The sequence below is a fragment of the Stenotrophomonas sp. PS02297 genome (assembly GCF_029959705.1).
Classification (GTDB): domain Bacteria; phylum Pseudomonadota; class Gammaproteobacteria; order Xanthomonadales; family Xanthomonadaceae; genus Stenotrophomonas; species Stenotrophomonas nitritireducens.
Genome location: NZ_JASCOS010000003.1, coordinates 56013 through 100682 on the forward strand (window position 1 = coordinate 56013; position 44670 = coordinate 100682).

Genomic DNA, 44670 nt, shown 5'->3' on the forward strand with positions numbered 1-44670 from the left:
CTGGTGCTGCACCAGCGAATTGAGCAGCACCAGCAGCGGCAGCGCGACCAGCACCAGCAGCGCCATCCACAGCAGGCGCGGGCCCTCGACATCGAGGAAGGTGGCCGGCGTGGTCGCGCCAAGCCGGTCCACCAGTGAGCCGACATAGGCATAGAGCGCCAACTCGGCCACGGCGATGCCGGCGGTGGTCAGCGCCATCAGCAGCAGCCATTTTTCCGCGCCGCGCGTGTAATGGCGACAGAAGGCATACAGGCCGCGCGGCGGCTGCGTGGGCGGATCGGACGGGAACGGGTCGAGGCGGGATTCGAACCAACGGAACATGGAGACGGGCCAGCGAACGGATGGGGTTGGCCATTGTCGCGTATCCCCGCGACCCAGGGTGCCGGCAAGGCGCGGCGTTCGCGCGCCGGCATGCAGCCCGGGCGATGCAGGTCATGTCGACGGGCTCGCCCGTTCGGCATGCAGCAGCGCGGGGAGGTCTCCAGAAGAGTGGGATGGCGCCTTCGCTGCCAGACGGCGAAGGCACGGACTCCCTGCGATCGTGCCGGGTGGATGCCGGGCCGGGAATGAATCGACAGGATGCCGATCAGGAGAGCCCGCAGGGTCGATGCCGACCGCCGATGGCGCGCCGGACACGGCCATGTGCGGCTGGCGGGAAAGGGGCAATCCTGCCCCTTTCCCGTCCATCCCCGGCGCGCATCCTGCCGAGAACCGCGTCCGGCAGGCGCCGGATCGTCACTGCGCCGTCGGCTGCAGCAGCAGATCCTGGAAATCGAAGCTGAAATCGGTCAACGACGAAACCGCCTGCATGCGCACCTCGCGCACCTTGCCGTCGGGATCGAGGCTGAAGTTGACGAAGGCGTCGGCGTTGAGCGAGCGGTTGTCCCAGCGCACGATGAAGGTGTCGTGCTGCCAGTGCTCCATCGTGCCCTGCAGATCGGCAGTAGCGCCGAAGCGCAGGCGCAGCCTGCCGCCCTTCTGCTCCACGGACACGTCGCCGTACCACGCATCGCGATAGGTGCCGGCATAGCCGGACAGCGGCAGCGACGGCCGGCTCTTCGCATCGCGCGCGGCCACGTGCTTCTGCCAGCCTTCGTCGGCGCCGTCCTGCGCCTTGGCAACGCTGGCGGCGTAGGCGCCCACCCAGTCATGCGCGGGCGCGCCCAGCATCGCGTCGAGCACGCTCAGGGTGATGGCGTTGAACGCCGCGCCCGATTCCTGGTTGGTCAGCACCACCACGCCCAGGTTCTGGTCGGGCACCAGGGTCAGCCGCGACACCTGCCCCGGCCAGCCGCCGGTGTGCCACACCAGCTTCTGCCCGCGGTAGTCGCTCAGGCTCCAGCCTTCGCCATAGCCGGCGAAATTGGGCTTGGCCGGCATCAGTTCCGGCACCGACGGCGTGGCCACCACCTGCGGGATCTGCATCTGCCACATCTGCTGCTGGGTCTTTTCCGAGAACAGCGGCGTGCCGTCGGCCAGCCTGCCGCCGGCCAGCTGCACGTTCATCCACCGGGCCAGGTCGTGCACGCTGGAATAGATGCCGCCGGCACCGGCGTTGTTGGACCAGGTCAGCGGCGCCACCGGGCGCAGGTCCTTGAAGTCGAACTTGGCGTGGCCGATGGCCGGCTTGTCGCCGGGCTTGAGGTGGTCGGCGTTGTAGCGGGTGCCGGCCATGCCGACCTTGTCGAAGATGCGCTGCTGCAGGAAATCGGCGTACGACAGGCCGGACACCTTCTCGATCACCTGCTGCGCCACCGCGTAGAGGATGTTGTCGTAGGCGTAGCGGTCGCGGAAGCCGTTCTTCAGCGGCACGTGCGCCAGCCGCGCCACCACTTCGGCGTTGCTGTAGGTGGTGGTCGGCCAGAACAGCAGGTCGCCGGCGCCCAGGCTCAGGCCGCTGCGGTGCGAGAGCAGGTCGCGGATGCGCATCTCGCCGGTGACGTAGGGATCGGACATGCGGAAGCCGGGCAGGTGGTCGACCACCCGGTCGCTCATCTTCAGCTTGCCTTCCTCGGCCAGCAGGTTCAGCGAGGTGGCGGTGAAAGCCTTGGTGTTCGAAGCGATGGCGAACAGCGTATCGGCCTGTACCGGCTCCGGCCTGCCGATCTCGCGCAGGCCCCAGCCGCGCTCCAGCACGACCTTGCCGTCCTTGACCACCGCCACCGCCACGCCCGGCACGTCGAACTGCTGGCGCACCCGTTCCACGGTGGCGTCGAGCTGCTGCAGTTCCCCCGGCATTGCCGTCTCCTGTGCGTCGGCCGCCTGCGCCGCCATGCCCATCGCGAGCGCCAGCCCGCTCCCCAACCACTTGTTCAATGCGTTCTCCCTCGAGATCGATGCCGGCATGCCGGCCTTCTCGCGATGGTAACGCGGCCGCGCCCACCCTCGCCCTCCACGCCACCGGAACGCCGCCATGGACCTCGCCGCCCGCACCACCGCCACCATCATCCCGTGCCTGCGCTATCGCGACGCGCCGGCGGCCATCGACTGGCTGTGCCGCGCCTTCGGCTTCCAGCGCCACGCCGTCTACCAGGACGGGAACACCGTCCACCATGCGCAGCTGGTGTTCGGCAACGGCATGGTGATGCTCGGTTCGGTGCAGCCCGGCGCCTGGGGCAGCAACATGATCCAGCCCGATGAGGTGGGCGGCATGGAGACGCAGAGCGCCTGTGTGATCGTGAGCGACGCCGACGCCCACCATGCGCGCGCCACGGCGGCCGGCGCGGAGATCGTCATCGACATCGCCGACCAGGACTACGGCGGCCGCGGCTATGCCTGCCGCGACCCGGAAGGCCACCTGTGGTGGTTCGGCAGCTACGACCCGTGGGCCGCGAAAGCGCCATGAACCCAAGGACGGTACGCGGATGGGCGCGGCAGCGATGCGTCCGCGGAACCTGCCGATAGAATCGGCGCGATGACGCCCCGCCCGGACCCGCATGCCCATGGATGACCTGTTCGCTCCCGCCCCCGCAACCACGCAGGGCGTGCACGTGGGCATCGGCGGCTGGACCTACGCGCCCTGGCGTGGCGGCATGTTCTACCCGCCGGGGCTGGTGCAGCGGCGCGAGCTGGAATACGCCAGCCGCCAGCTCACCGCCATCGAGATCAACAGCACCTACTACGGCACGCAGAAGCCGGCCATCTACGCCGGCTGGCGCGATGCCACGCCGGAAGGCTTCGTGTTCTCGGCCAAGGCGCCCAAGCGCATCACCGGCGCGCGGCAGCTGGCCGGCACCGGTACGCAGGTGCAGGACTTCATCGCCGGCATCGCCGCGCTGGGCGACCGGCTGGGGCCGCTGGTCTGGCAGTTCGAGGCCGGGCGCACGCTGGACCCCGACGACTTCGCCGGCTTCCTCGACCTGCTGCCGCCGCAGGTGGACGGCCGGGCGCAGCGGCACGCACTGGAGATCCGCGACCCGGCCTTCCTCGACGCCGGGCTGGTCGCGCAGGCACGGCAGCGCGGGATGGCGCTGGTCTTCACCGATTCGCCGGACCATCCCAATGCCGCCGACCTGTGCGCCGACTTCGTCTACGCGCGACTGATGCGCAGCCGCGACGACTGCGCCGCCGGCTATCCGCCGCGGGAACTGGCGCGCTGGGCCGAACGCATCGGCGACTGGCGCCAGGGCCGCGACCCGCACGACCTGCCGCACTCCAGCCCGGTGACGGCCACCCCGGCGCCGCGCGAGGTGTTCGTCTACTTCATCAGCGCGGCCAAGCACCGCAACCCGGCGGCGGCGCGCGAACTGCTGCGCCTGCTCGGCGGAAACTGAAGCGCGCGGTGCGGCGTCGGCCGCACACATCGGCGACAATTCGTCGATGCCCAATCCCGATACCCGCAAGGCCCTGCTGCAGATCCATTTCTGCGTGCTGCTATGGGGCGTGACCGCCATCCTCGGCAAGCTCATCACCCTGCCCGCACTGCCGCTGGTGTGGTGGCGCATGCTGCTGGTGGTGGCGATGCTGGCGCTGCTGCCGCGGGTATGGCGCGGGCTGTCGGCGCTCACCCTGCGGCTGGCGCTGGGCTACGGCGGCATCGGCGCGCTGGTGGCGCTGCACTGGCTCACGTTCTACGGCGCGGTGAAGCTGGCCAATGCCTCGGTGGCGGCCACCTGCATCGCACTGGCGCCGGTATTCACCGCCATCGTCGAGCCCTGGATCGCCAAGCGGCCGTTCCAGCCGCGCGAGCTCGCCTTCGGCGTGGCGGTGCTGCCGGGCGTGGCGCTGGTGGTCGGCGGCGTGCCCGATGGCATGCGCCTGGGCGTGGCGGTGGGCGCGCTGTCGGCGCTGCTGGTGGCCCTGTTCGGCTCGTTCAACAAGCGCCTGGTCAGCCATGCCGATCCGCTGACCGTCACCGCGCTGGAACTGGGTGCCGGCACCCTCACCCTGACCCTGCTGGCACCGGCCCTGCCGCTGCTGCTGCCGGCACTGGCCAGCCCGCTGTGGGTGATGCCCGACCTGCACGACGGCGTCCTGCTGCTGGCGCTGTCGGGCCTGTGCACCCTGCTGCCGTTCGCGCTGGCGCTGGTGGCGCTGCGCCATCTCAGCGCCTACACCATGCAGCTGGTCACCAACCTGGAACCGGTCTACGCGATCGTGCTGGCGGTGCTGTTCCTGGGCGAGCAGCGCGAGCTGACGCCGCTGTTCTACCTGGGCGTGGCGATCATCATCGGCGCGGTGTTCCTGCACCCGCTGCTCAACCGCACGCGGCCGCTGCCCGCTACGGCCAGCAGCCCGGGGCTGGAATAAACGGCTTTCAGCCGGCGACCACCACGCGGTCGCGGCCCTGCGCCTTGGCCTGGTAGAGCGCAGCATCGGCACGGCGCAGCGTTTCCTGCGCCGATTCGCCGGCGTGCTGCACCGCCAACCCGATGCTGATCGTGACCGGCAACCCCATCGGCAGGTGCGCCACCGCTTCGCGCAGGTACTGGCATTGCAGTTCGGCCTGCGCCAGCGGCGTGTCCGGCATCAGGATCACGAATTCCTCGCCGCCATAGCGCGCGGCCATGCCGCGCCCGGCGAAGTGCGCGCGCAGCACGCCGGCCAGCTCGACCAGCACCCGGTCGCCTTCGTCGTGGCCGTGGATGTCGTTGACCTGCTTGAAGTGGTCGATATCGACGATGGCCACCGCCGGCGGCCGGTCGGCCCCCCGCTCGATCGCCTCGGCCAGCGCCGCGGACAGCGCGCGCCGGTTCGGCAGGCCCGTCAACGGATCGGTGCGGGTCTGCTCGGACAGCTCCACGTTCTGCTGCTCCAGCTGCGCGTAGTACTCGGCCAGGCGTGCCTCGTACCAGTCATGCTCGCCCTGGTGGAGGTCGATGCGGCGGCGCAGGCCGCGCATCTCCAGCATCAGCCCCACCTGCCGCGACAACGCCCACAGCGCTTCGGCCTGGCCGAGCGCAAGCTGGCCCGGGTTCGAATCGAACACGCACAGCGTGCCCAGCGCGTAGCCGTCGCTGCTCAGCAGCGGCGCGCCGGCGTAGAAGCGGATGAAGGGATCGGCGGTGACCGAGGGATTGCCGCGGAAGCGCTCGTCCTGGCACGCGTCCTCGACCACGGTCAGGTGCGTCGGCTGCAGGATGGCATGGGCGCAGAACGCTTCGTCGCGCGGGGTCTGCTCGCCCTCCAGCCCCTGCAGAGATTTGAACCACTGCCGCTCGCTGTCGATCAGGGTCACCGCCCCCATCGACGTGCCGCAGATGGTGCGGGCGATGGTCACCAGGTCCTCGAATTCCTGTTCGCGCGGGGTATCGAGGATGCGATAGCGCTGCAGCGCGGCCAGGCGTTCGGCCTCGTTGGCGGGAAGGGCGGGCTTGATCATCCGGGTCCGGGCCTGTGTCCTTGGAAACGGCGTAAACAGGCCGAGTCTAGCCTCACCGCGCGGCGATCAGCGCGGCGAGCCGGTCACACTTCACCATTCCCGCTGCTGCGGCAGCAGTCCGCGCAGCTCCTGCTCGGTGAGGTTGCGCCATTGCCCGGGCTTGAGCGCGCCGAGCTTGACGTTGTCGATGCGCACCCGGCGCAGCTGGGTGACGCGGTAGCCGAAGGCCGCGGCCATCAGCCGGATCTGGCGGTTCAGGCCCTGCTCGAGGACGATGCGGAAGCCGAACTTGGCGATGCGCGTGGCGCGGCACGGCAGCGTCATCTGGTCGTGGATGCGCACGCCGCGCGCCATGCCGCGCAGGAACTCGTCGGTGACCGGCTTGTTCACCGCCACCAGGTATTCCTTCTGGTGGCCGTTCTCGGCGCGCAGGATCTGGTTGACGATGTCGCCGTTGCTGGTCATCAGGATCAGGCCCTCGGAATCCTTGTCCAGGCGACCGATCGGGAAGATGCGCTGCTCGTGGCCGACGAAGTCGACGATGTTGCCCTTGACCGCGCTCTCGGTGGTGCAGGTGATGCCCACCGGCTTGTTCAGCGCGATGTAGACATGCCGGCGGCCGGTGGTCTTCTGCACGACGCGGGCACGCAGCGGCTGGCCGTCCACGCGCACTTCGTCGCCCTCGCCGACCACCGCGCCGGTGCCGGCGACGATGCCGTTGACGGTCACGCGGCGGGCGCCGATGAGGCGGTCGGCCTCGCGACGGGAACAGAAGCCGGTTTCGGCGATGTGCTTGTTGAGTCGGTTCGTCATCGACGGATTATCCGCCATCGCCCGGGTCGCCGGACAGCACGGGCGCATCGTCGCCCGCGGCGACCACGCGATCGCGGCCGCCGCGCTTGGCCTGGTACATGGCGTTGTCGGCGCGGCGCAGCAGCGCGGTCAGGTCATCGCCCTGCGCACGCATTTCCGCCAGGCCGATGCTGACCGTGACCACCGGCCCGTCATGGCGCCGCTCGGCCGCCTGCCGCGCGATCTTCTCGCGCAGCTGCTCCAGCCGCGGCAGGGCCGCCTCGGCGTGCGTGCCTGGCAACAGCACCAGGAATTCCTCGCCGCCCATGCGGATCACGTCGTCGCGGTCGCGCACCGCGGCAAGCAGCATGTTGGCCACCGACACCAGCACCGCATCGCCCATCTCATGGCCGAAGCGGTCGTTGATCTGCTTGAACAGGTCGATGTCCAGGAAGCCGATCGACAGGGGCAGCCGGTCCTTCCGCGCACGGAGCATGTGGCGTTCGAGCTGGCGCAGGCCGGCGCGGCGGTTGGGCAACCCGGTCAGGGCGTCGGTGTCGGCCAGCTGGCGCATCTCGTCGCGCTGCTGGCGCAGCTGGCCGAGCCGGCGGTTGATGCCGTAGGCATACATCATCAGGAACCAGGTCACCGACAGCTGCACGGCCTCGACCCGGAACCGCACCAGGTCGCGGCTGCCGGCGATGTCCGCCAGCGCCATCAACAGCAGCGGAGCCACCGCGGCGACGCCATCCACCGCCTGGTAGTCGCCACGGCGCAGCGAGACGATCCCGGCCACCAGCGCCAGCACGCAGACCAGGCTGAAAGCGTGGTCCAGCGCGGCGGCGGCCCAGGCCAGCCCGGCCCATGGCAACAGCGGCGTGACCAGAGCCAGCGCCAGCAGCAGCTGCGCGAAACGGCGCACCCAGGGGCGCGATCGCGGCCAGGTCTGCAGGCCGCCGCACAGACGCCACAGCACCCAGCCCATCACCGCGATGCTCAGCGCCGAGGCCGACACCATCCACCAGGGGGCGAAACCGCCCACCGGCAGCCAGGGTTCGGGATAGCCGCTCAGGCCGCTGAGTACCGACTGCCAGACCACCAGCAGCGCAGTCGCCAGCGTGTAGACCAGGAAGTCGCGATCGCGGGTGGTGAGGAAACCCATCAGCGCCGACAGCGCCAGGGCGATGGCAATGGCGATGCAGGCGGTGCGCACCAGCAGGCGCATCGTATCCATCTGCTGCACCGGGCTTGGCGCACCCAGCCGCAGCGTGGGAACCCAGCGCGCCTTGAGCGGCGTTTCCCAGGCCACCCGGATCGGCTCCATGTCACCCGGCTTGGGCACCAGCACCATGCCGATGCCCGCCCGGAAGCGCGAATCGCGGGTACGCGCGTCCTGCATGTTGCCGCAGATCCGGCGGTCGCCGTGGGAGATCATCACTTCGCCGGCGAACACGTTGAACACGTCCACCGCCTGCGGCGCGCCGGACCAGCCTTCGGCGGGCGCGGCGATCAGGATGCCGTCGCCCAGCCGCTCCAGCGTTTCGGGCGGACAGGCGCGGATCGGCGCCTGTTCGTCGGTCGGCTCGCCGACCAGCAGGTAATCCCGGCCTGCCTGCGGAGTCTGGGCGGCGGCAGCCAGCGGGAACAGCAGAAGCGCCAGCAGCAGGGACAGCAACATCGGCCCCGCCATGGCCCGCGCCTTCATCCCACTGCCCGCGATCACCATCCCTTCCCCTGCATACATCCCGACGCGTCCGCGATTATCGCATGCGGCTTTTCCGCCCTTGTCGGGAAAACCCGATGACGGCCTCGTCTCCGCCGGGCCGGATCGCACGGGTCCACCGTCCTGGCGGTGGAACCCGTCATCCGCAAGGACTCAGGCGCCGCGCGGACCGCGTGGCTTGAAGCCGCCAGGGCGGCCGCCCGGACCAGCAGAGCGCGGACCGCCGGGACGGCCGGCGGGCTTGGGGCCCTTGCCGAAGCGCGGCTTGAACGAGGACGCGGCGCCCTGCTCCTCGCCCGGCTCGACCCGGCGCATGCGCAGCTGCTGGCCGGACACCCACACCTTCTGCAGGTGCTGCAGCGTGTCCGACGGCATTTCCGCCGGCAGGTCGAGCACCGAGTGGTCGTCGTGGATGTCGATGCGGCCGATGTAGCGGCTTTCCAGCCCGGCCTCGTTGGCGATGGCGCCGACGATGTTGGCCGGCTTCACGCCGTGCATGTGGCCGACCTCGATGCGGTAGGTCTCCATGCCGAATTCCGGCGCGCTGCGCGGCGGCATCTCGCGGCGCGGACGCTCGCCGGACTCGCCTTCGCCACGCGGCGGACGCGGCGCGTGCTCGCCGTCGTCGGCGCGCGGGCCACGCTCGAAGCGCGGTTCGAAGCGCGCCGGGCGCTCGCCGCGCTCTTCGCGCTGGCGCGGGAAACCGCCGTCGCGCGCCGGACGTTCGTTGCGGCCGGCCTGCGGTTCGCGGCGCTCGCGCACCGGCGGGGCCAGCAGGAACGGCGCATCGCCCTGCAGCAGCTTGGCCAGCGCGGCGGCGATGTCGATCGCCGGCACGTTGTTCTCGCCTTCGTAGCGCTGCAGCAGGTCGCGGTAGAAATCCATGTCGCCGCCGGCCAGGGTCTGGCTGATGCGGTCCATGAACTTGGTCACGCGGTGGTCGTTGACCGCGTCCACGGTCGGCAGCTGCATTTCCTCGATCGGCTGGCGGGTGGCGCGCTCGATCTGGCGCAGCATGCCCTTCTCGCGCGGGGTGACGAACAGGATCGCCTCGCCGCTGCGGCCGGCACGGCCGGTACGGCCGATGCGGTGCACATAGCTTTCGGTGTCGTACGGGATGTCGTAGTTCAGCACGTGGCTGATGCGCTCCACGTCCAGGCCTCGGGCGGCCACGTCGGTGGCGACCAGGATGTCGAGCTTGCCTTCCTTGAGCTGGCCGATGGTGCGCTCGCGCTGGGCCTGCTGCATGTCGCCGTTGATGGCGGCCGCGGCCAGGCCGCGCGCCTGCAGCTTGCCGGCCAGTTCCTCGGTGCCGGCCTTGGTGCGCGCGAAGATGATCATCGCATCGAAGGTTTCCACCTCCAGGATGCGGGTCAGCGCGTCCAGCTTGTGCATGCCCGCCACCCACCAGTAGCGCTGGCGGATGTTGGCCGAGGTGGTGGTCTTGGAGGCGATGGTCACTTCCACCGGCTCGCGCAGGTAGGTCTGCGCGATGCGGCGGATCTGCGGCGGCATGGTCGCCGAGAACAGGGCGACCTGGCGGCTTTCCGGCAGCTTCTTGAGCACGGCCTCGACGTCGTCGATGAAGCCCATGCGCAGCATTTCGTCGGCTTCGTCCAGCACCAGCGTCTTCAGCTCGGACAGGTCCAGGGTGCCGCGGTCGAGGTGGTCGATCACGCGGCCAGGGGTGCCGACCACGACGTGCACGCCACGGCGCAGCGCCGACAGCTGCTGGCCGTACGGCTGGCCGCCGTACACCGGCAGCACGCGGAAGCCGGGCATCGAGGCCGAATAGGTCTGGAACGCCTCGGCGACCTGGATGGCCAGCTCGCGGGTCGGCGCCAGCACCAGCACCTGCGGCTTGGTGGCGGAAAGGTCGATGTTGGACAGCACCGGCAGCGCGAAGGCGCCGGTCTTGCCGGTACCGGTCTGCGCCTGGCCGAGCACGTCGCGGCCTTCCAGCATCGCCGGGATGGTGGCGGCCTGGATGGGCGACGGGGTCTCGTAACCGACGTCGGCGACCGCTTTCATCACAGGCTCTGAGAGGCCGAGATCTGCGAACAGCAGCGGCGCGGGGGTTTCTTGGGACATGGGGGCTCCGGGGGCACCGCCGCGAACGCAGCGGGCAGGAAAATGGGGCGTATTGTGCGCCTTGCGCAGGCCGCTGTCGAAATCCCCGATGGCATCCGTTCAGCTGTGATATCCGGCGGCGGCCGGCGAATCACCCGGCATCGTCCCCCTTGCGACCGTCATGGCCCCGTCCCAGCCGCTTCCCGAGCCCCCGGCCCGCTTCACCGAACTGCTGCAGCGCCATCGCGGCATCCTGGTCAAGGTGGCCGGCAGCTATGCGCGCCAGCGCGAGGACCGCGAGGACCTGGCCCAGGAGATCGCCGCCCAGCTGTGGCGGGCGTGGCCTGGCTACGACCCGGCACGGCCATTTTCGACCTGGATGTACCGGATCGCATTGAACGTGGCGATCTCGCAGCTGCGCGGCCGGGCCCGGACGCCGACGCTCCAGACCGCCGCGGACGACCCGCTCGAGACCCTGCCCGACCCGGCCGCGCACGACCCCGACCGGGCGCAGCAGGTCGAACGCCTTTACCGCTTCATCCATGCCCTGCCGCCGCTGGACCGCGCCCTGATGCTGCTACATCTGGAGGAGTGCCCGCAGCGCGAGATCGCCGAGGTGCTGGGCCTGAGCACGACCAATGTCGCCACCAAGATCGGCCGCCTGAAAGCGCGCCTGCGCAACGAACTGTGACCCAACCGAGGACGCCCTCATGGAACCGGATGAACTGAAGACCGCCTGGCAGGCCCTGGCCCGCCACCTGGAACGGCAGCAGGCGCTGGACCTGCAGTTGCTGCGCGTGCAGGCCAGCCGCCGCCTGCACGACCACCTTGCCCCGTTGCGGCGCGGGCAATGGCTGCAACTGGCGTTCGGCATCGGCCTGGTCGTGCTCGGCATCGCCTGCTGGCAACGCAACCTCGACGTGCCCGCCTATCTGGCCGCCGGCATCGCCGTGCATGCCTTCGGCGTGCTGACCGTTGCGCTGGCCGGCATCGTGCTGGACCGGCTGCGGCGCCTGGACCCCACCGCCCCGGTCCTGGAACTCGAGCAGGGCCTGGGCCGGCTGCGCCGCCTGCAGGCGCTCAACGGCATGCTCGCCGGCTGGTCATGGTGGGTGATGTGGGTCGTGGTGCTGGTCGCGCTGGGCGGCATCGCCGGCATACCCGCCTGGCCGGACATGGCGCCGTGGTTCGCGGCCTGCGTCGGAACCGGCCTGCTCGGCTGGCTGGGTACCGCGGCGCTGTACCGCCGGGCGCGGACCTCGCCGCGTCCGGGGCTGGCGCGCCGCGCCGAGGATGCGGTCAGCGGCTACAGCCTGCGCCAGGCGCAGGCGGTGATCGAGGAACTGCGCCGGTTCGAACAGGAGTGACGAGCAGGACGGATCCCGCGCGGGCGATAATCGCCCTCCTTCCCCACCGGCATCCCCATGCAGACCATCGATTTCGAACTGGACCGCGAATACGTGGAACTGAAACAGCTGCTCAAGCTGACCGACCTGGTGTCCAGCGGCGGCGAGGCCAAGATGATCATCGGCGAAGGCCAGGTCCGCGTAGACGGCGAGGTCGAACTGCGCAAGGCCTGCAAGATCCGCGCGGGCCAGCAGGTGGCGCTGGGCGAGGTGCGGATCCGCGTGCTGGCCGCGACGTAGCAGTGGTGGCTCAGAAGCTCGCGCGCTGGGTCAGGTGCGCGGCGATCATCTTCCTGAAGGGCGCCACGCCGTGCGCGGCGCGCAGCGCGGCACCGCGCAGCAGGCGGGCCGGCAGGCGGCTGTCGTTGTACAGCGTGGCGATGGCATTGGTCGCCTCGTAGAGCGGCCAGGTCGCCAGCCTGTGCCCGCGCTCGTAGCGGGCCAGCACGGCAGCGGCGCCGATGTCGCCGCCGCGCGCGGCCGCGGTGGCGACCTCCTTCACCAGCCGCTGCTGGCTCTGCAGGCCGAAGTTGAAACCATGCGCGGTGACCGGATGCATGCCCACTGCGGCATCGCCGGCCAGCGCATAGCGGTGCGCGGCGAAGCGGTGCGCGTACACGCCGACCAGCGGATAGACATGGCGCGCGCCCACCGGCCGCATCCGGCCCAGGCGCTGCTCGAAGAAGCCGGTGACGGCGTTGCCGAACGCCGCATCGTCCATCGCCATCAGTTCCTGGATCCCCTGCGGCGGCAGGGTGATCACCGCCGAACACTGCTCGCCCGGCAAGGGCAGCATCGCCAGCGTGCGGCCATAGCCGAACCACTCCCAGGCGGCGTGGTGGTGCGGCTGCTCATGGTCGAGCCGGCACACCAGCATCGACTTGCCGAAGTCGCGCATCCGCGCGCCGATGCCCATCATCCGCCGGGTCGCCGAGAAACGGCTGTCGGCGGCCACCACCAGTCGCGCCGACAGGCGGCGGCCATCGTCGAGCACCACCGTGTTGGCCGCATCGCCGGTCTCGATCGCGGTCACCTTCGCGCCATCGACCAGCTCCAGTCCCGCCTGCCCCTGCACTGCCTCCCAGGCGGCGCGACGGATCAGGTGGTTCGGGACCAGCCAGCCCAGCTCGTCCACGTTCTCGTTGCCGGCCGCGAAACCGAGCGCGAACGGGGAGGCGCCATTCATGACCCGGGCGCTGCGCAGCGGCGATACCTGGGCCGGGTCCAGGCGCTCCCACAGGCCCAGCCCGCGCATGATCTGCCGCGATGCGTGGGTCAGCGCGATCTCGCGGCCATCGAAGGCCGGTTCGGCCAGCGCCGCGGCCGTCTGCAGTTCGACCAGGGTCACCGACAGCCCCGTATCGGCCAGCCCCCGCGCCAGGCACAGCCCGGCCGGACCCGCGCCCACCACCAGTACATCGACAGCCCGCATCTTCCGCCTCCGCATTCCGTGTCCGGCACAGCCTACGACCCGCGCGCGGCACCGGCCTTGATCCGGATCATGCGCTGCGGAGATCACCCGGCTCGATCCTGCGCCCCTGACCTCAGGCGCCGACCTGCGGGACCAGCCGGGACCTCACAGTCCGCCGCGGCGAGGCTCCAGGGTCGCTGCCGCCGGCGCCACCCCCGGCAAGGGCGCGGCTTCGACCGGCATTTCCAGCAGCGCCGTGTCGATTTCCGAAAGCGGGCTCTCGTCCGGGCAGGTCTCGTCCGGGAAACCAAAATGCTCCTTGAGCGCCTGCCCGCAGTTGGTGACGGCCTCCAGGTCGGCCCCTTCCACCTTGCACTGGCGGTCGAAGGCGATAAGGAACGCATCCTTGCGGCGCACGAAATCGTCGCCGCATTTGCGCATCTGCTTGATCCTCTCCAGGTCGTCCTGCACCGCATTGGTCCCGTCCAGCCCGTACTGTTTGAGCTCCTCGCGGGTGAGCACGCGCAGGCTGCGGTTGGGCACCGTCATCATCAGGTCGGCCACGCCCACCGCCACGCCGTTGCGCTGCAGGTAGTCCTTCACGTTGTCGTAGACCTCGTGCAGTTCCTTGTTCAGCTCGGCGCGCGAGGTCGCGGTGGAGCTGATGCGCATCATCCGGTGGATGCCGACCTTGCCCGAGATCAGCCGGTTGTCGCCGGCGGCCAGCACGAACACGCAGGCGCTGTGGCAGATGGAGCCTTCGCGCACCCAGATGGTCCAGCCGGCCTCGCCGATGCTGTCGCCGGCGACGATCGCCGCTTCCACCTGGCCGCCGCTGGAATCCAGGTCGAGCACGCGCTTGCCGATCTTCAGCGCATCGGCCACCACCGCCAGGCGCGAGACCATCGCGGCGAAGGAGGGGTTGATCTTGCCGGCATAGCGCACCCGCACCAGCCCGCGCTCGCGGCACGGCTCCAGCGCGGCATCGAGGGTCTTTCGGTCCAGCGCCTCCAGCGCGGCGCCGTCGCCGACCTCGCCGGTGTAGTCGGTATCGCAGCTGACCCAGGCCTTGCCGTTTTCCAGGGTCACTTCCGGCCAGGCCTTGTCCCGCGCCGGCTTCACCGGCGGCGGCGGCGGCGGCGCATCGGCCGCGTTGATCGACACCATGTGGTCGCCATCGGCAGCCAGTGCCGCGGCCGGGTCGGCGGCGACGACCGGCTTGCCCTTGTCGGCGGGATTGCAGGCCAGCAGCCCGACACACAGCAGCAGCGGCGACCACCAGAATCTGCGCAACATGGAGAACGATCGGATCCGTACGATGGCGCCGCGCGCCGGGGAACGGACAGTCTAGTGCGCATTGCCGCTCCCGCCGCAATGCCTCCTGAACTGACGATCCGTCATGAGCATTGATGTCCGGAAACGGCCAGTACGCACCTGCCGCCGGGCCTAGACTGGGCGCCATGAACGGTCCCGCCCTGCCCAGCCACGAACAATGCGAACAGGCCCGCCTGGCCCGCGATGCGCGCTTCGACGGGCTGTTCTTCACCGCCGTGCGCAGCACCGGCATCTACTGCCGGCCGGTATGCCCGGCGCCGCCGCCGCGCCGCGACAACGTCAGTTACTACCCCACCGCCGCGGCCGCGGCTGCGGCCGGCTACCGTCCGTGCCTGCGCTGCCGGCCCGAACTGTCGCCGGACGATGCCAACTTCATGCAGGACCACACCCTGCACCGCGCGTTGGCGCTGCTGGACGAAGGCATCCTGCAGGACCAGCCCGCCGCCACGCTGGCCGAGGCGATGGAGTTGAGCGCGCGCCAGTTGCAGCGGCTGTTCGTGGCCCGGCTCGGCGCGACGCCCGCGCAGCTGCACGCCACCCGCCGCCTGCTGTTGGCCAAGCAGTTGCTGACCGAAACCCACCTGCCGGTCACCGAGGTGGCGCTGGCGGCCGGTTTCAACAGCCTGCGCCGCTTCAACGCCGCCTTCCTCGCCGGCTGCGGCATGCCGCCAAGCGCGCTGCGCAAGCGCCACGGCGCGGTGGCCGGCGGCGAACCGGTGCTGCGGCTGGCCTACCGCCCGCCGCTGGACTTCCCGGCGATGCTCGCCTTCCTGCGCAAGCGGGCGATCCCCGGCATCGAACGCATCGACGCCGGCAGCTACCAGCGCGTGATCGTCGCCGGCGGCCGCGCCAGCCTGATCCGCGTCAGCGCCGATCCGAAACGTCCGGAGCTGCGCCTGCAGCTGGGCACCACCGATGCGCGCGCGATCCCGGCAATCGTGACGAAGGTGCGGCGCGTGTTCGACCTCGATGCCGACCTGGCTACCGTCCATGCCTGCCTGGTGCACGAACCGCTGCTGGCGCGCGGCATCGCCCGGCGCCCGGGCCTGCGCATCCCCGGCGGCTGGGACGGCTTCGAGGTCGCCGCGCGCGCCGTGCTCGGCCAGCAGGTCAGCGTCGCCGCGGCCACCACGCTGGCGCGACGGCTGGTCGACCGGTTCGGACACGTCCTGCCGGACATGCCCGACGGCCTGGACCGGCAATTCCCCACGCCCGCCGTACTGGCCGAGGCGCCACTGGAAAGCATCGGCCTGCCGCGCACCCGCGCGGCCACCCTGCGTGCGGTGGCACTGGCCTGCGCCGAAGGCCGGCTGGAATTCAGCCGCGCGCAGACCCTGGAACAGTTCGTCCACCAGGCCACCGCCCTGCCCGGCATCGGCCCGTGGACCGCGCACTACATGGCGCTGCGTGCGCTGGGCATGCCCGACGCCTTCCCCGCCGGCGACCTGGTGCTGCAGCAGGTACTGGGCGAAGGCCAGCGCCTGAGCGAACGCGCCACCGAGGCGCGCTCGCAGGCGTGGCGTCCCTGGCGCGCCTACGCCGTGCTCCACCTCTGGCACCTGGCCGCAGAACCGAACAAGGAACCCGGGCAATGACCCTCTACTACGACCGCTTCGACACTCCCATCGGCCCGCTCACCGTCGCCGCCGATGCCACCGGCCTGCGCCACATCCTGTTCGCGCAGAACCGCCATGACGCCAAGGGCCGCGAGCAGTGGCGGCACGACCCGGCCGCCGTCGCCGAACCGCGCCGGCAACTGCTGGACTACCTGCATGGCCGGCGCCGCGCCTTCGATCTGGCGCTGGCGCCGGTCGGCACCGAATTCCAGCTGCAGGTCTGGCATGCGCTGGCCGAAATCCCGTTCGGCGGCACCTGGAGCTATCGCCAGCTGGCGCAGCACATCGGCCGTCCTACCGCGACCCGCGCCGTGGGCGCCGCCAACGGCCGCAACCCGCTGCCGATCGTACTGCCCTGCCACCGGGTGATCGGCAACGACGGCACGCTGACCGGTTTCGGCGGCGGCCTGCCGACCAAGGCGGCGCTGCTGCGCCTGGAAGGCATCGGCAACGATGGCGCGCGGGTCGGCGACCTGTTCGGCTGAGGATTCGACCGATCCGGGAAAAAGCCCGGGTCAAAAGTCGTATTCGTCGCGTAACGAATGCCGCCTATCATGGGGGAATGGTTTCCTTCCGCTTCCCCGTCGCGGCCCTGGCCTGCGCCCTGCTCGCCGCCTGTGCCACGACACCGGCACCCTCCGCTTCCGCGCCGCCCACCGTCCTGCTGCTGTCCATCGACGGCCTGCGCGCGGACATGATCGAGCGCGGCTACAGCCCCAACCTCGCCCGCCTCGCCCGCGAAGGCGTGCGCTCGGTCGGCATGTCGCCTTCCTATCCCTCGCTCACCTTCCCCAACCACTACACCCTGGTCACCGGCCTGCGCCCTGACCACCACGGCATCATCCACAACAGCATGCGCGCCGAGGACCTGGGCGACTTCCGCCTCGACGACCGCGACGCGGTGACCAACCCGGCGTGGTGGGGCGGCGAGCCGATCTGGGTCGGCGTGGAGAAGGCCGGCTACAAGAGCGCCACCTGGTCATGGCCCGGCAGCGAAGCCGCCATCCAGGGCGTGCACGCCAGCCAGTGGCATGCCTACGACGAAAGCGTGCCCCTGCCCGAGCGCATGAAGCTGGTGCTGTCATGGCTGGAAGGCGCCCCCGACGGCCGCAAACCGCGCATGGTCGCCGCCTACATGGAGCCGGTCGACAAGGCCGGGCACAACCATGGCCCGGATTCGCCCGAGTACGCCGCCGCGCTGCACGAAGTGGACGCAGCCATCGGCCTGCTGCTGGACGGCATGCGCCGCGATGGCCTGCTCGACCGGACCAACGTGATCGTGGTTTCCGACCACGGCATGGCCAGCGTCCCGGCCGGGCAGGTGATCGCCACCGAAGACATGGTCGCGCCGGAAATCGCGCGCGAAGTGTCGGTCGGCCAGTCGGTCGGCTTCGCCCCGCAGCCCGGCCGCGAGCAGGAGGCGGAAAAGGTGCTGCTCGGCGCGCACCCGCACTACGACTGCTGGAAGAAGGAACAACTGCCGGCCCGCTGGCACTACGGCACCCATCCGCGCATCCCGCCCATCGTCTGCCAGATGCATGAAGGCTGGGACGCGCTGACCCGCAGGAGCATCGCCAGGCGCTCGCCCGGCAACCGCGGTTCTCACGGCTACGACCCGGCGCTGCCGTCGATGCAGGCGGTCTTCGTCGCCCGCGGCCCGTCGTTCCGGCAGGGCGTGCTGCTGCCGCGCTTCGACAACGTCGACGTCTACCCGCTGCTGGCGCGGCTGACCGGCATCACCGCGGCCCCCAACGATGGCGACCCGGAGACACTGCTGCAGGCGCTGCGCAAGCCGGACTGACCCCCACCGGGGGCGATCCCTCTTCACCGCCCCTTGGCCGGGCAACAAAAAAGCGGCGCAAGCGCCGCTTTTTGGCTGCTGCCAGGCCGGGATCAACCGGCCTTGGCCACCGTCTTCTTGGCCACGGCCTTCTTGGCCGGCGCCTTGGCGACAGTCTTCTTGGCGACCGGCGCAGCTGCGCCCACGGCCACCTTGCTCACCGAATGCGAACGCGCATTGCCGTAGCTGGCGTTGTAGCGCTTGCCCTTGGCGGTCTTGCGGTCACCCTTACCCATGTCGTCAACTCCTTGGTTTGAAATCAGATTGCCCCGTACTGACACGGGTTCGGCGAGGCCGCTGTAGCAGCGCCCCCGCGCGTGAGGTGGAAGCCTAACATGCGCCCCTCAATGTGCGCAGCTGGCGTCGTGCACGTGCAGGTGGTTGAGCCTGAGGTTCATCAGATGGGCCAACCCCACCAGCACGCCGCCGACGGTCATCACCACCGCGTGCGGCACCTGCGAATGGTGCAGTCCGGCGTGCAACAGGCCGGCCCAGAGCAGCGCCAGCCCCGGGACCAGCAGCGCCAGCGCGCGCAGCGCGCGGTGGCGGCGGTAACCCCAGAGCAGACTGAACAGGCCGAGGAAAGTCACGAAGACCACCACCGCCTGCTCGACACCATCGCTCAACCAGAACGACAACCCCAGCGAGGGAGCCAGCGCCAGCAATGCCGGCAACACCGCGCAATGCACCGCACACAGCAGCGAGCCGGCGGCGCCGAAGCGGTCAAGGAACTGGCGGGACGATTTCGGCGGCATGACTTTCAGCAGGGGCGGCGGCGCGTTATGGAATAATATAACATTATCGTCCCGCCCGGCTCCCCCTTTTTCCATCGCAGCCCGTTCAAGCCGTTCTGCGCCCCTCCATTGATACAAAGTAACAACACCATGACCCGACAGATTCCCACCCGCGCCAAGCCGCACCTCGCCCGCCACGCCCTGTTCCTGGCGCTCGCCGCGGCCTTTCCCGCCGCCCAGGCCGCCGACGACACCGACGGACAGAGCCATCACCTGACCGAACTGTCCGCGGTCAAGGTCACCGCCTCCCCGCTGCAGAGCGATGCCGAATCGCTGGCCCGTCCGGTCGCCGTGCTGACCGGCGAGGAACTGGACGCGCGCAAGGGCGCCACGCTCGGCGACACCATCTCGCGCATGCCCGGCGTGCAGACCACCTATTTCGGCCCAGGCGTGGGCCGACCGGTCATCCGCGGGCAGGAGGGCCCGCGCGTGGCGGTAGTCGCCAATGGCGTCGGCAACATGGACGCCTCCACTGTCAGCGCCGACCATGCCACCAGCATCGAGCCGTTCCTGGCCGACCAGATCGAAGTACTGAAGGGCCCGGCGACCCTGCTGTTCGGCAGCGGCGCCATCGGCGGCGCGGTCAACGTGGTCGACGGGCGCATCGCCAGCGACCTGCCCGACCGCCCCCTGAGCGGCCGCGCCGAACTGCGCGGCAACAGCGTCAACAACGAACGCAGCGGCATGTTCCGGCTCGACGGCGTCAGCGGCGGCAACCTCGTGCTGCACGTCGACGGCCTGGTGCGCAATGGCGACGACTTCCACATCCCCGGGTACGCGATAGACCCCGCGGCGCTGGATGTGGATCATGACCACGACCATGACGACCACGCCGGCGAACTCGGCCCGCGCGGGCGCCTGGAGAACAGCTCGATGCGCACCCGCGCCGGCGGCGTCGGCGCGACCTGGCTGGGCGAGTCGGGCTTCCTTGGCGCCTCGCTGGGCACCTATCGCAGCAACTACGGCATCCCCAATGGTGCCCACGTACATGCCGACGACGACCATGACCACGACGGTCACGACCACGATCATGCCGATGCCGGCGCCGCCGACGAAGGCGAACACGATGTGCGCATCGACATGGTGCAGAACCGCTTCGACGTGAAGGGCGGGCTCTACGACCCGCTGCCGTTCCTGCAGAGCCTCACCGTCCGCGCCGCCTGGACCGACTACGAGCACACCGAACTGGAGGCCGGCACGCCGTCCACCCGCTTCACCAACAAGGGCGTGGAAGGCCGCGTGGAAGCGGTACAGCGTCCGGTCGCCGGCTGGAGCGGCGCGTTCGGACTGCAGTTCGGCAGCAGCGACTTCGGCGCGCTGGGCGAGGAGGCCTTCGTACCGGGCACCAGCACCGACACGCTGGGCCTGTTCGTGCTGCAGGAAAAGCGCTTCGGACCGCTCAAGCTGGAACTGGGCGGCCGCCATGACCGGGTCAAGCTCAGCCCCGACGATGGCCAGCGCGGGCGCGATTTCGGCGCCACCAACCTGTCCGCCGCCGGCATCTGGACGATCAGCGACGGTTTCGACCTGCGCTTCGGCGTGGACCGTTCCGAGCGTGCGCCCACCAACGAAGAGCTGTACGCGGCCGGTGCCCACATCGCCACGCGTTCGCTGGAGATCGGCGATGCCAATCTGGATACCGAGCGCGGCCAGCGCATGGAACTGGGCCTGCACGCTCATAGCGACCGCGTCGATGTCTCGGCATCGATCTACCAGACGAAGTTCAAGGACTTCATCTACCTGGCCGATACCGGCGTGGTCGAACAGGGGCTGCCGGTCCGGGTCTGGACCCAGCACGACGCCACCTTCAAGGGCGCCGAGGCCGAAGCCATGTTCCACCTGGTGCAGGGCGACAGCGGCGACTGGGACCTGCGCGTGTTCGGCGATTACGTGAAGGCCGAACTGGACGGCAGCGGCAGCCGCCGCGCGGACATCGCCGTGCCGCACGGCGACCACAGCCACGGCTACAGCGTGGACCTGGCCAATGGCGGCTACCTGCCGCGGATCGCGCCGGCGCGCATCGGCGCCGACCTGCGCTGGGCGCGCGACGGCTGGCGCGCCTCGCTGGGGGCGATCCGTTATGGCAGCCAGAAGGATGTGGCGTTGAACGAGGCGCCCAGCGCCGGCTACACCCTGGTCGATGCGCACCTGGCCTACCGCTGGGACCGCAACGGCAGCAACAGCTACGAGCTGTTCCTGGACGGCAGCAACCTGACCAACCGCGAAGCCCGGCCGCATACCTCGCTGCTGCGCGACTATTCGCCGCTGCCTGGCCGCGGCGTCGCCTTCGGCATCCGCGCCTGGTTCTGACCGGCGCACTGACGAAGAAGCAGCAAAGGAAGGGGCCGCAAGGCCCCTTCCTTGCTTTGCGGCATCGGGTGCCCTTCCCGCCGCAAGGCTGAATGGCCGCTTTGCCGGACACGGCGTTTCACACCGCCCTCATTGTAAGCGGACACTTTTGTCCGGATCATATGCGCATGACCTCGATCCGTTCCGATGCCGCCGCGCGTCGCGCCCAGCTGTTGGACGCGGCCGATGCCGTGTTCGGCGAACACGGCATCACCGCCCCGCTGGACCTGGTGGTGGAACGTGCCGGCGTCGGCCGCGCCACGCTGTACCGCAACTTCCCCGACCGCGCCGCGCTGATCGAGGCGCTGCTCCAGCGCACGGTCGAGAAGATCCGGGCGCACGTGGCCGAACTGGGCGAGCGCGACGATGCCCTGTTCGAACTGATCGGCGGCATGGCCCGGCGCATCGTGCATTCGCCGGCGCTGGCCGATTACTGGCGCGCCGTGGACCAGAACGACCCGCCGATCCGCGCCGCCCGCCAGCGGGTGCTGAAGCTGATGGAGCCGGCCCTGCTGCGCGCGCGCGCCGCCGGGCTGTGCCGGGCCGACCTGGAACTGGCCGACCTGTCGCTGGTTTCGAGCATGCTCGGCGCCGCGCTGCGCGGACGCACCCGCGCCGACCGCGCCCGCCTCGCCACGCGCGCGCTGCAGTTGCTGCGCCCTGGCCTGGCCGCATCCGCCGGAGCGGACACATGAAGCCGCTCAAGCCGATTCCCGACTGGGAGGAGCACGAAAAACCCACCCTGCCCGGCTCCGCGTCGATGCCCTGGCACCCGCCGCACCGGCGTGCGGCCTACGCGGCGGTGGCGGTGCTGGTGGCGATCACCGGCGGCCTCGGCAATGCGCTGCTCAGCGCCAACCTGCCGTGGATCCAGGGGCAGATGGGCCTGCAGCCGACCGAGGCCAATTGGCTGGTGGCGGCCTACATGATGGTCAACGTCACCGCCAACCTGCTGGTGTTCAAATTCCGCCAGGAATACGGCATCCGCCTGTTCGCCGAACTCGGCCTGGGCGTCTACGCCGCGCTGGCGGTGCTGCACCTGGCCGTGGGCGGGCTGACGACCACCATGCTGGTGCGCGCGGCCAGCGGTTTCGCCGGCGCGGCCTGCACCACGCTGGGCACGCTGTACATGCTGCAGGCGCTGCCGAGGAAGTACGTAGGCAACCTGCTCGTGGTCGGCATGAGCCTGTCGCAGCTGGCGGTGCCGCTGGCATGGCTGGTCTCGCCCGGCCTGCTCGACCACGGCGAGTGGCACAACCTGTATCTGTTCGAGGCCGGGCTGGCGCTGTGCGCGTTCGCCGCGGTGGTGATCCTCAAGCTGCCGCCGGGCATCCAGATCAAGGTGTTCGAGCCGCTGGACTTCGTCACCTTCGCCATCCTCGCGCCGGCGCTGGCGATGCTGGTCATCGTGCTCAGCCAGGGCTACCTGCACTGGTGGTTCGACACGCCGTGGCTGGGCTGGCTGCTGGCCGCGGCGACGGTATTGATCCTGGTGGCGTTCCTGATCGAGCACTACCGCCGCAACCCGCTGCTGCAGATCCGCTGGCTGATGGGGCCGACGATGCTGCGCTTCATCGCCGGCGCGTTCCTGATCCGCTTCCTGACCAACGAGCAGTCCTACGGCATGGTCACGATGATGCGCACGCTGGGCATGGGGCCGGACCAGATGGCGCCGCTGTTCGCGGTGATCCTGCTCGGCGTGCTGGTCGGCATCGCCGCCGGCGCGCTGACCTTCGGGCCGAAGGCACTGATCCCGCAGCTGCTGGCCTCGATCATCCTGCTCGGCAGTGCCGCCTTCCTCGACCAGCACCGCACCAGCCTGGACCGGCCGATGGATTTCGCGCTGAGCCAGTTCCTGGCGGCAGTCGGCAGCGGCATGTTCATGGGCCCGCTGATGCTGATGGGCATCCGCCAGGCCATGGCGCGCGGGCTGGACCACATCGTGTCCTTCATCGTGGTGCTGTCGCTGACCCAGACCTTCGGCGGCCTGGCCGGTTCGGCGCTGCTGGGCAGCTACCAGCTGCACCGCGAGCATGTGTATTCCAGCCAGCTGGTCAGCCAGCTGGACCCGGCCGACCCGGTCGTCGCCCAGCGCCTGCGCGTGCAGCAGCAGGGCTACGCCCGCCTGGTCACCGACCCGGTACAACGCCAGGCGCAGGCCGCCGCGGCGCTGGCGCAGGCCGCCAGACGCGAGGCCAACGTGCGCGCCTTCAACGACGTGTTCGCGCTGAGCGGCTGGCTGGCGATCGGCTTCCTCAGCTGGCTGCTGCTGGAAGTGCTGTTCCGCAATCCCACCGTAAAAAAGGCGATACGGCCGGCCGCGGCCGCCACGCCCTCCAGATGAAGCAGACGACATGAGCGACAAACAGGAAAACCCCGGCAACCCCGACGAGCCGATCACCGACGCCAGCGATGGCGAGGCGGCCGCGGCGTCGGCGCCGGTCTCCAAATACAACACGCCCAGCCGTACCAGCGTGGTGGTGATGGTGGTCATCGCCCTGGTCGGGCTGACCCTGATCCTGCGCGCCTGGCAGCTGTGGCCGTTCAACAGCAGCCACATGCATACCGATGATGCCTATGTGCGCGGGCAGGTCACGGTGCTGGCGCCGCAGGTCAGCGGCTACGTCACCGAGGTGCTGGTGAAGGACTTCGACCATGTGACGCAGGGCCAGCCACTGCTGCGCATCGACGAGCGCACCTACCGGCAGAAGGTCGACCAGGCCGAGGCGGCGCTGGCCGATGCGCGCGCACAGCTGGCCAATTCCGACCAGAGCCAGGCGCAGAACCGTGCGCAGATCGCCTCCGCGCGCGCCAACCTGTCGGCCGGCCAGGCCGAGCAGCAGCGCAGCCGCACCGAACTGCAGCGCTATGAAACACTGGCCGCGCAGCAACTGGTGTCCAGCAGCGACCGCGACAAGCTGCGCGCAGGCGCGCAGGCAGCCAGCGCGGGCGTGGCGCAATCGCAGGCGGCCATCCGCATCGCCGAGGAAAACCTCACCGCTACGCGCGTCGCGCGCCAGGGACTGGAAGCCAAGGTAGCCAGCGCCGAGGCCGCGCTGGAACTGGCGCGGATCGACCTGGACAACACCGTCATCCGCGCCCCGCGCGACGGCCAGCTGTCCGAGGCCTCGGTGCGGCTGGGCCAATACGTCACCGCCGGCACCCAATTGCTGTTCCTGGTGCCGGACAGCCTGTGGATCGTGGCCAACTTCAAGGAAGGACAGACCTGGAAGATGGCCATCGGCCAGCCGGCGACCTTCAGCGTCGACGCCTTCCAGGGCCAGCGCCTGCGCGGCCATGTCGAGCAGATCGCGCCGGCCACCGGCTCGGAATTCGCCGTGCTCAAGCCGGACAACGCCAGCGGCAACTTCACCAAGGTCGTACAGCGCCTGCCCATCCGCATCGCCATCGACCCCGGCCAGCCGCTGGCCGCACGCCTGCGCCCCGGCATGTCGGTGGTGGTGGAAGTGGATACGGCCGTCGCGCCACGGCCCTGAGCGGGCCGCGTTGCCCCCATCCAGCGGGACCCCGCGGCGCAATCACTTTCCGCATGCCGCCGGCGCGCTAGGCTGCGGCATCTTCGGCGGCTGCGGAGCGCGCGCATGAAACTGTTGTTGGCCCTGCCGATCCTGGCGGCACTCCATGGCACCGCCGAGGCGGCGGACACGCTTTACACGGGCGGGCCGATCGTCACCCTGGACGACCGGCAGCCGCAGGCCGAAGCGGTGGTCGTGCGCGGTGGCGACATCGCCTTCGTCGGCACGCGCAAGGCTGCGCTTGCCTTCAGCCCCGGCGCGCGCCAGGTGGACCTGCAAGGCCACACCCTGGTGCCCGGCTTCATCGACAGCCACGGGCATGTCTCCGGTGTCGGCCTGCAGGCGCTGTCGGCCAACCTGCTGCCCGCGCCCGATGGCGAAGGCAACTCGATTCCCGCGCTGCAGGACATCATGCGCAGGTTCCGCGCCGCGGCCACCGTACCCGGCGGCTACAAGGTGCTGATCGGCTTCGGCTACGACGAATCGCAGCTGGCGGAAAAGCGCGCGCCGACGCGTACCGAACTGGACGCCATCGCCACCGACATCCCGGTGGTCCTGATCCACCAGTCCGGGCACCTGGGTGCCTACAACAGCAAGGCGCTGGAACAGGCCGGCATCGGCGCCGACACGCCCGATCCCGAAGGCGGAGTGATCCGCCGCGAACCCGGCAGCCGCGTTCCCGACGGCGTATTGGAGGAAAGCGCGCACAACCTCGCGCTCGCGCGGCTGATGCCCGCGCTCACGCCCGCGCAGGCGATGGCCATGCTCGAGGCCGGCCAGGCGCTCTACATGAAATACGGCTACACCACCGCGCAGGACGGCAAGACCGACGCCGGCACGCTGGCGATGCTGCCGATGGCCGGCAAGGCGGGAAAGCTGAAGATCGACGTCGTCGCCTACCCCGACATCCAGGTGGCGCTGGACAACCCGGCGATGCGCGGCCCCTATTACGGCCCGGACTACATCGACCACTTCCGCATCGGCGGGGTGAAGATCAGCCTGGACGGTTCGCCGCAGGGCAAGACCGCCTGGCTGACCCAGCCCTATTACAAGGCGCCCGCGGGCGAGAAGGCGGATTACGCCGGCTACCCCGCCTACAGCGACGCGCAGGCCGACGCGCTGATCGGCAAGGCCTGGGACAACGGCTGGCAGGTGCTGGCGCATGCCAACGGCGACGCCGCCATCGACCAGTTCATCCATGCCGTGGCCGCCGCCGAGGCCGCGCATCCGGGCAAGCGCCTGATGCCGGTACTGATCCACGGCCAGACCCTGCGCCGCGACCAGGTGGGCGAACTGCGCCGGCTCGGCATCTTCCCCTCGCTGTTCCCGATGCACACCTATTACTGGGGCGATTGGCACCGCGATTCGGTGCTCGGCCCGGAGCGCGCGGAGAACATTTCGCCCACGCGCTGGGTGCTGGACGCGGGCATGGTGTTCACCTCGCACCACGACGCACCGGTGGTGTTCCCCGATGCGATGCGCGTGCTCGATGCCACCGTCAACCGCACCACCCGCAGCGGCCGCGTGCTCGGTCCGGCGCAGCGGGTGACGCCCGAACAGGCGCTCAAATCCATCACCCTGTGGGCCGCGCGGCAGTATTCGGAAGAAGCCCGCAAAGGCTCGATCGAAACCGGCAAGCGCGCCGACCTGGTGGTGCTCTCGGACAATCCGCTGACCATCGCGCCGGCCGAGCTGCACACCATCAAGGTGCTGCAGACCATCAAGGACGGCAACGTCGTCTACCGCGCCGAAGCGTCGACGAAGTAACGCCGCAGGTCGGCGATTGACACCTGCCGGCGAGCGGGAACATCAGACCTGCGATCCCCGCTTCGCCATGAAGGTGGCCACCAGCGCCGCCAGCCCCCGGAAGGCGGTCGCCGCGATCAGCAGGGATTGCGGGTAATCGAACAGGCTCCGGCCGACCGGAGCGGCGCCGCGCAGGCCGAGGCACGAATCGGAAAACACGACGAAGCAGGCGATCCGCAACGCCACGTCAGCGGCCATCCAACCCCACGGCGCGCGCAGGCTCCGCGGGGAAATCCTCCAGGCCTCACCCGATGCCTGCGGCGCGCCATGCCCGCAGCGCCCGGCCTTCGCTCACCCGGCGCAGTCAGCGCACAGGCCATGCACTTCCAGCGTCTGCGCCTGCGGCTTGAAGCCCAGTTCGCGGGCGCGGGTTTCGAGCTGGCGGACAATGTCGCGGTCTTCCAATTCCACCGCGCTGTGGCAGCGATCGCAGATCAGGAACGGCACCGAATGCTGGTTGCTGCTGGGGTGGTGGCAGGCGACGAAGGAATTGACCGAGGACAGCTTGTGCACAAAACCATTGGCCATCAGGAAATCCAGCGCGCGATACACCGTGGGCGGGGCGTCGGCACCGACGCCCTTGCCCTCGCGCACCCAGTCCAGCAGTTCGTAGGCCTTGACCGGCTTGCCGGCCTCTGCGATCAGCCGCAGCACGTTGGCGCGGATCGGCGTGAGCCGCAGCCCGCGCTCGCGGCACACCCGTTCGACCACCGCGATGAAGCCCGCCGCGTCGTCGACGTGGTGGTGGGGGGCGGTACAGCTGTGCTCGTGCTCGGTCATGTCTGCCTCGACGGAATCAGTCCCTGGGGATCTTGATGAGTGCGGCGTCGATGCGTTTCAAGGCTTCATCGCGGCCGGCCAGGTACACCGTATGCGAAATGTCAGGGCTGACCTGGGTGCCGGTGATGGCCACGCGCAGCGGCTGGGCGACCTTGCCCATGCCGATCTCCAGCGCGGCGGCGGTGTCGTGCAGGGCGACGCCGACGCTCTCTGCGGTCCACTGCGGCAGCGCCGCCAGCAGTTCGCGGGCCTTGCCCAGCGCCACCTCGGCGCCAGCCTTGAAATGCTTGGCCACGGCCGCTTCGTCGTACTCGGTCAACGGCTGATACCAGACCACCGCCTTCTCGGCCATTTCCTTCAGCGTCTGCACGCGCTCGCGCAGGGCGATCACCACGTCCACCGGCGACGGGCCGGCGGCCACGTCCAGGCCCAGCTTTTCCAGCTGGTAGACCAGGTGCGGCACGATGCTGGCCGGCTCCTCGGTCTTCAGAAAATGCTGGTTGACCCAGCCCAGCTTGGCCATGTCCAGGCGCGAGGCCTTGGAATTGCAGTCCTTCACGTCGAACAGGTCGATCAGTTCCTGGCGGCTGAACAGCTCCTGGTCGCCATGCGACCAGCCCAGCCGGGCCAGGTAGCTCAGCAGCGCGTCGGGCAGGTAGCCGGCATCCCTGTACTGCATCACGTCGGCCGCGCCGGTGCGCTTGGACAGCTTGGCGCCCTGCTCGTCCAGGATCATCGGCATGTGGCCGAACTTCGGCACCGGCGCGCCGATGCCTTCGTACAGGTTGATCTGGCGCGGGGTGTTGTTGATGTGGTCGTCGCCGCGGATGACCTCGGTGATGCCCATGTCCCAGTCGTCCACCACCACCGCGAAGTTGTAGGTGGGGTAGCCGTCCGGGCGGAAGATGACCATGTCATCCAGTTCGCTGTTGGCGATCTCGATGCGGCCCTTGATCAGGTCGTCGAACACCACCGTGCCTTCCAGCGGGTTCCTGAAGCGGATGACGCGGTTCGGGTCGTCCTTGAACGGCAGGCCCAGGTCGCGCGCGGCGCCGTTGTAGCGCGGCTTTTCCTGCCGGGCCATCGCGGCCTCGCGCATGGCGTCCAGTTCTTCCTTGGTCTCGTAGGCGTAGTACGCCTTGCCCGATGCGATCAGTTGCTCGGCCACTTCCCTGTACCGGGCGACGCGATCGGTCTGGTAGATCGGGCCTTCGTCGTAGTCCAGGCCCAGCCAGTCCATCGCTTCGAGAATGGCATCAATCGCCGCCTGGGTGCTGCGCTCGCGGTCGGTGTCCTCGATGCGCAGCACGAACTCGCCGCCGCGGTGGCGGGCCTCCAGCCAGCAGTACAGCGCGGTGCGGGCGCCACCGATGTGCAGATAGCCGGTGGGACTGGGGGCGAAGCGGGTGCGGCAGGCCATGACATAACCGATAGATGGAATCGGCCCATTTTACCGCGTATGGCACTGCAAGCCCCTCTCTCTCCGGGAGAGGGGGTGGGGCGAAGCCTTCGCGCTGTCTGGATGCGCCAGGCTTCGCCCGCCCCCTCATCCGGCGCTTCGCGCCACTTTCTCCCGGCGGGAGAAGAAAAGATCAGGGCTTGCGCACCACCAGCTCGCCACGCACCTCGGTGCCGTCGGACAGGCCCAGCTGCAAGGGCACGCGCTGGCCTTCCTGCAGGGGGCCGGCGCCGTCCATCAGCATCAGGTGCAGGCCACCGGGCTTGAGCTCGACGCCCTTCCCGGCCGCCACCGGCAGGCGTTCGATCTCGCGCATGCGGCTGACGCCATCGACCAGGGTGGTCTCGTGCAGGGACACATCCTTGAACGCCGCGCTGCGCACCGAAGTCACCGCCACGTCCGCCTTGCAGGCGTTGTCGATGCGGCCGAAGCCGCCGGCCATATGCGCCATCGCCGGGAAGCGGATCCAGCCCTCGCTCAGGCGCACGCAGGTGGATTCGGCCGCCTGCGCGGTAACGGTGGCCACGAAGCTCGCAGCCACCAACAGTACGCACGCGAATGGTTTGGTTATCATCGGACCCTCGACTCCCTGCCGTAATTCGAGGCCGCAGCATGACAACGCTCATCGACACGATCAACCACGGCCCCATCCGCGAACTGCGGCTGGCGCGGCCGCCGGTCAACGCGCTGGATACCGAACTGTGCCGCGCGCTCATCGCTGCGATGAACCAGGCCATGGCCGATGACGTGCAGGGCGTGGTGCTGTCCGGCAGCGAGCGCGTCTTCACCGGCGGCATGGACGTACCCTGCCTGCTGCGCCATGGCGAAGACCGGCAGCGGCTGATGGACAGCTGGCAGGCCTTCTTCGGCGCGGCGCGCACGCTGGCCGAAAGCCGTATCCCCGTCGTGGCCGCGCTGACCGGGCATTCCCCGGCCGGCGGCTGCGTGCTGGCGCTGTGCTGCGATTACCGGGTGATGGCGCGCAGCGTCGATCCGGCCAAACCCTATGTGATAGGGCTGAACGAGGTGCAGGTCGGCCTGGTCGCGCCCGAAGGCATCCAGCGGCTGATGCGGCGCGTGGTCGGCACGCACCGCGCCGGCGTACTGCTGGCCGGCGGGCAACTGGTCAGCGCCGAGCGCGCGCTGGAGATCGGGCTGGTGGACGAACTGGCCGACGGCGCCGCCGCCGTGGCCGCGCAGGCCATCGCCTGGCTGCAGGCGCAGTTGAAACTGCCGCGCCAGCCGATGTTGCTGACCCGCGCCATCGCCCGTGCCGACCTGCACGAGGCGATGCAGCCGCAGCACATCCAGCTGGAGCGCTTCGTCGAGGCCTGGTACTCGCCCGATGCGCAGGCCGCACTGCAGGCGCTGGCGGCGAAGCTGGGCAAAGCCTGAGGCTTCGGCGACGAACCTGCGCGGGAGCGGCGTGAGCGCGACGGGACCTGTCCGGGAAAGCCTCGCCGCGATTGAGGCCGCCCCTGCAACGGCGGCAGGACGGCATCGGCGGCACGGGCTGCACCGCATGGCCGCCCGGCCCCGCCCGCTATAATCGCGGCCTGTCGAAACCCAGGCCCGCCGTCTTGTCCTCCAACGCCGACCCCGTGGTACCCGAACTGATCGACCTGCTGTCGCTGGAGCGGCTGGAGGACAACCTGTTCCGGGGCCAGAGCCGCGACATCGGCACCAAGTACGTGTTCGGCGGGCAGGTGCTGGGCCAGGCGCTGGCCGCCGCCCAGGCCACCATCGGCAACGGCCGCCACGTGCACTCGCTGCACGCCTACTTCCTGCGCGCCGGCAACATCGACCACCCGATCATCTACGACGTGGACCGCACCCGCGACGGCGGCAGCTTCTCGGTGCGACGGGTCACCGCGATCCAGCACGGCAAGGTGATCTTCTTCTGCGCGGCCTCGTTCCAGCAGGCCGAACACGGCGCCGAGCACCAGCACAAGATGCCTGAAGTGCCGCAGCCGGAAGACATCGAACCCAACCGCCCGCTGCCGCCGGAGGTGCTGGAGCGCCTGCCGGTGAAGGTACAGCGCTGGCTCTCGCGCGGCGGCCCGTTCGAGTTCCGCCATGTATACCCGCGCGATGAACTCAACCCGCCCAAGCGCCCGCCCTACCACCAGGTGTGGATGCGCCTGAACGAACGCGTCGGCGACGCGCCGGAACTGCACCAGGCGCTGCTCGCCTACGCCTCGGATTTCCACCTGCTGGGCACCGCCACCTTCCCGCACGGCATCAGCTACTACCAGCCGCACGTGCAGATGGCCTCGCTCGACCATGCCATCTGGTTCCACCGCCCGTTCCGCGTGGACGACTGGCTGCTGTACTCGCTCGACAGCCCCAGCGCGCAGGATGCGCGCGGCCTGGCGCGCGGCCAGTTCTTCACCCGCGAAGGCGTGCTGGTGGCCAGCACCGCGCAGGAAGGACTGATCCGCGTAGCGCCGCCGGCCACCGGCGAAGGCGGCGGAGAGTAAGCATGCGCAAGATCTTCACCAGCCAGCGCGTGGAGAACGCCGAAGGCGTGGCCAACATGCTGCGCGAAGCCGGCATCGAAGTACGCCTGACCAACGGTCGTTCGTACCACAGCAAGCGCCGTGGCCAATTCAGCTACCTGGACAGGAAGAACGACGCGCAGCTGCCGACGGTCTGGGTGGTACGCGCCGACGACCAGCCGCGCGCCCGCGAGATCCTGCGCGACGCGCGCCTGCTCGATACCACCCGCCGCGACCATCCGGTCGCCGAGTACGCCTTCCGCGACGCGCCGGCGCAGTCCAACAGCCGCGGCTGGGCCTGGCGCATCCGCATCGCGCTGCTGCTGGTGATCGCCGGCGTGGCGCTGGTGGTCGTGCTGCGCCATCGCGGCACACAGGTACCGCCCCCCGTACCGGCTCCGCAGGTGCAACCGGCGCCGGGCCAGGACGGCGAGGACGGCTTCCGCGTGCGCATCCAGCCCCGCGATCCCGCGCCCGCCCCGGCTCCGCCGCCGACACCCTGATCCGCAACGTGGCGGTCACATCGGCCGGCGGCCTCCGTCCTGCCCTGCAGACCAACGGGAGCCGCCCATGACCGCCACCACGCTCGAATCCCTGCTCCATCACGAACTGCCCGCCGCCCGCGGCGGCTGCGCGCAGTCCTATGGGCGCATCGTGGTCGCCTGCCAGAACACGGTGACCGCGATCGCCCTGGCCATCACCCGCGACGTGCAGGCCAGCGAGGACATCGCCCAGGAAGCCTTCATCAAGGCCTGGCAGCAGCTCAACCAGCTCAACAACGCGGCCAGCTTCCTGCCCTGGCTGCGGCAGATCACCCGCAACCTGGCCCGCGACTGGCTGCGCGCCAACCGCAACCGCCCGCTCAGCGGCGAAGCGGCGGAGATCGCCATCGGCATGGCCGCCGACCCCACGCCCGGCGCCGCCGAGGCGATGGCGCGCGTGGAAGAGGAGCTGGCCGCCGAGGAAATCATCTCCGCCCTGCCCGAGGACAGCCGCGAGGCGCTGCTGCTGTTCTACCGCGAAGGGCAGAGCTCGCAGCAGGTCGCCGCCCTGCTGGGCCTGAGCGACGCGGCGGTGCGCAAGCGCCTGTCGCGCGCCCGCGCCACCGTGCGCGAGGAGATGCTGAGCCGCTTCGGCGAATTCGCGCGCAGCAGTGCGCCAGGCACCGCGTTCGCCGCGGCGATCGGCTCGCTGTTGATGGTGGCCGCACCGGGCACCGCCAGCGCGGTGGTGATCGGCAGCAGCGCCGGCCTGGCCGGCGCCGGCAAGCTGGGTGCCGGCAGCATGGGCGCCGCCGTCAGCGGTGGCGCGGCCGGCGGCTCGCTGGGCATGCTCGCCAACACGCTGATGGCCGACGGCTTCCATCTCGGGCTGGTGCTGGGCGCCACCATCGGCGGCACCGCCGCGGCCTGGCTGGGCGGGCTGTACCTGCTGCGCTACGCCGAATCGGCCGGCGAACGCGCCCAGGTGCAGCGCTTCATGCGCCTGCATACCGCCACCGCCGCCGTTTTCTGCGGCAGCACGCTGCTGGCGGTGGTCCTGCGTGTGGGGCTGGTCGCGTCCCTGGCGACGCTGGCGCTGGGCATGTGCGCGATCAACTACCAGTATCTGGTGACGCTGCCGCGGATCATGGGGCCGATGCTCGCCCGCGACGCCGCCCGCCACGGACGCAGCGGCCCCAGCCGCGTTTACAACAGCCTGTTCGGCCGCAGCGCGGTGGTCGCAACCAGCGCGCTGGCCATCGCCGCGGTGCTGTTCGTGCTGCTCAAACGCTGAAAGCGCCCCTCCTGCCGCGGGTCCAGTGGACGAAAAAGCAACGCCCCGCCAGCCGGCGGGGCGTTCTTTCATCGACGAGGGTCGCGGTTACTTCGCCGCCGGTGACGGCATCGGGCGCGGCCCGTGCGATCCCATCTTGGCGCGCGCGGCCTCCAGTTCGGCCGGGCTCAGCTTGCCGTCCTTGTCGGTGTCGGCATTGCGGAACCACTCCTCGCGGCGCTGCTTGGCCCGCGCCTCGCGGTCGGCCTGGTCGATGAAGCCGTCCTTGTTGACGTCCATGCGCTCGAAGAAAGCCTGGTACTCGGCGGCGCTGACGCGGCCGTCGTGGTTGCTGTCCATCGCCCGCAGGAAGCCCTGGCCGCCATGCCCGCGATGGTGACGGCCCATGCCGCGGTGGCCATCGCCGCCACGGGCATGCCAGCGCGGCATCTCGTCGCGCGACAGCTTGCCGTCCTTGTTCTTGTCCAGTTCGTCGAAACGCTGCGCCAGGCGCGGGTTGGCGGCGGCTTCCTGGCGGTCGATCACGCCATCGCCATTGGAATCCAGCCGCGCCGGGGCCGGCTTCTGCGCCGGTGCAGGCGCGGTGGCGGCCAAGGCGACGCCGGTGGCGGAGGCGGCCATCAGCACGGCCAGCAGGATCAGGGGTTTGCGGTGGGTCATGGGTCTGGCTCCAGTGGTGGATGATCGGGCGCATCGCTGCGCCTTGGTGACATCAACGCGCCAGCACCCGGCGCGTTGACCGCCTGCCGGACACATTCATCGGGCGGACAGCCGCAGGTGCCGGCGAACGCCCCCGTCAGCCGGTTCGGGGCCGGAGCGGATGCGTCGTGCCGCCAGCGATCCTGCGGGGCCCGCAGGCGCACGATCTGAGAACGCGTGCCGCTATGCTTGCCGCCATGGCTTTGCACGGCGACTCCAACGAAGAACTGCGCCTGTTCCAGACCGGCGAACACCCGTGCGGCTATTTCCCCGAGCGGCGCGCGCGCGATCTCGTGCTCGACCCGCAGGACAGCCGGCTCGGCGAGCTGTACCCGATGGCGTTGGGCTGGGGCTTCCGCCGCTCCGGCGACCTGGTCTACCGGCCGCATTGCCAGCAGTGCCGCGCCTGCGTACCGGTACGGGTGCCGGTGGAGCGCTTCACGCCCGACCGCAGCCAGCGCCGCTGCCTGGCACGCAACGCCGGCCTGGAATGCCGCGTACTGCCGGCCGAGCGCACCGACGAGCAGTTCGCGCTGTACCGGCGCTACCTCGCCGCGCGCCATGCCAAGGGCGGCATGGACGACCACGGCCCGCACGAGTTCGATCAGTTCCTGATCGGCGGCTGGTCGCACGGACGTTTCCTCGAGATCCGCACCCCGGGCCGCGACGGCCAGCGCGGGCGGCTGCTGGGCGTCGCCGTCACCGATGTCACCCGGTTGGGGTTGTCGGCGGTCTACACGTTCTTCGATCCCGACGAGCGCGCGCGCGGCCTGGGCACCTACGCGATCCTGCAGCAGATCGACTGGGCACGACGCGCCGGCCTGCCCCATCTGTACCTGGGCTACTGGATCGATGGCCACCGCAAGATGGACTACAAGCGCCGCTACCGGCCGCTGGAATGTTTCGATGGCCGGCACTGGCGGGAAGACGCCGGGTAATGCCGGCCGCCCCGGGAAGCCCCCCCCCGGAGCGATTTCTGCACCGCCCGGCAATAGGCCGGGGCACCGCCACGGACGGCGGCGACGGATCATTGCCGGCGCTACCTGAAGTCCCTGCATCGGCTGCCGACCCGCTGCAATGCCGGTTTCATCGACGCAGTGCGAGAATGCCGCCATGAACAGATACTTCCTGCCCCTGGCCCTGACGATGCTCTGCGCCGCCTGCACCAGCACCGCCCCCGCCACCCCGGACACGCCCGCGGCCACCGCGCAGCTGCGGCTGGCGACCTACAACACCTCGCTGTATTCGGACGACGCCGGCGGCCTGATCCGCGAGCTGGAAGGCGACAGTCCCCACGCGCGCAAGATCGCCGCGGTGCTGCAGCGGATCCGCCCGGACCTGGTGCTGCTCAACGAATTCGATTTCGACGACGCCCATCGCGCCGCCGACCTGTTCCAGCAGCGTTATCTGGAAGCGCCGCAGGCCGGCGGCGGCGACGCGCTGCGCTATCCCTACCGTTACCTTGCCCCGGTCAATACCGGCGTGCCCAGCGGGCTGGACCTGGACAACAACGGCACGGTCGGCGGCCAGGGCCGCGAGCGCGGCAACGACGCCTGGGGCTACGGCCTGCACCCGGGCCAGTACGGCATGCTGGTGCTGTCCAGGTATCCGATCGACACCGCGGCCGTGCGCAGCTTCCAGATGCTGAAGTGGAGCGCGATGCCCGGCGCGATCCGCCCGCTCGACCCGGACACCGGCAAGCCGTTCTGGAACGACGTGGTCTGGTCGCAGCTGCGGCTTTCGTCCAAGTCGCACTGGGACGTGCCGGTGCGCACGCCGCTGGGCACGGTGCACGTGCTGGCCTCGCACCCGACGCCGCCGGTGTTCGACGGCAGGGAAAAGCGCAACGCCGCGCGCAACCACGACGAACTGCGGCTGTGGAAGGAATATCTCGACGGCGGCGACGCGCCATGGCTGTGCGACGACCAGGGCCGCTGCGGCGGATTGGCGGCGGACGCGCGTTTCGTCATCGTCGGCGACCTCAACAACGACCCGGTGGACGGCGATGGCCGCCACGACGCCATCCTCGAACTGCTCGAACACCCGCGCGTGCTGCGCTACCCGACCCCGAGCAGCGTCGGCGGCGAGCAGACCAGCCTGGCCTATGCGGAGAAGGGCATCGTGCGCCGCGGCGCGCCGCAGCATGCCACCGGCGACTTCGGCCCGCGCTCGGGCACGTTGCGGCTGGATTACGTACTGCCCTCTACCGGCTTCAGCCACCTCGGCAGCGGCGTGTTCTGGCCGGCCGAAGGCAGTACGGACGCGAAGATCGCCGACGGCAGCGACCATCATCTGGTGTGGGTGGACGTGCGCTGATCGTCCGCTCGATGCAATGAAAAACGCCGGCGACTGCCGGCGTTTTTCGTTTCGCTGCGGGAGCGCATCTCGGCGCGCGATGCGGCATTGCCGGTAAAGCCGCCTGCGCGGCAAACCACGTATCTACGACCTTCTGCTCGACGTGCCGGGACATTGCCGGAGCGCGCTCGCGCGGTTGCCCCAATCAAAAGCGTCCAGGGCGATCGTGGATGAATCCGCTCCAACAGGCGCAGCTGCTCCGGGAATGCTCCAGCGGGGCCATGCCCCGCTCTACAGGAACGATCGAAGCGCTCCGCAGCGCCCGGCACTGCCCGGCGTGACTTGGCCGGGCATGCTCCAGCAGGGCGGCGCCCCGCCCTACAGGGGCATCAGCGCAGCTCGATGCCGATGGCCGCGGCCGCTTCGCGGGCGATCGCGCGGGCCTGGTCCACGTCCGCCGCGCGCGCCAGGGTGACGCCGACGCGGCGCTGGCCCTGCACCACCGGCTTGCCGAACAGGCGCAGCGCGGTATCCGGCGTGCGCAGCGCGGCATCGACACCGCTGAAGAACGGCACGCCATTGCCCTGCGCCAGCATCGCGCACGACGCCGCCGGACCGTGGCGACGGATGGTCCCGCCGTCGCCAGCACCGACCGGCAGGCCGAGGATGGCGCGCGCGTGCAGCGCGAATTCGCTCAGTTCCTGCGAGGCCAGCGTCACCAGCCCGGTGTCGTGCGGGCGCGGGCTGACTTCGCTGAACCACACTTCGTCGCCCTTCACGAAGAACTCCATGCCGAACACCCCCCAGCCGCCGAGGTCCCCGGCGATGGCGCACGCCACCTCCTGCGCGCGCTCCAGCGCCTTGGCCGACATCGGCTGCGGCTGCCAGCTCTCGCGGTAATCGCCATCCTTCTGCAGGTGGCCGATCGGGTCGCAGAACGAGGTGCCGCCGGCGTGGCGCACGGTCAGCAGGGTGATTTCGTAGTCGAAATCGATGAAGCCTTCGACGATGCAGCGCCCGGCACCGGTGCGGCCACCGGTCTGTGCATAGTCCCAGGCCGGGCCGATGTCGGCGGCGCCGCGCACGGTGCTCTGGCCCTTGCCCGAGGACGACATCACCGGCTTGACCACGCACGGCAAGCCGATGGCGGCTACCGCGTCGCGGTATTCGGCTTCGGTATCGACGAAGCGGTAGGGCGAGGTCGGCACGCCCAGGGTTTCGGCGGCGAGCCGGCGGATGCCTTCGCGGTCCATGGTCAGGCGCGCGGCGCGCGCGGTCGGGATCACCCGCAGGCCCTGCCCGGCCTCCAGCTCCACCAGGGTCTGGGTATGGATGGCCTCGATCTCGGGTACCACCAGGTGCGGCTGTTCGCCTGCGATCACCGCGCGCAGCGCGGCCGGGTCGAGCATGTCGATCACATGGCTGCGGTGCGCGACCTGCATCGCCGGTGCATCCGCATAGCGGTCCACGGCGATCACTTCCACGCCGAAACGCTGCAGTTCGATCGCCACTTCCTTGCCCAGTTCGCCCGAACCGAGCAGCAGAACGCGGGTAGCGGAGGGAGACAGCGGGGTACCGAGCGTCGTCATCGGGCAGGTCCAGGCGAGGAGAAAGGGCCGCACATTCTAGCCATCCGCCCGCAGCCGCCCGGTACTTGCAACCTGATATCAATTTGATATCTTTTCTCCAACCACCACGGAAGACGTGCCATGAAAGAGAAGTCCCTCGGGTCCCTGCCCGGCATCCCCACCCTGCTCGGCTCGCTGGTCCTGATGCTGGCCGGCGTCGCCGCCCTCATCTTCGCGGTGGTGCTCACCAAGTCCGGCAGCGGTGGGGGTGGCGCGATGGCCGGGGGCGGCATCGCGCTCCTGCTCGCCGGGCTGCTCCTCAGCAGCGGCCTGTACATGGTCCAGCCCAACCAGGCCGCGGTGCTGAGCCTGTTCGGCAAGTACGTGGGCACGGTCAAGGACAACGGCCTGCGCTGGAACAACCCCTTCCTGACCAAGAAGAAGGTCAGCCAGCGCGTGCGCAACTTCGAGAGCGGCAAGCTCAAGGTCAACGAGCTGGACGGCTCGCCCATCGAGATCGCCGCGGTGATCGTGTGGCAGGTGGTGGACGCCTCCGAGGCGGTCTACAACGTCGACGACTACGAGAGCTTCGTGCACATCCAGTCCGAATCGGCGCTGCGCGCGATGGCCACCAGCTACCCCTACGACCAGCACGAGGAAGGGCAGCTGTCGCTGCGCAGCCACGCCAGCGAGATCTCCCAGCACCTGAAGGACGAACTGGCCGAGCGCCTGGCCGATGCCGGCGTGCAGGTACTGGACGCGCGCATCAGCCACCTCGCATACGCCCCGGAAATCGCCCAGGCGATGCTGCAGCGGCAGCAGGCCAACGCGGTGATCGCCGCGCGCCAGCGCATCGTCGCCGGCGCGGTGGGCATGGTCGAGATGGCGCTGGCCGAACTGCAGAAGAGCGGCGTGGTGCAGCTGGACGAAGAACGCAAGGCGCAGATGGTCGGCAACCTGCTCACCGTGCTGTGCTCGGACCGCGGCACCCAGCCGGTGGTCAATACCGGTTCGCTGTATTGAAGGCAACGCAATGAATGACGTGATCGCCCCGCTGATTCTTGCCGCCACCGGCCTGCCGGCGCTGTTCATCGCCGCATGGAGCGGCCGTGGCGGCAGCGCCCACGCGCGCGGTACCGGCCTGCGCTGGGCGCTGATCGCGCTGTGCGCCTTCATCGCCGCCATTGCGCTGTATTTCTTCGGCGGCCACCGCGGCGCCGCGATGGCCATCGGCATCGGCTTCGCCGTGGCAGCCAACGTACTGGTGGTGTCGATGGTGCTGCACCTGCGCCGCGGCGATACCGGAGCGGCACGAAAGTGAGCGAGAAAAAGGCCTATCCGCTGCGCATCAACGCCGACGTCCTGGCGGCGGCGCAGCGCTGGGCCGACGACGAACTGCGCAGCCTCAACGCGCAGATCGAGTACGTGATACGCGACGCCCTGCGCAAGGCCGGGCGGCTCCCCGCACCGAAGAACGAGTCCAACGAGGAAGAACCATGAACAAGCAATGGAAGTATCTCGTCGTCGAACTGAAGACCAGCCTGATGGGTGGCTTCAAGATGGAAACGCTGCAGGAAGAACTGGACAAGCAGGGCCGGCTCGGCTGGGAACTGGTCAACGTGGTGCATTCCATGCCCGGCTATTCCTCGCCGACCCTGCTGTTCAAGAGGGAAGCCTGAGATGAAGCGCCTGCTGGCATGGATCGCAGGCATGGCGATCGCAGTCTCGGCCACCGCATCCGCCGCCGAGGCCCCCGCCGCGCTGGCCATGCGCCTGCTCGACCAGCTCGACGCGGGCCAGTATGAAGCGGCCGAGGCCTCGTTCTCGCCGCAGATGAAGGCCGCGGTGCCCGCCGCCAAGCTCAAGGCCGTGTGGGAGTCGCTGCCCGCGCAGATGGGGGCGGCCGGGAAGCGTGGCGCGGCGGAAACCAGCCAGGCCGATGGCTTCCGCATCGTCGTCATTCCGCTGGAATACGCGCACGGCGGCCTGCTGGCGCGGGTGGTGCTGGACCAGGACGACCGCATCGCCGGCTTCCTGGTGCAGCCGGCGCCACCGCCGCCGCCCCCGCCGGTCACCGATGCCGGCGTCATCGAACAGGCCGTCACCCTGCCCGCGCCGGTCTCGGGCAAGCCCGGGCTGCCGTGCACGCTGACCCTGCCCAAGGGCAAGGGCCCGTTCCCGGCGGTGGTGCTGGTACATGGATCGGGGCCGCAGGACCGCGACGAGACCATCGGCGCCAACCGCCCCTTCCTCGACATCGCGCGCGGCCTCGCCGCGCACGGCATCGCCTCGCTGCGCTACGACAAGCGCACGCAGGCGCGGCCGCAGGATTTCCGCGACGGCATCGGCATCGACGGCGAGACCATCGACGATGCCGTGGCGGCGGTTGCCGCGCTGGCCGGCAATGCCGGCATCGACCATCGGCACATCTACGTTCTTGGCCACAGCCAGGGCGGGCTGCTCGCCGGCCGCATCGCCGGGAACAGCCAGGGCAAGGTGGCGGGCCTGATCCTGCTGGCCGCACCCGCGCGCCCGATCCTGGATCTGCTCGGCGAACAGAACCGTTACATGGCCAATCTCGACGGCAGCGTCAGCGCCGAAGAGCAGGCGCACCTGGATGCGCTGGACGCGGCCATCGCCAAGGTCCGCCAGGATCCCGAGGCCAGGCTGCTGGAACTGCCCGGCCGTTACTGGCAGCAACTGGAACAGGTCGATCCCGTGGCCGATGCGCGCGACAGCGGGCTGCCGGTGCTGCTGTTGCAGGGCGGCCGCGACTTCCAGGTGATCGATGCCGACTGGCAGCGCTGGAAGCACGGCCTGCAGGGGCCGCGCTACCGCTTCCACCTCTATCCCGCGCTCAACCATCTCGGCATCGCCGGCGAAGGCAAGGGCACTCCGGACGAATACGGGAAGCCCGGCCATGTCGATGCCACGCTGATCGACGACATCGCCCGCTGGATGAAGGCGCAGCCATGAATCCGCACACGGCGGCGCCGTCGTGGAAGATCGACCTGAAGATGGCCGGCGTGCTCGCGCTGGCCGCGGCGCTGGCTACGGCCGGCCTGTTCCCCTACCTGCTGCAGCTCATGCCGGAAAAGCTGGCGCCCATTCCACTGCCGCTGCCGGCGCTGGTGGCTGCACAGTCGCTGCAGGCGTTCGTGCTGCTTGGCGCGCTGTCGCTGCTGGGCCTGCGCATGGGCCACCGGCTCGGCCTGGGCGCTCCGTTGCTGCGGCGCTGGTGCGGCGGCGACAGCGGCGGCGTGCAGCGCCCTGCGCCGCTGCAGGCCATCCTGCTGGGCGGCGTGTCGGGCGTGGTCGTCCTGCTGTGCACGCAATGGATCGACCCCTGGCTGCCGGCGATGCTCAATCCGCCGCCCCCCATCCCTGCCGGACAGTCGGCGCTCAACGGCCTGCTGGCCTCGTTCTACGGCGGCATCGCCGAAGAACTGCAGCTGCGCCTGTTCCTGATGACGCTGATGCTGTGGGTCGCCACCCGCCTGCGCCGGCGGGTACCCGGCAATGCGGGTTTCCATGTCGCCATCGTGCTGGCCGCCGTACTGTTCGGCGTCGGCCACCTGCCCGCGGCCGCGCAGCTCTGGGGCCTGGATGCCATCGTCGTGCTGCGCACCCTCACCCTGAACGCACTGGTCGGCATCGTCTGCGGCTGGCTGTACTGGCGACGCGGGCTGGAGATGGCGATGCTCGCCCATTTCAGCGCCGACATCGTGCTGCACGTGCTGGCGCCCCTGCTGGGGGCCGGCGCGCCATGACTATTCCGGGAGGAATCCACGCAATGCCGACCGCAACCCAAACACTGAAGGACTACCCCGTCGCCGCGCCCACCGGCATGCCGATGCTGGTCCTGTGGGCAATCCTGCTGGCGGCGATCGGGCTGCCGCTGGCCTTGATGCTCGGCGACAAGGGCGTGGCGTATCTGGCGAGCGCCCGCGCGTGGCTGGGTCCGGCGCTGGTGTCGCTGACCGGCGTGGCGGTGAGCCTGGCCTACCTGCGCCGGCGCATCACGCTCGATGCCGGTGGCCTGACCATCCGCTCCACGTTCTATACCAGGACCGTCGCCCTCGGCTCCCTGCGGCTGGAACGCGCCCGCGTCGTCGACCTGGCCGAACACGGGGGGCTGAAGCCGGCGATCAAGACCAATGGCTACGGCCTGCCCGGCTTCCGCTCGGGCCACTACCGCATGCGCGACGGCAGCAAGGCGTTCTGCCTGATCACCGACAACAGCCGCGTACTGGCGCTGCCGCTGCGCGACGGCAGCCTGGTGCTGCTCAGTCCCGAACAACCGCGGCAGCTGCTGCAGCAACTGGAACAACTGGCCGGTACCGGCCACCGCGATTAAGCTGGCCGCATGCGCCCCGCTCCACGCCTGCTGCTCAACACCCCCGACATCGAACTGTGGCCCGGCGGCCTGCTGCGCGCGCGCAGCAGCCACGACGCGCGCCTGCTCGCGCGCGCGCAGGCGGTGCTGCGCCGCAAGCGCGACGGCCGCTATCTGGCGGCACGGGTGCCGGAAGGGCTGATGCCGATGGTCGAACGCCTGGCCCGTGAACCCGGCATCGAAGCGGCGCTGCGGCGCCTGGACGACCCGCTGCTCCGCCGCGGCCCGCCCGCGGAAACACCGCTGCCGCTGGATCGCCTCAACGAACGCCTGCACCGTCTCGGACTGGACGAAGGCTATGCCGACGCCAGCGGCCTGCCGCTGGTCGCCGAACCTTCCTGCTTGTATTTCGCCGGCCTGGACCGCTATCGCCGCGCCCTGTGGCTGACCCGCGCCGCCGCGCGCGCCTGGCAGCGCCTGCGCGGTGCCGCCGCGGCCGACGGCATCGCGCTGGATGCGATCTCCGGCTACCGCAGCCACGACTACCAGCTGGGCATCTTCGAGCGCAAGCTCGCGCGCGGCCTGAGCGTGGCGGAGATCCTCACCGTCAATGCCGCGCCCGGCTATAGCGAACACCACGGCGGCAACGCGCTGGACATCGGCACGCCCGGCGAACCACCGGCGGAAGAGTCGTTCGAGCGCACCCCCGCCTTCGCCTGGCTGCAGGCACATGCGGACGACTTCGGCTTCCACATGAGCTATCCCCGCGACAATCCGCACGGCATCGTCTACGAGCCCTGGCACTGGTGCCACGCGGCCGGCACCTGAACGCGAACGAGGCCCCGAAGGATCGCAAAACGGTTGCACCCACGCGCAGCCATGGCCGCAGGCAGCGCGGCGCCCCTGCCACGAACGAGCATGAACAAGGACGAGACCATGAGCGATTCCAATCCCTATACGCCGCCCACCACATCCGTCTCCGGGCATGAAGCCCGCCCCGCCGAGCGGCAGATACCGGAAACCATCGCCGCGCCGATCCGCCATGGCTGGATCGCCGCCTGCGTGTCGTGCGCCATGACCCTGCTGGCCACGCTCCTGTCACTGCGCCAGAGCGGCGACAAGGCCGCTTTCAGCGCCTTCAACCTCATCGACGTCGGCCTCATCGCCCTGTTGGCATTCGGCATCCGCAGGCGCAGCCGGAGCGCGGCGACCTTCATGCTGGCCTATTTCGTGCTGTCCAAGGTCCTGATCATGCAGCAGACCGGCCAACCCACCGGCATCGTGTTCGGGCTGGTGTTCGCGATCTTCTACTTCCGCGCCATGACCGCGACCTTCCGCTACCACCGCTTCGTGAAGGAATGGAAGCGCAACCCACCCGTTCCCGGGCCGGCCCTCAGCGAGAACCCGCTCTTTGCGCCTTCCGGGAACAAGCGCGAGCCCTAGCGCGCATCCCGGCCGCATCCGCTTCGTCGCCGCGTCAGTCCTGCGAACGGTTGGTCTTCACGCCGCCGGCCTCCGCGAAATCGGCGATCCGCCACAGGTACAGGCTGGCCCAGGTCCGGTACGGCCCCCAGCGTTCGCCGCGGACCAGCAGTTCGCGCGGCGTCGGCATCGCCGCGCCGCCATCGACCCGCTGCGCGCCCTTGCGGATGCCAAGGTCGTCGACCGGCAGGATGTCGGGCCGGCCGAGCCGGAACATCAGCATCATTTCCACCGTCCAGCGGCCAATGCCGCGGATCGGCACCAGCGCCTCGACGATGGCGTCGTGGTGCATCCACGCCATCTGCCGGGTCGAAGGGATTTCCCCGGCCTGCTCGCGCCGCGCCAGGTCGCGCAGCGCCAGCGCCTTGTTGCCGGAAACGCCACAGGCGCGCAGGCCGGCATCATCGATGCAGCCCAGCGTATCGGCATGCAGGCGCGCACTGCCGATCGCCGCTTCCACCCGCCCGACGATGGTCGAGGCCGCCTTGCCGCTGAGCTGCTGGAACAGGATCGCGCGCGCCAGCGCATCGACCGGATCGAACGGGCGACGCCACCCCGGCGGCACTTCCAGGGGGCCCACGCGCCGGATCCAGCCGGCCAGGCGCCGGTCGCGCCGCTGCAGGTGCGCCAGCGCCTGCTCCACGTCGAAGCCACGCACGTGCCGGGGCATCGGCTCTACCGCTTCAGCGCGCTGAGCGCCAGCAGCACCCAGCCGGCCATCAGCGCGGTACCGCCGGCTGGCGCCAGCCGCGTCGGCCACAACCCCAGCGCGCCGCCGGCCACGCTGCCGGAGAACAACAGCACCCCCAGCAGCAGCACGTACAGCGCCGTGCGCCCGGCCGCGTTCAACGATGCCGGGCCAAGCACCGCGAGCACCGCGCCATGGCCGAAGGCATACAGCGCGGCAGTATCGAGATGGGATTGCGCCAGCGGATCGCTCACCGCATGCGAGGCATAGGCGGACAATCCCACCGCGGCCGCCGCCAGCAAGGCTCCGCAGAACGCCAGCAGCGACGGCTTGCGCACCCTCCGTTCCAGTCCAAGCATCATCATCCCCCGGTTGGTCGGCCGCAGCAGCGCGGCCCATGATCGCCCGGACGCTGATCGCATCGCCCGCCTGTACGCGCGTCCGCTTGTCGCCAGGCAGGGAGGCAACAAAAAACGCGCCGCTGTAGGCGGCGCGTTTTCTGTGCATCACTTCATTGCTTTGCGCGACGGGCCGGTTACTTGACCGACCAGTACACGTTGTAGGTACCGTCGGTGGTGAAGGCCTTGTCC

46 protein-coding genes and 1 pseudogene (1 of these 47 cut by a window edge) are annotated in these 44670 nt (G+C 70.0%); 29 read left to right on the forward strand and 18 right to left on the reverse strand.

The window, feature by feature from the left end; all coding sequences use genetic code 11:
• Together QMX80_RS01370 and QMX80_RS01375 are read right to left on the reverse strand one after the other, a co-directional pair.
• Nucleotides 1-321: the start of an ABC transporter ATP-binding protein gene (locus QMX80_RS01370; protein ID WP_055764442.1), read on the reverse strand. 1512 nt of this gene lie to the left of the window's left edge; the window shows 321 of its 1833 coding nt (coding positions 1-321); it begins with the start codon at nt 319-321; its stop codon lies off the left edge, out of view.
• Nucleotides 322-735: 414 nt separating this feature from the next.
• Nucleotides 736-2280, reverse strand: coding sequence for a serine hydrolase (locus QMX80_RS01375; protein WP_055764440.1), 1545 nt, complete (start codon nt 2278-2280; stop codon nt 736-738).
• A 133-nt stretch (nt 2281-2413) separates the two neighbouring features.
• Here QMX80_RS01375 and QMX80_RS01380 point away from each other — a divergent pair, with 133 nt between their 5' ends.
• From QMX80_RS01380 to QMX80_RS01390, 3 genes are all read left to right on the forward strand, one after another.
• On the forward strand, nt 2414-2845 hold the full coding sequence (locus QMX80_RS01380) for a VOC family protein (protein ID WP_055764438.1): 432 nt from the start codon (nt 2414-2416) through the stop codon (nt 2843-2845).
• A gap of 97 nt (nt 2846-2942) precedes the next feature.
• On the forward strand, nt 2943-3773 hold the full coding sequence (locus QMX80_RS01385) for a DUF72 domain-containing protein (protein WP_055764435.1): 831 nt from the start codon (nt 2943-2945) through the stop codon (nt 3771-3773).
• 46 nt (nt 3774-3819) lie between these two features.
• Nucleotides 3820-4749 carry a DMT family transporter gene (locus QMX80_RS01390; protein WP_055764433.1) on the forward strand — a complete coding sequence of 310 codons (930 nt, stop codon included), beginning with the start codon at nt 3820-3822 and terminating at the stop codon, nt 4747-4749.
• 7 nt (nt 4750-4756) lie between these two features.
• On the opposite strand, the gene QMX80_RS01395 is transcribed toward QMX80_RS01390, so the two are convergent.
• The 4 genes from QMX80_RS01395 to QMX80_RS01410 form a co-directional block, all read right to left on the reverse strand.
• Nucleotides 4757-5821: a sensor domain-containing diguanylate cyclase gene (locus QMX80_RS01395; protein ID WP_055764430.1), complete on the reverse strand. Its 1065-nt coding sequence runs from the start codon at nt 5819-5821 to the stop codon at nt 4757-4759.
• A gap of 90 nt (nt 5822-5911) precedes the next feature.
• Nucleotides 5912-6634 (reverse strand): pseudouridine synthase, encoded by a 723-nt coding sequence (locus QMX80_RS01400; RefSeq protein ID WP_055764428.1) that lies wholly within the window; start codon nt 6632-6634, stop codon nt 5912-5914.
• Between the two features lie 7 nt (nt 6635-6641).
• Complete coding sequence (locus tag QMX80_RS01405; protein ID WP_282274773.1) at nt 6642-8291, reverse strand: GGDEF domain-containing protein; 1650 nt, start codon at nt 8289-8291, stop codon at nt 6642-6644.
• Nucleotides 8292-8489: 198 nt separating this feature from the next.
• The gene (locus QMX80_RS01410) at nt 8490-10427 is read right to left on the reverse strand and encodes a DEAD/DEAH box helicase (protein WP_055764426.1); all 1938 of its coding nucleotides are present in this window, start codon (nt 10425-10427) and stop codon (nt 8490-8492) included.
• Nucleotides 10428-10587: 160 nt separating this feature from the next.
• Between QMX80_RS01410 and QMX80_RS01415 the strand changes: the two genes are divergently transcribed.
• The 3 genes from QMX80_RS01415 to QMX80_RS01425 are packed head-to-tail and all read left to right on the forward strand — an operon-like array spanning nt 10588 to nt 12052.
• Entirely contained in the window at nt 10588-11097 is a 510-nt protein-coding gene (locus tag QMX80_RS01415; RefSeq protein WP_282274777.1) for a sigma-70 family RNA polymerase sigma factor, read from the forward strand.
• Between the two features lie 19 nt (nt 11098-11116).
• Nucleotides 11117-11773 (forward strand): serine/threonine protein kinase, encoded by a 657-nt coding sequence (locus QMX80_RS01420; RefSeq protein WP_282274779.1) that lies wholly within the window; start codon nt 11117-11119, stop codon nt 11771-11773.
• Between the two features lie 57 nt (nt 11774-11830).
• Nucleotides 11831-12052, forward strand: a complete 222-nt coding sequence (locus QMX80_RS01425; RefSeq protein WP_055764420.1) for an RNA-binding S4 domain-containing protein — start codon at nt 11831-11833, stop codon at nt 12050-12052.
• 10 nt (nt 12053-12062) lie between these two features.
• Here QMX80_RS01425 and ubiM read toward each other — a convergent pair whose 3' ends face one another.
• Both ubiM and QMX80_RS01435 read right to left on the reverse strand, forming a co-directional pair.
• On the reverse strand, nt 12063-13244 hold the full coding sequence (gene ubiM / locus QMX80_RS01430) for a 5-demethoxyubiquinol-8 5-hydroxylase UbiM (RefSeq protein ID WP_282274783.1): 1182 nt from the start codon (nt 13242-13244) through the stop codon (nt 12063-12065).
• A 144-nt stretch (nt 13245-13388) separates the two neighbouring features.
• Entirely contained in the window at nt 13389-14519 is a 1131-nt protein-coding gene (locus QMX80_RS01435) for a hypothetical protein (protein ID WP_055764416.1), read from the reverse strand.
• A 164-nt stretch (nt 14520-14683) separates the two neighbouring features.
• On the opposite strand from QMX80_RS01435, the gene QMX80_RS01440 reads away from it, so the two are divergent.
• The 3 genes and pseudogenes from QMX80_RS01440 (at nt 14684) to QMX80_RS01450 (ending at nt 17975) form a co-directional block, all read left to right on the forward strand.
• On the forward strand, nt 14684-16153 hold the full coding sequence (locus tag QMX80_RS01440; RefSeq protein WP_282274787.1) for a DNA-3-methyladenine glycosylase 2: 1470 nt from the start codon (nt 14684-14686) through the stop codon (nt 16151-16153).
• Nucleotides 16150-16617: pseudogene (locus QMX80_RS01445) on the forward strand (methylated-DNA--[protein]-cysteine S-methyltransferase); the annotation flags it as partial. The gene QMX80_RS01440 and the pseudogene QMX80_RS01445, both read left to right, overlap by 4 nt.
• Nucleotides 16618-16736: 119 nt before the next feature.
• Complete coding sequence (locus QMX80_RS01450; RefSeq protein ID WP_282274790.1) at nt 16737-17975, forward strand: ectonucleotide pyrophosphatase/phosphodiesterase; 1239 nt, start codon at nt 16737-16739, stop codon at nt 17973-17975.
• A 92-nt stretch (nt 17976-18067) separates the two neighbouring features.
• On the opposite strand, the gene QMX80_RS01455 is transcribed toward QMX80_RS01450, so the two are convergent.
• Together QMX80_RS01455 and QMX80_RS01460 are read right to left on the reverse strand one after the other, a co-directional pair.
• On the reverse strand, nt 18068-18250 hold the full coding sequence (locus QMX80_RS01455) for a 30S ribosomal protein THX (protein WP_054666917.1): 183 nt from the start codon (nt 18248-18250) through the stop codon (nt 18068-18070).
• Between the two features lie 108 nt (nt 18251-18358).
• The gene (locus QMX80_RS01460; protein WP_282274798.1) at nt 18359-18769 is read right to left on the reverse strand and encodes a MerC domain-containing protein; all 411 of its coding nucleotides are present in this window, start codon (nt 18767-18769) and stop codon (nt 18359-18361) included.
• A 129-nt stretch (nt 18770-18898) separates the two neighbouring features.
• On the opposite strand from QMX80_RS01460, the gene QMX80_RS01465 reads away from it, so the two are divergent.
• From QMX80_RS01465 to QMX80_RS01485, 5 genes are all read left to right on the forward strand, one after another.
• Nucleotides 18899-21118, forward strand: a complete 2220-nt coding sequence (locus QMX80_RS01465) for a TonB-dependent receptor (protein ID WP_282274799.1) — start codon at nt 18899-18901, stop codon at nt 21116-21118.
• A 167-nt stretch (nt 21119-21285) separates the two neighbouring features.
• A complete protein-coding gene (locus QMX80_RS01470) occupies nt 21286-21852 on the forward strand; it encodes a TetR/AcrR family transcriptional regulator (RefSeq protein WP_282274800.1) in 567 nt (188 codons plus the stop codon).
• On the forward strand, nt 21849-23501 hold the full coding sequence (locus QMX80_RS01475) for an MFS transporter (protein ID WP_282274801.1): 1653 nt from the start codon (nt 21849-21851) through the stop codon (nt 23499-23501). The genes QMX80_RS01470 and QMX80_RS01475 overlap by 4 nt, the downstream gene beginning before the upstream one ends.
• Before the next feature lie 139 nt (nt 23502-23640).
• The gene (locus QMX80_RS01480; RefSeq protein ID WP_282274838.1) at nt 23641-24654 is read left to right on the forward strand and encodes an HlyD family secretion protein; all 1014 of its coding nucleotides are present in this window, start codon (nt 23641-23643) and stop codon (nt 24652-24654) included.
• A gap of 105 nt (nt 24655-24759) precedes the next feature.
• The gene (locus QMX80_RS01485) at nt 24760-26460 is read left to right on the forward strand and encodes an amidohydrolase (protein ID WP_282274802.1); all 1701 of its coding nucleotides are present in this window, start codon (nt 24760-24762) and stop codon (nt 26458-26460) included.
• A gap of 42 nt (nt 26461-26502) precedes the next feature.
• Here the strand turns inward: QMX80_RS01485 and QMX80_RS01490 are convergent, their stop codons facing one another.
• From QMX80_RS01490 to QMX80_RS01505, 4 genes are all read right to left on the reverse strand, one after another.
• Nucleotides 26503-26697 (reverse strand): hypothetical protein, encoded by a 195-nt coding sequence (locus QMX80_RS01490; protein WP_282274803.1) that lies wholly within the window; start codon nt 26695-26697, stop codon nt 26503-26505.
• Between the two features lie 93 nt (nt 26698-26790).
• Nucleotides 26791-27279 carry a transcriptional repressor gene (locus QMX80_RS01495; protein ID WP_055764398.1) on the reverse strand — a complete coding sequence of 163 codons (489 nt, stop codon included), beginning with the start codon at nt 27277-27279 and terminating at the stop codon, nt 26791-26793.
• Between the two features lie 16 nt (nt 27280-27295).
• Nucleotides 27296-28699: a glutamate--tRNA ligase gene (gltX, locus tag QMX80_RS01500; RefSeq protein WP_282274804.1), complete on the reverse strand. Its 1404-nt coding sequence runs from the start codon at nt 28697-28699 to the stop codon at nt 27296-27298.
• Nucleotides 28700-28871: 172 nt separating this feature from the next.
• Complete coding sequence (locus QMX80_RS01505; RefSeq protein WP_282274805.1) at nt 28872-29312, reverse strand: copper chaperone PCu(A)C; 441 nt, start codon at nt 29310-29312, stop codon at nt 28872-28874.
• A gap of 38 nt (nt 29313-29350) precedes the next feature.
• Between QMX80_RS01505 and QMX80_RS01510 the strand changes: the two genes are divergently transcribed.
• The 4 genes from QMX80_RS01510 (at nt 29351) to QMX80_RS01525 (ending at nt 33012) form a co-directional block, all read left to right on the forward strand.
• Nucleotides 29351-30133 (forward strand): enoyl-CoA hydratase/isomerase family protein, encoded by a 783-nt coding sequence (locus QMX80_RS01510; protein WP_282274806.1) that lies wholly within the window; start codon nt 29351-29353, stop codon nt 30131-30133.
• A gap of 185 nt (nt 30134-30318) precedes the next feature.
• Nucleotides 30319-31218, forward strand: coding sequence for an acyl-CoA thioesterase II (gene tesB / locus QMX80_RS01515; protein WP_282274808.1), 900 nt, complete (start codon nt 30319-30321; stop codon nt 31216-31218).
• 2 nt (nt 31219-31220) lie between these two features.
• Nucleotides 31221-31739 carry a DUF2007 domain-containing protein gene (locus QMX80_RS01520; protein WP_273085061.1) on the forward strand — a complete coding sequence of 173 codons (519 nt, stop codon included), beginning with the start codon at nt 31221-31223 and terminating at the stop codon, nt 31737-31739.
• 67 nt (nt 31740-31806) lie between these two features.
• Nucleotides 31807-33012: a sigma-70 family RNA polymerase sigma factor gene (locus QMX80_RS01525; protein ID WP_282274814.1), complete on the forward strand. Its 1206-nt coding sequence runs from the start codon at nt 31807-31809 to the stop codon at nt 33010-33012.
• 87 nt (nt 33013-33099) lie between these two features.
• Here QMX80_RS01525 and QMX80_RS01530 read toward each other — a convergent pair whose 3' ends face one another.
• Nucleotides 33100-33672, reverse strand: coding sequence for an EF-hand domain-containing protein (locus QMX80_RS01530; RefSeq protein WP_282274816.1), 573 nt, complete (start codon nt 33670-33672; stop codon nt 33100-33102).
• Nucleotides 33673-33908: 236 nt separating this feature from the next.
• Between QMX80_RS01530 and QMX80_RS01535 the strand changes: the two genes are divergently transcribed.
• Both QMX80_RS01535 and QMX80_RS01540 read left to right on the forward strand, forming a co-directional pair.
• Nucleotides 33909-34649, forward strand: a complete 741-nt coding sequence (locus QMX80_RS01535; protein ID WP_337956935.1) for an arginyltransferase — start codon at nt 33909-33911, stop codon at nt 34647-34649.
• 175 nt (nt 34650-34824) lie between these two features.
• On the forward strand, nt 34825-36027 hold the full coding sequence (locus QMX80_RS01540; RefSeq protein WP_282274820.1) for an endonuclease/exonuclease/phosphatase family protein: 1203 nt from the start codon (nt 34825-34827) through the stop codon (nt 36025-36027).
• Nucleotides 36028-36395: 368 nt separating this feature from the next.
• Here the strand turns inward: QMX80_RS01540 and purT are convergent, their stop codons facing one another.
• Nucleotides 36396-37595 (reverse strand): formate-dependent phosphoribosylglycinamide formyltransferase, encoded by a 1200-nt coding sequence (gene purT / locus QMX80_RS01545; RefSeq protein ID WP_055764379.1) that lies wholly within the window; start codon nt 37593-37595, stop codon nt 36396-36398.
• Between the two features lie 120 nt (nt 37596-37715).
• On the opposite strand from purT, the gene QMX80_RS01550 reads away from it, so the two are divergent.
• From QMX80_RS01550 to QMX80_RS01590, 9 genes are all read left to right on the forward strand, one after another.
• The gene (locus QMX80_RS01550) at nt 37716-38597 is read left to right on the forward strand and encodes an SPFH domain-containing protein (protein WP_055764377.1); all 882 of its coding nucleotides are present in this window, start codon (nt 37716-37718) and stop codon (nt 38595-38597) included.
• Nucleotides 38598-38607: 10 nt separating this feature from the next.
• A complete protein-coding gene (locus tag QMX80_RS01555; protein ID WP_055764375.1) occupies nt 38608-38895 on the forward strand; it encodes a hypothetical protein in 288 nt (95 codons plus the stop codon).
• Entirely contained in the window at nt 38892-39074 is a 183-nt protein-coding gene (locus tag QMX80_RS01560; RefSeq protein WP_055764374.1) for a hypothetical protein, read from the forward strand. The genes QMX80_RS01555 and QMX80_RS01560 overlap by 4 nt, the downstream gene beginning before the upstream one ends.
• Nucleotides 39071-39253: a DUF4177 domain-containing protein gene (locus tag QMX80_RS01565; protein WP_055764372.1), complete on the forward strand. Its 183-nt coding sequence runs from the start codon at nt 39071-39073 to the stop codon at nt 39251-39253. Before QMX80_RS01560 ends, QMX80_RS01565 begins: the two co-directional genes overlap by 4 nt.
• A gap of 1 nt (nt 39254) precedes the next feature.
• Complete coding sequence (locus tag QMX80_RS01570; RefSeq protein ID WP_282274826.1) at nt 39255-40550, forward strand: alpha/beta fold hydrolase; 1296 nt, start codon at nt 39255-39257, stop codon at nt 40548-40550.
• Nucleotides 40547-41344: a CPBP family intramembrane glutamic endopeptidase gene (locus tag QMX80_RS01575; protein ID WP_282274828.1), complete on the forward strand. Its 798-nt coding sequence runs from the start codon at nt 40547-40549 to the stop codon at nt 41342-41344. Before QMX80_RS01570 ends, QMX80_RS01575 begins: the two co-directional genes overlap by 4 nt.
• Nucleotides 41345-41367: 23 nt before the next feature.
• A complete protein-coding gene (locus tag QMX80_RS01580) occupies nt 41368-41931 on the forward strand; it encodes a PH domain-containing protein (RefSeq protein ID WP_282274831.1) in 564 nt (187 codons plus the stop codon).
• A 9-nt stretch (nt 41932-41940) separates the two neighbouring features.
• Entirely contained in the window at nt 41941-42738 is a 798-nt protein-coding gene (locus QMX80_RS01585) for a M15 family metallopeptidase (protein ID WP_282274832.1), read from the forward strand.
• Between the two features lie 90 nt (nt 42739-42828).
• Nucleotides 42829-43353: a hypothetical protein gene (locus QMX80_RS01590; RefSeq protein WP_282274833.1), complete on the forward strand. Its 525-nt coding sequence runs from the start codon at nt 42829-42831 to the stop codon at nt 43351-43353.
• 34 nt (nt 43354-43387) lie between these two features.
• Here QMX80_RS01590 and QMX80_RS01595 read toward each other — a convergent pair whose 3' ends face one another.
• Nucleotides 43388-44062: a DNA-3-methyladenine glycosylase gene (locus QMX80_RS01595; RefSeq protein WP_282274834.1), complete on the reverse strand. Its 675-nt coding sequence runs from the start codon at nt 44060-44062 to the stop codon at nt 43388-43390.
• A 5-nt stretch (nt 44063-44067) separates the two neighbouring features.
• Nucleotides 44068-44439, reverse strand: coding sequence for a DUF423 domain-containing protein (locus QMX80_RS01600; RefSeq protein ID WP_055765332.1), 372 nt, complete (start codon nt 44437-44439; stop codon nt 44068-44070).
• Nucleotides 44440-44670: the final 231 nt, after the last annotated feature.

Coding starts and splice junctions, on each gene's coding strand:
- QMX80_RS01375 (WP_055764440.1), bottom strand. CDS start 2,280: ATGGGCATGGCGGCGCAGGCGGCCGACGCACAGGAGACGGCAATGCCG.
- QMX80_RS01380 (WP_055764438.1), top strand. CDS start 2,414: ATGGACCTCGCCGCCCGCACCACCGCCACCATCATCCCGTGCCTGCGC.
- QMX80_RS01385 (WP_055764435.1), top strand. CDS start 2,943: ATGGATGACCTGTTCGCTCCCGCCCCCGCAACCACGCAGGGCGTGCAC.
- QMX80_RS01390 (WP_055764433.1), top strand. CDS start 3,820: ATGCCCAATCCCGATACCCGCAAGGCCCTGCTGCAGATCCATTTCTGC.
- QMX80_RS01395 (WP_055764430.1), bottom strand. CDS start 5,821: ATGATCAAGCCCGCCCTTCCCGCCAACGAGGCCGAACGCCTGGCCGCG.
- QMX80_RS01400 (WP_055764428.1), bottom strand. CDS start 6,634: ATGACGAACCGACTCAACAAGCACATCGCCGAAACCGGCTTCTGTTCC.
- QMX80_RS01405 (WP_282274773.1), bottom strand. CDS start 8,291: ATGTTGCTGTCCCTGCTGCTGGCGCTTCTGCTGTTCCCGCTGGCTGCC.
- QMX80_RS01410 (WP_055764426.1), bottom strand. CDS start 10,427: ATGTCCCAAGAAACCCCCGCGCCGCTGCTGTTCGCAGATCTCGGCCTC.
- QMX80_RS01415 (WP_282274777.1), top strand. CDS start 10,588: ATGGCCCCGTCCCAGCCGCTTCCCGAGCCCCCGGCCCGCTTCACCGAA.
- QMX80_RS01420 (WP_282274779.1), top strand. CDS start 11,117: ATGGAACCGGATGAACTGAAGACCGCCTGGCAGGCCCTGGCCCGCCAC.
- QMX80_RS01425 (WP_055764420.1), top strand. CDS start 11,831: ATGCAGACCATCGATTTCGAACTGGACCGCGAATACGTGGAACTGAAA.
- ubiM (WP_282274783.1), bottom strand. CDS start 13,244: ATGCGGGCTGTCGATGTACTGGTGGTGGGCGCGGGTCCGGCCGGGCTG.
- QMX80_RS01435 (WP_055764416.1), bottom strand. CDS start 14,519: ATGTTGCGCAGATTCTGGTGGTCGCCGCTGCTGCTGTGTGTCGGGCTG.
- QMX80_RS01440 (WP_282274787.1), top strand. CDS start 14,684: ATGAACGGTCCCGCCCTGCCCAGCCACGAACAATGCGAACAGGCCCGC.
- QMX80_RS01450 (WP_282274790.1), top strand. CDS start 16,737: ATGGTTTCCTTCCGCTTCCCCGTCGCGGCCCTGGCCTGCGCCCTGCTC.
- QMX80_RS01455 (WP_054666917.1), bottom strand. CDS start 18,250: ATGGGTAAGGGTGACCGCAAGACCGCCAAGGGCAAGCGCTACAACGCC.
- QMX80_RS01460 (WP_282274798.1), bottom strand. CDS start 18,769: ATGCCGCCGAAATCGTCCCGCCAGTTCCTTGACCGCTTCGGCGCCGCC.
- QMX80_RS01465 (WP_282274799.1), top strand. CDS start 18,899: ATGACCCGACAGATTCCCACCCGCGCCAAGCCGCACCTCGCCCGCCAC.
- QMX80_RS01470 (WP_282274800.1), top strand. CDS start 21,286: ATGACCTCGATCCGTTCCGATGCCGCCGCGCGTCGCGCCCAGCTGTTG.
- QMX80_RS01475 (WP_282274801.1), top strand. CDS start 21,849: ATGAAGCCGCTCAAGCCGATTCCCGACTGGGAGGAGCACGAAAAACCC.
- QMX80_RS01480 (WP_282274838.1), top strand. CDS start 23,641: ATGGTGGTCATCGCCCTGGTCGGGCTGACCCTGATCCTGCGCGCCTGG.
- QMX80_RS01485 (WP_282274802.1), top strand. CDS start 24,760: ATGAAACTGTTGTTGGCCCTGCCGATCCTGGCGGCACTCCATGGCACC.
- QMX80_RS01490 (WP_282274803.1), bottom strand. CDS start 26,697: ATGGCCGCTGACGTGGCGTTGCGGATCGCCTGCTTCGTCGTGTTTTCC.
- QMX80_RS01495 (WP_055764398.1), bottom strand. CDS start 27,279: ATGACCGAGCACGAGCACAGCTGTACCGCCCCCCACCACCACGTCGAC.
- gltX (WP_282274804.1), bottom strand. CDS start 28,699: ATGGCCTGCCGCACCCGCTTCGCCCCCAGTCCCACCGGCTATCTGCAC.
- QMX80_RS01505 (WP_282274805.1), bottom strand. CDS start 29,312: ATGATAACCAAACCATTCGCGTGCGTACTGTTGGTGGCTGCGAGCTTC.
- QMX80_RS01510 (WP_282274806.1), top strand. CDS start 29,351: ATGACAACGCTCATCGACACGATCAACCACGGCCCCATCCGCGAACTG.
- QMX80_RS01520 (WP_273085061.1), top strand. CDS start 31,221: ATGCGCAAGATCTTCACCAGCCAGCGCGTGGAGAACGCCGAAGGCGTG.
- QMX80_RS01525 (WP_282274814.1), top strand. CDS start 31,807: ATGACCGCCACCACGCTCGAATCCCTGCTCCATCACGAACTGCCCGCC.
- QMX80_RS01530 (WP_282274816.1), bottom strand. CDS start 33,672: ATGACCCACCGCAAACCCCTGATCCTGCTGGCCGTGCTGATGGCCGCC.
- QMX80_RS01535 (WP_337956935.1), top strand. CDS start 33,909: ATGGCTTTGCACGGCGACTCCAACGAAGAACTGCGCCTGTTCCAGACC.
- QMX80_RS01540 (WP_282274820.1), top strand. CDS start 34,825: ATGAACAGATACTTCCTGCCCCTGGCCCTGACGATGCTCTGCGCCGCC.
- purT (WP_055764379.1), bottom strand. CDS start 37,595: ATGACGACGCTCGGTACCCCGCTGTCTCCCTCCGCTACCCGCGTTCTG.
- QMX80_RS01550 (WP_055764377.1), top strand. CDS start 37,716: ATGAAAGAGAAGTCCCTCGGGTCCCTGCCCGGCATCCCCACCCTGCTC.
- QMX80_RS01555 (WP_055764375.1), top strand. CDS start 38,608: ATGAATGACGTGATCGCCCCGCTGATTCTTGCCGCCACCGGCCTGCCG.
- QMX80_RS01565 (WP_055764372.1), top strand. CDS start 39,071: ATGAACAAGCAATGGAAGTATCTCGTCGTCGAACTGAAGACCAGCCTG.
- QMX80_RS01570 (WP_282274826.1), top strand. CDS start 39,255: ATGAAGCGCCTGCTGGCATGGATCGCAGGCATGGCGATCGCAGTCTCG.
- QMX80_RS01575 (WP_282274828.1), top strand. CDS start 40,547: ATGAATCCGCACACGGCGGCGCCGTCGTGGAAGATCGACCTGAAGATG.
- QMX80_RS01580 (WP_282274831.1), top strand. CDS start 41,368: ATGCCGACCGCAACCCAAACACTGAAGGACTACCCCGTCGCCGCGCCC.
- QMX80_RS01585 (WP_282274832.1), top strand. CDS start 41,941: ATGCGCCCCGCTCCACGCCTGCTGCTCAACACCCCCGACATCGAACTG.
- QMX80_RS01590 (WP_282274833.1), top strand. CDS start 42,829: ATGAACAAGGACGAGACCATGAGCGATTCCAATCCCTATACGCCGCCC.
- QMX80_RS01595 (WP_282274834.1), bottom strand. CDS start 44,062: ATGCCCCGGCACGTGCGTGGCTTCGACGTGGAGCAGGCGCTGGCGCAC.
- QMX80_RS01600 (WP_055765332.1), bottom strand. CDS start 44,439: ATGCTTGGACTGGAACGGAGGGTGCGCAAGCCGTCGCTGCTGGCGTTC.